The following is a 56,045-nucleotide window of genomic DNA, read 5'->3' as shown; positions in this document are numbered from 1 at the left end:
GGTCATGTCGAAACCCGGGGACCGTGTGGTCGTGTGGGCGGTCGTCGCCGCCGTGGCGGGAGTGGTGCTGCTCGGGCTCGCCGGGGCGCCGCAGTCGGTGGACTTCCTGTTGTGGACCGGGATCGACTCGCCGCGGGCGGTGGGGGCGCAGCTCGCGGTCGCGGTGAGCGGGGCGGTCGCGACCGCGGTCGCCGTCGTGCTGGCGCGGTGGTGGCGGTGGGCGCTGGTCGCCGGGGCGGTCGGGGTCGCGGTGGCGCTCGCCGTCGACGCGCCGCCCAGCGGCGGGCTGTCGGTGCGGCTGCGGGGCGCGACGCCGTCCGGGGAGCTGGCCATGTCGGCGGGGTGGGCGTGCGTGCTCGCCGCCGCCGCGGGGGTGTTGCTCGTCGGGGTCCTCGGCGCGGTGCAGCGGCTGATGTCCGAGCGGCCCCGCTACGCGGTGCTGGCCGGGGTCGCGGCCTGCGCGGGCTACTTCGGCGTGTCGGTCACCGGCGTCCTGCGCGGGGTGGACCCGGCCGTGCCCGCGGTCGGGATGGCGTTGGTGACGGTGGGCGCGGCGCTGCGCGCGGGCGGGGGCGCGACCTGGGGCAGGACCCGGCCGGTCGCCGCGGTGATCGTGCTGCTCACGGCCGTGCCGACCGCGGTGGTCGCGTTGCGCGGCGCGGAAATCCTCGGCACCCAGGTCGGCGGCGTGGTCGGAGTCCTGCTCGCCGCGGCGGCGATCGCGGGCGGCGGGCGCGACTGGGCGTTCGTCGGCGCGCTCGGCGCCGTCCTCGCCGCCCCGGTGCCGATGCTGGTGCTGCTGCACTCCACAGCCACCGGCGAGGTCTGGTACGCGTGGCCGATCGCGCTCGCGGGCGTCCTGGCAGGCGCGGTCGCCGCCACCCGGGTGGCCTGGGCGGCGCCGCCGGTCGTCGCCGTCGCCGCGCTGCCAGTCGCCGCGATGGCCTCCCAGATCGGCGGCAAGGACTTCGGCGTGCCGCTGGCCTGGATCTTCCTCGGCCTGGCCACCGCGGCCGTCGCCGCGGTCGGCGCGGTGTCGGCCACCGCGTTCCCGGACCTGCCCTCACTCGGCGCGCTGGCCACCACCGCCGCTGTCGGCGTCTCCCACGCGCTCGGCTTCGTCCGATCCGGCCCGGACGGCGCGCTGGACCTGGACAAGATCATCGGCCCAGCCGGTCAGGGCGTCTCGGCCGTGCTGCTGCTGGCGGGCGCGGCGCTGCTGGTGCTTTCCACGGTGCGGCAACGGGAACCGGTCAAGGTCTGAACCAGTCTCACTCCTGTTATTGGTCTGACAGGGGGAGATGTCATGTCCGGTCGGAAGCGCGTGCTGCTCGGTGTGCTGGCGGTGATCGTCCTCGCCGCGGTGAGCGTCGTGGTGGTCGTCCGTTGGCCCGAGGACAAGTCCGCGGGGGCCCGGGACACCCGGCCGTGGACCGTGCCCGCCGTGCCGCCGCTGGTCACCGCGGCCCTGCCCGCCGTCGACACGGCCAAGCGCAGGCCGCCCATCCCCGGCCTGCCCGACTGGTCCAAGGCGGGCTACCGGCAGGGCGCGGGCCTGCCCACCGACGCCGATGTCGACCCCCGGTGCCGAGTCGCCCCCGCCGTCACCCCGAACGACAACCAGGATGACACGGACGGCCTGCAAGCGGCGATCGACAAGGTGAAGCGGGAGTGCTCGCCGTCCGCGTCCTACGACCGGCTGTCCCTGATCACCCTGCCCGCGGGCGTCCTCGACGTGACCCGCCAACTCCGGGTCGACGCGGACTACCTGGTCATCCGCGGCGCGGGCGCGGACCCCGCGACCGGCACCCGGTTCGTCTTCCGCCCCGACGAGAACACCCGCTACGACGGACTCACCAAGGACGGCAGCGCCTGGGACCCCGACGAGATGGGCTACGAGAGCGGCAATGGCGGCTGGCTGTGGCCGGGCCGGGGCCTGTTCCGGATCCAGTCCGCCGCGGTGCACGAGGATTACCGGGAGGACTACGAGTCCGCCCCCGCCAACCGCAAGGACCTGTTCGAGGGCAGCGTGAACGCGCACTGGAAGGCAGGCGCGAAACTACGCGCCAAGGACGGCGACCCAGGGTTCTCCGCGCGGTCGGGAGACACCGTCGTCCACCTGGCGGGCAAGGTGGAGTGGGACCATTTCGCTGGCGGCGGCTACGTCAACATCCGGGCCGCGGACTCGGTCGGCTTCTAACGGGCGCAGGAGGCGCAGTCCGGCAAGCCCCGGAACACGCATACGCGCCAACAGATTTTCGCCATCGCCGCCGTCGACCAGGCCGCCCGCACCATCACCATCGACAAGCCCTTGGAGTTCGACCTGCCGGTAAGCTCTACTTCGGACGGTTCCGCCGAGATCGATAACAAGACCTATGATTCCAAGGCTTCCCCGTTGGTCGACCCGGCCGTCGGTGTCGGCTTGGAGGGCTTCCACATCACCCAGGTCGTCCCCGACCGCGACCCCGCCGCCACCACCCACGACTACGGCAACGTGTCCCCGGAAGACGCGCTGAACGGCATAGTCGTCAAATGGGCCGTCGACTGCTGGGTGCGCGGCGTCGCCACCTACCTGACCGGCTCCCACCCGATTGTCACCGAGGAAGCCAAGAACCTGGAGATCGTCGGCACGAACCTCAATGGCGCGTGGAACAAAGGCAAGGGCGGCAACGGCTACTTCCGCGGCTCCCGGGTCTGGGACTCCCTCTACGCGGGCAACATCACCCGAAACCTCCGTCACTTCACCTTCCAGTGGTCCGCATCCAACAACGTCGTGACCGCCAACGACTTCGACAGCGACCTCAACCTCCACGGCGGCTGGGAACGCCGCAACCTCTTCGAGCAGAACACCGTCCGCGTTCCTTTCGAGCACCGCCCCGGCAACTGCCGAACCAACTGCGGCGGCGAGGCCGGAGCGGAGACCGACGAGTCAACCTGGTACCCGATTTGGTGGGGAGCAGGCGCCAAAGCGGTCAAGTGGTCCGGCGCGACCGGCCCCCAGAACGTCTTCTTCAACAACACCCTAACCAAACAACTCACCAAGGGCGGCGACCACACCCCCTTCTACCCCGACCCCCACCGCATCTACCAATTCGGCTGGAACGGCACCGGCTACCAACACCTCGCCACCCCTGAAGGCCCCATCCCCGACTGGGCGGGCCGCGAACAACTCGACTACACCGCCAACGGAATCGACTCCTCCCGTGTGGACACTGCTCGCTCCCTGTTCTTCGCGACCTGAGCGCACGTTCGCGGCGACTTCGCTGCCATGCCAATGGTCCACCGCTACGAGTTTCGGGTGAGCCAGTGCTCGCGGTGTTCGGCGAGTAGTCGGAAGGCCGCGGTGCGGTCGGCTGGGGCGACGGGTTCGTCGGCCCACTCCGTCAAAGTGGCGGTCATTCCGGTGACGAACTCCCGGCCCACGTCGGTCAGGCCGCCGCTGGCGAGCAGGGTTCGGCAGCCCAGGAGGGAACCGGCTCGCCAGCGGGCGAACTCGCGGCCCGCTTGGCTGTGGGGTTCCACGGCTCGGTGTGCTCGCCAGAACGCGGTCACGCCAAGGTAGGCGTAGGTGCCGTGGAGCAGGCCGGTGATCGGGCGCGGGTCGGCGCGCCATGGGGCGTAGTAGCGGGCCGTGTGGGCAGGGTCGACCAGCGGGAACAAATCCATGAGGGCCACCAGTTTGGTGTGCTGGACCTCGTGGGCCAGGGTCACCGCGACGGTGGTGTCGTCGGGGCCGAGGGACAGGAACAGGCAGCCGAACGCGTCCGACATGGTCACGCTGCTGACCCCGTCCGCCGCTGGCTCCAAGGGGGCGAGCACGGTGACGCCGGTGGACAGCTCGTCGGCGACCTCTGGGTGGTGGGCGCGCAGCAGGGCCCAGGCGCGGGCGATTCGGTCCTGCCACTCGGGAATGTCCACCGAGCGGGCCAAGTGGAGGTCGCCCGCGGGCGGGGTGGGCCAGCGGCGGTGGATCGTGAAGGTGACTTCGCCGGGAAGGGTGATTTCCGGGTCCGGCGTCCAGGCGAGCGTCGATGTGGTTACCGGGCCGGAAATCGGAGTGCGGAGGACGCCGAGCGACGGGAGCACGGGCTGGGAACACGGCGGCAGCTCCACGACCGCGTCGACTTCGCCGCGAATAGCCGCCGCCGCCGCGATATAAGCCAGGTCTTCCGGGCGGGCTTGAACATTTCGACGGAGGGCTAACACAGTTCGAGTCGCCCACGCCCCCACTGAAGGGGAGTCCAGCACGCGGTCGGCGGCTTCGGGGGAGTGGCGGCGGACTTCGGCTAAGAGGTTCCAGGCAGACCTGGTTAAGACGTTGTGGCTGGCTAAGAGGCGGATCAGTTGCAGCGTGCGGCTTCGGCGGGCCGCCACCAGGGTCCGCATGATCGGTTTGCCGCCGCCGCCTCGGGCCAGGGTGGCGAGGTCCGCCGTGCTGAGCCGGTGGCGGGAGCCGGGTGAGTCGCACGGCGTCATCGGAGGGCGGCCAGGTCGGTGGTAAGCCGGGTGCGGACATGGTGGATAAGACCCAGTAGGTCAGGGCAGTAGACCGACGGGTTGGTAAATCCGTTGTCCGCGCGATAACGGTGCGCGGGTAGACCGCCGCCGCAGATGGCTAGTTCGGGGCAGGCGGCGCAAACCCGCGACCGTTCTGGTTCCGGCCGAAGGGCCGCGTCGAACGGGTCACGGGAAACGTGCAGTCCGGTGATGGCGGCGCCGTCGTACGCGGACGCGAGAGTGTCGGATAGCTCTATAGAGCCGTCGGTTTGCACTACCACGTGTTGAGCGGGCGCCGCGCCAATGCTTTCCACTCCCGAACGGCCGTTGAGAAGCAGGTTCAGCAGTTCGTCGAACAGCCGCACCGAGGTGCGCTTGACCGGCGCGGCGTACCAGTGGTCGAACACCGCGCCCAACCAGTCCGCGTACGGGGTCTCCGCCGAGCCCGGCGTCCGGCGGGGCGGCGGGGCGGTCCAGTTCCCGTGCGGCAGGAGGAGATCGATCGCGGGCGGCTCGTGGTCCAGCAGCGCCGCGTACGTCGCCAGCGGGTCGTGGGACAGGTCGACCACGCACAGCAGGCCAGCGTAGATCGGGCGGAACTCAGGCGCGGCCAGCAAGCTCAGCCCGCGTGCCGTCGCGCCGTGGCTGCCCGCCCCGTCGTGGCCGCGGCGGCGGTGGTCGTGGGTTCGCGCGTCACCGTCGACGCTCACACCTACCCGCACGCCTAGATCGGCGAAGAGGTGGAGGAAATCCTCGTCTAAGAGCGTGCCGTTGGTCTGGACCGTTACGCGAACCTGCGCGGGCACCCGCTCGCGCAGCGTCCGAACGGTCCACGCCAGGTGCGTTCGGCCCGCCAGCAGCGGTTCGCCGCCGTGCAGGGCGACGTCGACTTTTCCCAGGCTGTGCGACCGGACGTGTTCGGCGATCCGGTCGGCGGTGTTTTCCACCGTCGCCCGGGACATCGCGTGCGGCTGGGCGCGCCAACCCTGGTCGGCCATTTTGTAGACGTAGCAGTAATCGCAGGCGAGATTGCAGCGGCTGTGCGCCTTGAGCACGAACTGGCGAAACGGCCGCAGGCCCTGGTCGGTCATCTGCCCTCTCCTCGGCTTCGCGCGTGGTCCCCCGAGGTAATGAAACACATCCGAACCCACCGCATGGGTGGTCCGATCGGTGTATCCGTCACTAATGTTGATGTTCCGGACTACTATGTGCGAGGGGGGTTCAGCGAAACCAGGAAGGGGAAGCGGCGCATGGACGACGACGGGGGGCACGGCGCCGAGCACCGGGTCCACGAGTCCGATCTGCTGGACGTGACCGGCCTCGACCTCGATCGCCTGGCCGCCCTGCCCGACACCGTCCTGGCCGCGTCGCTGCGCCGGATACTGACCGAGCACGACGCGGTCCCCGACCGGTACGCGGCTTTCCAGAACGCGATCTGAGGCGGCGCCCATGACCGACGCCGGATTGGGGACACGATGAGCAACCCGGGGCAAGCGACCAACCCGGGGCCCGCGCCGCGCCAAGCCGGGATCGCCGCCTTCCTCGCCGCGACGACCGGGGCGGCCCGCTCGGGCGTGGTGGCGACCCTCGCCTGGCAGCTCGCCACGGCGGGCCGCGCGGTGCTGGTCGTGGACTGGGCCGAGGAGTCGCGCGCGGTCCTCGACCACCTGCGCCCGTTCCGCGTCGGCGCGCGGGAGTGCCCGCCCGAGGTCGCCGCCGCTCTGCGCGCCGTCCACCGCGCGCGCGGCGGCGGGCAGGCGACCGGCGTGACGCGCGTGGAGTTCCCCGAGGCCGAGGGGTTCGTGGAGCTGTTCGACGTCCCGGTGGGCGCCGGGGCCGACCGGCTCACCGTCGAGCACGACCCGATCGCCGACCTGCGCGGAACGCTCGCCACGCTCGGCTACGACGACGTGCTGGTCAACGTCCCGCAGGGCGCGGGAGCCGGGGTGGTCGCCCTCGCCGCCACCCTGAGCGACATCGCGGTGGTGTGCTTCCCGCCTGGCCTGCGCGAGATCGCCGACGCCGCTGAGCTCGCCGCGGCGGTCCAGGGCAAGACCCCCGTGCATATCGACCTGATCCCGGTGGTCACCCGGTTCGACTCGGCCAGCGAGAGCAGGCGCCGCGAGGTGTGGTCCGGGATTCGCCTCGCGTTCCGGCAGTTCCTCGGCCGAGGGCACGCCGTGGCCGACGCCCTGGTCGAGGTCCCCTACCGCTCGTGGGAAATCCACCGCCCGATGCTTCCCGCCCTCGCGGAAGACCCCGCCGACGGCGACCTGTGGGACCGCTACACCCGCCTCACCAAGGCCGTGACCGGCGCGAACGGGCCAGCCCCCGTCCCGCCGTCCGCCGCGCTGCGCGACCGCTACCGCCGCGCGTTCGGCCTGCCGGTGTCGAGCAGGCCACCCCGCCTGATCGTGGCTCACCGCGCCGAGGACCGCCCGTGGGGCGATTGGGTGCGCGCCCGGCTCGAAGACGTGGGCGCGCAGACCCGGGACCTGCGCTCCGCGGGCGATTGGCTCGGCGCCGACCCGGCCGACGGCCTGCTCGTCCTCGTCCGCGGCGACGACCAGGACGACCCGCCCGGGGTCGACGCCGCGCTCGCCGCGCGGATTCCGCGGCACATCCGGGAGATCATCCCGGCCACCACGGCCCGCGCCGAGGCGCGCGACCTGCGCAGGCGGCTGCTGCGGCACTTCGCCCTCATCGACCGCGACGACGGCGCCGGAAACGGGATCACCCCCGTCCCCGGCACCACCATGCACGGCGTGGTGAACCTGCCGCCGCGCTCCGGGCCGTTCCTCGGCCGCGGCGATGACCTCGACCGGCTGCGCGACACGTTCCGCGCGGGCGACGGTCGGGTCGTCACGGTCCTCACCGGCGCGGACGGCATCGGCAAGAGCGCGGCGGCGCTGGAATACGCGCACCGCTTCGGCTACGACTACAGCCTGGTCTGGTGGGTGCCCGCGCACGACCGGGCCGCCGCCCAGGCCAGCCTGGACGACCTGTCCGTCCGGTTCCCCGGGGAGCGGTCCGACACCGGCGGCAGCCGCCGCGCCCTCGACGTGTTGGGCCGCGAAGGCCCGCCTGGCCGGTTCCTGCTCGTCTACGACGACGCCCTCGACCTCGCCGCCGTCGCCGACCTGCTGCCCGACGGCGACACCGGGCACATCCTGATCACCACGCGCGATCCGGAGGCCGAGGGCCTGCGGCTCGGCGGCATGGCCGAGGACGAGGCCGTCGACCTGCTGCGCGCCCGCCTGCCCGGCCTCACCTGGGACCGCGGCCGGGAGATCGCCGGGTTGCTCGGGCACGTCCCGCTGGCCCTCGACCTCGCCGCCTGCCTGCTCGCCGAGCGGGCCGAGTCGTCCCGGCTGGCCCACGAGGCCACCGTCGACTCCGCGCGGCTCGCCGCCGACCAGGTCATGGCCGCGTGGAACGCGACGCAGGACGGGCCCATTGTCGAGCGGATGCTGTCGATCACCATGGCCGCGCTGCGCGAGACCGCGCCGGGCAGGCTCGCGGCGCTGCTCGCGCAGGCGTGCGCGTTCCTCTCGCCCAAGGGCGTGAGCCTGGGTCTGCTGCGGTCCCGCCCGTTCCTGGACCGGCTGCTCGACGCGGTGCCCTCAGCCGAGGCAGAGCCGGTGCGCCAGGACGCCGCCGAGATCGACCGGGCGCTGTGGCTCGGCGAGCGCCACGGCCTCTTCCGGGTCGATTGGGGTCACAACCACCAGCTTCGGATGAACCGCAGGACCCAGGAGGTGCTGCGGGGCGCCATGTCCGACGACGAGCGCGCCGCCCGGCAGGCCGCCACCCTCGCGGGCCTGGCTGGCTACGCGCCGACCGAGGTCGAGATGTCCGCGCCCGGCGCGGCCGAGCGCTACGACGAACTCGCCGCGCACGTGGCGACGTCCGGCGCGCTGGAAAGCGCCGACCCGCAGGTCCGCCGCTGGCTGGTCAACCAGACCCACCGCGCGGCCGCGACCCGCCGCCCGGACGTCCAGCGGGCCGCGCTCGCCACCGGCGTCGCGCTGCTCGCCGACTGGGCCGACCGGTTCGGCGCCGACGACTGGCTGCGGGTCCGGCTCGCGGGCAAGGTCGCCGACCTGCACCGCGAGCTGGGCGACCCGCGCGCCGCGCTGCGGCTCACCCGGGAAGCGCTTACCAGCCAACTGGAAACCCGCGAGGCCGGGCACCCGCAGGTGCTCATCGCAGCCCGCGGCCGCGGCGCCGACCTGCGCGGACTCGGCGTGTTCACCGAGGCGCGCACCGAGGACGAGTTCACCTACCTCGGTTTCGTCCGCGCGCTGGGCGCCGACCACCCGCAGACCCTGATGGCGGCCAACAACCTCGCCCTGTCGCTGTTCCTCGCGGGCGAGCCGAACAGCGCGCTCGAACGCGAACGCGACACCTTCGCCCGCCGCCTCCGCCTGTTCGGCCCGACCGACCCGCAGACGGTGTGGTCCCAGGCGAAGGTCGGCTTCTACCTCAGCGAACTCGGCGACCACAGCGGCGCGACCATGCTGCACGGCGCGCTGCAGGTACTGCAGCAGCGCGGGCCCCGCCCCGACCACACCGAGCTGACCACCCAGTGGCGCTACGGGGTGGCCCTGCGGCGCATCGGGCCCGAGCGGCACCGGGTCGCCCGCGACCGCCTCGCCACCACCCTGCGCGACATGCGCGCCGAACTCGGGCCGTACCACCCGGAGACGCTGGCCTGCGGGCTCAGCCACGCCGCCGCGCTGCGGCTGTCGGGCTCCGACACCGGGTACGCGGTGAAGCTGGCCCGCGGCGCGCTGCACGGGTTCACCGCGGAGGTCGCGCTGCCGTCCACGCACCCGTTCCTCGCGCTGTGCGGGCTGGGCCTCGGCTTGGCGCTGCTCGCCACCGGCGACACCGCGGGCGCGCTGACCGAGACCGCCACCGCCGCGACCCTGCTCCGCGAGCGCCTCGGCGGCCTGCACCCGTGGACGCTGGCCGCCGAACTCGACCACGGGCTCGTGCTGGCCCGCGCGGGCGATCTCGGCCAGGCCGTGAAGACCACCGAGGCCGCGCACGCGGACGCGCTGGAGTTCCTCGGCAAGGACCACCCGTACACCGTGGCGGGCGAGCACAACCTGCGGCTGGCCCGCGAGGGCGTCGACCACGGGTGGAAGGAGATCGATGTCGACGTTCCCCGGACCTGAACTCGACGCGGTCCACGAGGACTCCGCAGACTACCTCGGCCCCGAGTTCGAGCCGACCCGGGTCGCCTGCCGCGACGCCATGGCCCTGGGCGGGCTCGCCTACCTCGCCGTCTTCCACGACGGGGTCTTCGGGTTCGCCCTGGACACCCTGGGCGAGCCCGTGGCAGCCCCGGACGGCGTGCCGGACGGCAGCCGCCGCGACGAGTTCCGCAGGCTCGGCCGCCAGTTCAGCCTCACCGCCGACCGGCTCGACCGCGACCTGCAGGCCGCCGTCACCGGCAGGCTCATCCGCACGGTGCTGCACGCGGAGGAAGGCGCGCTGCTCTGCGAGGCCGTCGTGCCCGCCCGCTACGTCATCGGCGTCGTCCCGATCGAATCGGACCCCGTGGCCGGGCCCGACCGCCGGGTCGAGCGGGCTGACCGGGTGGTGTCCGCGCTGGTCACCCGGCTGCGGCGGGAGCAGGGCCTGCCCTCGCTGAACCCGGGCGGCTTCGACACCCCCGGCGACCTCAGCCCGGCGCCGCCCGCCGCCACGGAGCCGTACCTGCTGGTCGAGGACGACACCGAGGAGACGACCAGGGTCGCCCGACTGTGCGCGGCGGCGGTGAACCCGGCGGATTTGCACCACGTGTCGTACTGGGACCAAGACGTGCCCCTGGTCTCCACCGACCACTTCGACGCCCCGGACCTCGCCCGCTTCTTCACCGAGGTGAACCCCCAGTTCCGCCGCCGCTTCTACGAGCGCTTCGGCCGGTCCGTCGGCTCGCTCATGAACGCCCTCAACCGCACCACCAACGCCGCCATCGGCGGCAAACTCCTGCGCGTCGTCCTCGACGTCGAGATGGGCGCGGTCTACTACTACCGTCTCGGGTTCCGCCGCTACCTGCTCGGCGTCACCCTCGACCAGACCAGCGTCACCGTGGCGGATAACCGCCTGGCGGCGCTGGCGGCCGAGATCGGCTGACCCCGATGGCGGTCGATTACCCCGATCGGGGCTTGAGCGTGATCATCGGCGGCCCTATGGTCGAACGAGATCCCCCGAGTCGGGCGAGGGCATGATGGCGAGTTACCGCGTCGGCGCAATCACCCTGAACCCTGCCCGCGGGGGCCCGAAGTGAGCGCCACTCGCCGCACCGTGAGCCTGCTGCTCGCGGTCACCGTCGGCTGGTTGGTCGCCAAACTCGTCGGCATAGACGACGCGGCGTCCTCGACGGTGTACGTGTTCGCCATCAACGCGCTCCTGGGTTTCGGCCTCTACGCGAGCACTCGCGGCATCGAGCTGTCCGAGTTCCGCAGGCACTGGGGCACGGTCCTGATCGCGGTGACCCTGGGCGTGCTGGCCAAGGTCGCCCTGATCTTCGGCTTCCTCTACCTGTTCTACCGCCGCCCCGAACACCTCTTACTCGCCGTCGCCGTGGCGCAGATAGACCCACTGTCCGTCGCCGCCATGCGCGCCCGCTCCCGCCTGTCCGAGTCGGCGAAAACCCTGCTCGCCGCCTGGGCGTCGTTTGACGACCCGATCACCGTGCTGCTCACCACCTACCTGACCGTCCTGGTCCTGGGCACCGGCGACACCGCCCTCCTGGGCGCGGGCCTGGGCTCGTTCGCCCTGAACCTCGCGCTGAACCTGGCCCTGGCAGCCACGGCCTTCCTCCTGTGGCGGCTGTCCACCCGACTCCGCCCCGTCGCCACGCCAACCCGCTTCCGCCGCGCCGCCACCCGAACCGGAGTCGTGGCGGTGGTCCTGGCGGTCGGCGTGGTGGCCGTGCAATTCTCCCTGCTACTGGCCCTGGCCTTGATCGGCCTGTTCTACCGCCCCGGCCTAAACCGCGACCTAGATCGAGCCGCCCAGCTAGCCATGTACGCAGGCACTTTCGCGATCGGCCTAGTCCTAGTGAACGGCATCGACCTCACCACCGGCGCAATGCTCGGCGTCGCCGCCTTCCTAGCCCAAGCAGTGGTCGCCACCCTCTTGACCACCCGCCCCCGCTGGCGCGGCGACCGCACCCGCCTGGCCCTAGGCCAACAAAACGGCCTCACCGCGATCATCCTCGCCCTCCTCCTGGAACCCCAACTCCCCGGCGCGGCGGCGGTCATCGCCCCGGCCATCGTCGTGGTGAACCTCCTCCACGCCATAACCAACACCCTCTACGACACCCGCCACCCAATACCCACGGACCGGGATTCCAACCGCCCACCCGAAGCCCCCACCACCACAGACGAGCCACTATCCGGCCGCCAAGAAGCAGCGCTCCGCTGGTTCCCCATCCCCCACCGCGCCTGACTCCCAGCCTTCCGCCGAGGACCAGCAGGCAGGTACCCCCTCCTGTCAACTCCCTCTGCGAGCCCGACCCGTTCAAGATCGCGAGTTATCCACAGGCAAGATCGTTCTCGCCCCGATTGTCGGCCTGGCCCGATAGACTGGAGCGGGGTCAGCCCCCAGGGTGGGTGGGGCTTTGTTGTGGGGGCGGTGGGGCGGCGAAAAGGCCGTTCGAGGTCGTTTTCAGCCGGTGCCGCACTGCTTTTCCGGACTTGGTGCTGTGCGCCGCAAACGCCCGCCAAGCTCTCGATTGGGCTGGAACAGCACACCCCCACCCGCCGACCAACCAAAGCTCGCCCTGCCAGGTATCAGTGAGCGCGAGACGGCGAACCCGCCCTCCTACCACCCGAACCACGACCTACCCACCCGAACCACGACCTGCCACCGCGTTCCTGCCAACCGCACCCAGAGTTGCCAGGCTTTCGATGGGACCGGAGTACAGCGAACCCGAGTACCTGCCAACCGGCACCCAAAGCTGCCAGGCTCTCAATGGGAGCGGAGTACGGCGAACCTGAGCACCTGCCAACCGGCACCCAAAGCTGCCAGGCTCTCAATGGGAGCGAAGTACAGCGAACCCGAGCACCTACCAGCAGAAACCCAACGCTGCCAGGTGCTCGATGGGGTGGAGTGGTTTCTTCGGGGGAGAAGGAAGATCGCTAAGCTGGCTCCGCACGTGTGAGGCCGTAGGCATCCCACCCGTCTTTCACACGGCGATCTTCCTTCGTAGGGGCCCCGAAGAAACCACTCCGCCCCATCGAGCAGACAGCAACAGCAAGCAGCAACAGCAGCAGCCAGTCAGCGAAGACCACCGCGAAGCACAGCGGTCTTCACCCGAGGCCCCAGATCCTCCAACGCCTCCTGAACCCGATTCAGCCGAGCATGCGCCGTAGCCACATCAGGCGCCCCCAGCAACGGCCCCGCGGTCGCCAGCGGTGTGAGCCGAAACAGCGGAAGAAACTCCGTGATGCTGTCGTAGGTGTCGCACAGCTCATCCAGGTGGTCCTGCGCGGATGGCTCTGCCCGCCACCGGTTCTGGTACCAGGTGGCAAGCGCGTCCCGGAAGCTGCGCACCGTCCGCTGAGCCAGCACAGCGACACCGGTGGCCAGGAAATAGTCCGGAATCCGTGCGACCCGACCGGTGACCGCCCGAGCCTGTTGTGGTCCGGCGTGGAAGCCGTTGTCGAACATGGAGTCGATATGGGTCAGTTGGGTCAAGGCTTCATCAGCGTCACGGAAAAGCCGGTCGACGTCGGCTGGGAGGGCCGTTGCCGGGTGTGGGATGGATTCGGTGGAGGTGACCATGGCGGATTCCACTGTGTCCGCGAGTCGTTGGACGACGCCGATCAGCCCTGCTTGGTCGGCGGCCAGTTGGGCGAGGCGTCGTTCTAGGGCGCCGGTTGTCACCGGGTTGCCTGGGATGGGGAGGCGCTGCCGGGTGGTGGCCAGTTCCGCGCGGACGTCTTCGACAAAAGTGCCTGGCACGTAGCGCAGGGGGGCGCGGTCGAGAGGTTCGCGTAGCCGCACGGACGCGGTGTCGGTGAGCACGCCCGCGACGACGACCAAGACGTCCGCGCGGCTATCCGCTTCGTGCACCGACAAGAGTCGTCGGATCACCTGGTCGACGTCGGCGGCGGTGAGCAGTGAGCGGGTGATCAGCACAGCGCAGCCGCTGTCCCGGTCGGGGAAGGTGATCCAGTAGTCGGCTGTCGTGCCGCCTTCGCCGAGGACGTGGTCGCGCTGGTACTCCCAGTCGCCGCCCGCGAGCGCCTGCCGCATCTGCCGGTCGACGTCGGCTGGGCCGGGGCCGCCGAACAGTTCGGTGGCGGCGCGCTGGACGGTCTCGTCGTCCACGGCGAGATTCCGGGCGCCCGCGGCGATGGCTTTGTCCTCGGTCATCCGGAAGATGAGCTTGCACAGCCGGATCACCGCGCGGGCGTTGCCCCGGGTGACGTCCCGAATGGATCGCACGGTGTCCCAGCCGAACGGTTGGACGCGCGTGCTCTTGCTCTGTCCTTGGACGAGCGCGACGAACTCGGCGATCTCTTCCGCCGACAGTCCGGTCAGCTCGACCGGGTGCGGGATGCGGGCGTGCACGGCGGGCGACAGCACGTCGCGGAAGTCCGGCAGCCCCACCAGGATCAGGCAGGCGCCTGCCTTGCTCGCGGTGTCCAACAGCGACTGGAAGGCGGTCATCGTCTCCGCCTCCGGCTTGCGGCGGACGGAGAAGATTTTCTCCAGCTCATCGATGGCGAGCACGAACCGCCGTCGCTTGCCGCCGAAAAGGAGGGCGAACACGCCCAGCGCTTCCAGTGCGGCGACATCGTTGTCGATGCGGTAAGTGATGCCGCGGTCCGCGAGCACCTGATCGGGCACCCCGCCAACGAGCCAATTCCACACCGAGTCATCGAAACCGGTGCGCAACAGCAATGTCAGCGCCACGCTGAAGTCGCGTTTCTGGGTGACCGCCAGCAGGGTCCGCTGCACCTCGCGCAGCAGCGTGCTCTCCATCAGCCCCAGGCGTTCCACAATGGTCTGCGGCGCGGTGGCCGCGTCGACCGACAGCGTGTCGCCCGCCAGGCCGGTGCGCTGCAGCGCCTCGCCCACGGTGTCGGCGTAGTAGTGGTTGACCTGGGCGCGCAGGCCCTCGGCGGTGACCTTCTCGATGAACTGCCGGAACAGCCCGAGGAACGAGTTCGCGTTGAGGTCGATGTACATCGCGCGGGTCGGGTCGCCGAGTTCGCGCTGCACGTGGCTGATCAGGCTGACCGCCAGGTGCGTTTTGCCCATGCCGTAGTCGCCGACGATCGTCATGACCGTGCCGCCGGGATCCGGGCGTTCGGGGTCGGTCTCGACGTTCAGGTAGTCCGACACGTAGCTCAGCGCCTGGTTCATCGCGTCGGTCTTGACCGTGACGTCCAGCAGGTTCGTCGCGGAGCCGACGGTGGCGAACCTGGCCACGGCCATGGGCGCGAACGGGTTCCTGCTCCCGCTCTCGATGTCGTTGCCGCCGGTCATGGCCGCGTCCTCGATCCGACTACAGCGATCTCGTTCAGGTACCGGCGAACATCGTCCACGGTCACCAGTCCGGTCTGGTCATAGTTTAGCCCCTCATCAAGCAGCATCTCGTACGTTCCGTGGAGATGCTGCTGAACCATCCCGATCGAGGAGAAGGTCTCCATCAGATCGGTGACGGCAGGCTCCACTTTCGGGTAGACGCCCAGGTCGCCATGCCGCTGCAACCGGTCGGTGATGTACTTCGCCACGTCGCCTACCCCCAGTTTCCCGATTCGCACGATCACCGGCGGCGTCGTCGCGGCCAGTCTTGTCTTGATGTTGCCGAGCTGTTCGTCTTCCAGCCAGGACGACTCGGTGACGAACAAGACCCGGCCACTGCGCAATGTCTCGGCGTAACGCACGACCTCGTTGGTGAGTTCCAGCACCGACGGCAGCAAGATGATCAGGACGAGGCCGTTCTTGAGGTTGTCCCGCAACACCGGAAAGATGCGGCTCGGCACATTCCGGTCCGCCCGCAACGCCTCGGTTCGCTCAGGGCGTAACGCCTCGACGGCGATCAACTGGTCGAAAAGCCGGTCGCACACGGTGATGATCCGGTCGTCGATCGAGAGTTCGCGCCCGGCGGGCAGACACGTCGTGAGGTCGAGCACCACCTCTCGCTCGCTGGGCCGCAGGTGGTCGCGCACCCAAGCGACGCAGCGGTGCGCCATCGCGGTCTTGCCGCTGTGCTCCTGCCCGACCACCAGCACCATGTGCCCTCGGTTGCGCAGGATGTCCAGGTCGCCCATCGCCCGGGTGAACTTCGGGAAGTCCCGGTCGCAGTCGTGGATCGGCAGATAATACGACTCGCGTTCCGGGTGGTTCCACAGCAGCGGGGGCATCGGCGAACTCTCCCACCCCGGCAGCGCGAACGGGTTGATCCGAGGCAGGTCGGCGGTCGTCACGGCATGTCCCACGCGCTGTTCGCCCAGGTAAGCGCGGCAGCGCGCGCCAACCCGTGACGGGTGCGCGGTCGGCTGCCCCGGTGGTCCACCCGAACTCCTGTCGGTCCCGTCCCTGCTCGGCCCTCACCACTGTATCGACGCAAGGTCAACATCTGCGTCGATAAGCCGAAATCCCCACCCGTCCGGACCACCGAGACGACCGGACACAGGCGGATTCCGGTCACGGTGCGTGGTGACGGCTCACGGCCCGGACTCCACCGCCGAATGAGCCCGCTCCATCCGGCGACATCGTGGGCTGACCGCGGGCGGCACGGCGCGAGCGGGTCGGGGGAGGAAACCCGCTCGCGCCGTGGTTCCGCGGCGGCGGAGAAAACTCCGCGACAGGGGCCGGACATTTCCGGGATAGCGAAACTGTGGCGTTCGGAAACTCTCGTGTCAAGGATTCCGGAAACGGGGTTCCGAATTTGTCAGTGCCCGCGCACCGCAATCCGATCCGTCGACCGGAAAGTGCGCAAAAACCGTCAGCGACTCCGCCTGGCCGCGCCGCGGGCCTTCGGCCGTTCTCCGCGCCCGGACCGGCCGCGGGTGTGGCGCGCCCCGCCCGGCACAGCGGGCGGCAGGTGCGCGGGCCGGGCTGGGGCGGGCGTGGCCGAGGGTGTGCCAGTGGGCGTGCCGGTGAGGGTGACGGCGGGGGTGAACCAGTCGAAGCCGCCCGGGCGGGGGCCTTCGATGTCCAGGCGGGGGAGCAGGCGGTCGAGGAAGTCGGGCAGCCACCAGTTGGCCCGCCCGAACAGGGCCATGATCGCCGGGACCAGCGCGACCCGGATGACCACCGCGTCGAGCAGGACCGCGATGGTCAGGCCGAGGCCGGACTCCTTCACCACCCGGTCGCCAGCGGGCACGAACGAGACGAACACCAGACCCATGATCAGCGCGGCGGCGGTGATCGTCCGGCCGGTCGAGGCCAGGCCGTGCACGGTGGCCTCGACGGTGTCGCGGCGTTTGTGCCATTCCTCCTGGATGCGGCCGACCAGGAACACCTCGTAGTCCATGGACAGCCCGAACAGCCCGGCGAACAGGAACACCGGAATGTAGGGCTCGATCGGGCCGGTGCCGTGCAGGCCGGTCGCCGAGGCGAACCAGCCCCACTGGAAGACCGCCGTCAGCACCCCGAACATCGCCGCCGCGGCGAGCAGGTTCATCAGCGCCGCGGTGAGCGGGATGAGCAGGCTGCGGAACACGATCACCAGCAGCACGAACGAGATCGCCACCACCGTGCCCAGGAACAGCGGCAGCCGGTCGGTGATGGCGCGCGCGAAGTCCGACTGCACCGCCGTCGACCCGCCGACGTGCAGGGTGGCTCCGGTGCCCCGGGTCGCGGCCGGGACGACCTCGCCGCGCACCCGGTCCACGAGGCGGTCGGTGGCCGGGTCCTGCGGCGCGGTCTTCGGGTATACCAGCAGCGCGGCCACGGTCCGGCCGTCCTTGGTGGGCGAGAGCAGCGGCGGCGGCGCCAGCGCCACACCGTCCAACTCGGCGAGCTGCCGACGCGCGGTCAGCACGGCTTGGCGCTGGCCGTCGGTGTCGACCCGGCCGACGACGACCAGCGGGCCGGTGAACCCAGGCCCGAAGCCCTCGGCCAGCAGGTCGTACGCCTGCCGCGACGTCGACTCCGGCGGGTGCAGGCCCGCGTCCGGCACGCCCAGCCGCAGCGACAGCACCGGCAGCGACAGCACGCCGATGACCAGCAGCGCCGCCAGCGTGCTCCACAGCGGGCGCCGGGTGACCGCGCGAGCCAGGGTGGCCCACAGCCTGCCTTCCGGCTCGGTCTTGAGGTGCCGCCGGGCGAGATCCGTGCGCAGCCGACGGGACAGCATCCGGATGCCGAACAGCCGCAGCAGGGCGGGCAGCAGGGTCAGCGCGGCCACCATGGTCATCAGCACCGCGACGCTCGCGCTGATCGCGATGCCGTCGAGGAAGTCGATGCCCACGGTGAACATGCCCAGCAGCGACACGCAGACCGTCACCCCGGCGAACAGCACGCTGCGCCCGGAGGTCACCGCGGCGTGCCCCAGCGCCTCTTCCGGCGGCTCGCCCGCCACCAGCCCCTGCCGGTAGCGGGTCACGACGAACAGCGCGTAGTCCACACCGACGCCCAGCCCCAGCAGCGCCACGATCTCCTGGCTCACCGCGGGCACGTCCATGGTGTGCGTGAGCAGCCCGACCACGCCCGCCGCCGTCGCGACCGACACGACCGCGGTCAGAATCGGCACCAGCATGGAGAACAGCGAGCCGAAGGTGAACAGCAGCACGATCGCCGCGGCCAGCAGCCCGAACCCGGCGTCGTTGAGGTCCGGCGGCGGGATCGTCCGCGCCGCCACCGCGCCGTCGACCGCGACCCGCAGTCCCGCGCCCTCGGCCGACCGGGCGGTGTCGACCAAGGCGCGCGCCTGCGCCAGGTCGACCTCGTCCGCGGCGACGCCGTAGGTGACGGTGGCGAACGCGATCCGCCCCTGCGGGGAGACCTGCGCCTGCCCTTCCGGGCTGTACGGGGACACGACGGCCGTCACGTGCGGCAGCCGGGCGAGGTCGGCGAGCATCGGCTCGATCCGCGCCCGGACCCCGGCGTCGGACACCGGCTTGTCCGCGGCGAACACCACGCGCTCCTGCGCGCCGCTCACCCCGCCCGCGGTCTGCCGCAGCAGGTCTTGCGCCTGGGTGCTGTCCGCTGCGGGAAGGGCGAGGACGTCGCGGTAATCGATGCCCGACGCGCGCGAGGTGACCGTGACCCCGGCGAGCAGCACCAGCCAGACCGCGATGATCCACCACGCGTGCCGGTAGCAGAAAAGCGCAAGTGGCCGCACCGACGCGAGCTTAGTTCAGCGGGGGCGGGCGGGAATACGAACGGGCGTGACAAATGACGTCGGTGTGATTGTGGGCGCGGTGATTGTGGCCCGCGCCGCGCGTGCCAAGACGGTGGATCAAGGTCCGGGGGCTGGCCGCTAGGCTGATCATATGTCGACAACGTGGGCGGATCTCGCGCGGTACATCCATGAGGAGTACGAGGTGATCTCCGAGCAGGACGACGAGATCCGCATCCTGTTCGGTTTCGAGCAGCACGACGAGGAAGACGAGCGCACGCAGGTCGTGATCATCGTCCGGGAGGTGCTCGACGCCCGGCACGAGTGGGTGCAGATCGCCTCGCCGGTCGGCCTGGCCGCCGAGGTGGACCTGCGCGCGCTGCTGACCGAGATCGGCCACTCGTCCATCGCCTGCGGGGCGGCGATCATGGGCGAGCACGTCGTGCTGCGGCACTCGCTGCCGATCAAGGACCTCGACATCCACGAGTTCGTGGACCCGCTGTCGCTGCTCGCGGGCACCGCGGACCAGATCGAGGAGATGTTCTTCGGCGGCGACGAGTACTGAGCCTCCCGGACGGGCCCGGCCCGCCCGGTGGGCGCGGCATGTGGCCGGATGTGGCGCAGGTCTCCTACGCTGCGAAGGTGAGGTTATTTCTGGCACTGGCCACCGCGCTGTCCCTGGCCGCGGCGGGTTGCTCGGCAGAGCGGCCCGCCGAACGGCCGCCCGCGGGCGACGGCCGCAGTCCCTCGGCCGTGGTCGCGGCGCTGCGGCCGCTGGACGCGTGCGCGCTGGGCGCGACCGAGGGGCTGACCGCGGTCGGGCTCGGCCCGCACCGCTGCCGCTTCGACGGGCAGGCGGGCCAGGACTACCTCTTCCTGGTCATCGGCGCGTACATGGACGCGGCGCACCGGGCGGCGAGCCCGCCGGAGGAGGTCGTGGTCGACGGCGCGCGCGCCTGGCGGCGCTCGCTCGACACCGGGTGCCAGGTGGCCGTCCCGGTCGGCGCCGACCTGGTGATCCGGGTGAGCAGCCTGCGCGGCTACAAGTCGCCGCGCCCGCAGAGCAGCCGCTGCGCGGACGCGACCGCGGCGGCGGGGCGCGTGGTCGAGCGGCTGGGCACCCCGGCCTCGGTCTCGCCGCGCCCGGCCCGCCGCGACGCTTGCGACCTGCTCGACCGCGCGGCTGGCGACCACGTGCGCGGCCTGGATCTGCGCTTTGACGAGGTGAACTACGGTCTCGACCACTGCCAGGCGCGCCGGACCGTGCCCGGCGGCTGGTCGCAGGAGTACTCGGTGCAGATCCGTTACGGCCGCAGTGATCCGCCGCCCAAGGGCGCGCGCCAGATTTCCGTCGAAGGCCGTTCGGTCGCCGTCGTGGAGACCTCGAAAGACTGCGAGTACGGGTGGGCGGCCGAGCCGTCCCCGGCCGCGCAGCCGGACCTGGGCGAGATCATGGTGCGCCTGCGGGCCCCCGACTGCGGCCGCGCCGCGGAACTGGCGCCGAAGGTGATGAGCTTCTACCTGACCCCGCCGCCGGAAGTCGCCCCGCAGTCCCCGATTCCGCTGCCCCATTCCTGACCCGCCACCGGTATTGGCACAGTGGATGGTCGGAAGATATCGTTTCGATCCGAGGAACCCGCTGTCCGGCCATGACAAAAATGGGCCAAACTGATTTTCCGGCTGTTTTCCCTTGCCGTGACTTCGGCGTGATCGTTACTGTCGGCAGTCCGCGTCCCGGGCCGCGCGATCCCTGTTCCGGGGCGATCTCCGCACTTCTCGACCAAGGAGTCCGCATGCCCGGAATCACCCGCTGGATCGGCGTCTCCGCCGTTGTCGCCGCGACCGCGGCCGTGCTCGCCGTGCCCGCGAGCGCGCATTCCGCCGCGCCGCCGGTTTCTGGCCCGAAGACGGTAGTCAGACCGCTGGCATTGAACTGCCAACACCCGCTTCTGGTGCTTGACGAGGTCGTCGCCGTGATCACCGCGACCTTTCCCGGCCGGGTCGCGGTGGGCGAGCCGATCCGCACCACCGACTTCGGCGTCGCCGTCACCCTGGACCGCTCCGTGGTTACCGGGCTGGCCCTGGTCGGCGCGGCCACCGTCGAGGGCACGGCCGTGGCCGGGGTCGATCTCGACGTCAACGGCACCGAGATCGGCATCGCGCTGCCCGGCCTGGCGTTCCCCGCCACGCCGGTGGCCGTGAACCAGACCGCGGACCTCGCCATCACCGGCCCGGTCCCGGCCTTCACCGTCAAGCGGCGCGGCGTGGTGCGCGTCGGCATCGGGGACGAGGTCACCGTCACCGTGACCCCGCGCCGGTCCGACGGCGACCTGACCGGTCTGGGCGTGTTCGACGTGCCGTGCCGGGTCGCGGCTGGCCAGGACCTCGCGCTGGCGACCATCCCGGTGACCTGAGCGCCCCGGCGCGGGCGGGCGTCCGCCCGCGCCGGTATCTAGGCTTGCCCGCATGGACGACATCCAGATCCACACCCGCATCGGCGAACTCGTCGACGAGGAGCACGCGCTGCGCGAACGGGCGCAGACCGGCGAGGTCGGGCCAGCGGAGGAGCAGGCGCGGCTGCGTGCCATCGAGGTGGCCCTCGACCAGTGCTGGGACCTGCTGCGCCAGCGCCGCGCCCGTCGCTCGGCCGGGCAGGACCCGGACGAGGCGAGCCTGCGGCCAGAAGGCGAGGTCGAGGGCTACCGTCAGTAGTACTGGGCCGTATGTTGTAACGCGGCGGCCGCTTCGCGCGAAAACCAGCATGCGGCCCCGGACCGGGTTTCTGACAAGCCCCCCGATCAGTCTCTGGACGGGGCCGCGCCTCACTTTCCGGCTCAGCGGTTGGCCAGCACCCGGCTGCCGAGCCAGCCCGCGTAGGCCAGCAGGCCGAGCACGCCCAGCTTGCGGGTGCGCGTGCCCGCGACGGCGGCGCCCAGCACGACCTCGGTCGCGCCGTTGCGGTAGACCCACTGGCGGGTGTCCTTCGGGAACGCCTTCGCCGAGACCGGCTCGAAGACCTGGGGCGCGGCGAAGTGCGCCGCGCCGGTTCCCGCGATCAGCAGGCCGACGACACGGGCGGAGCGACGGGCCATGACAGGGGTCCTTTCGTTGTCCGGGTGGCGAGCCTACTCGCCGGAAGGTTCCGCGCGGGCGCGCCTTCGCCGAATCCGCCGCCCGCGCCAGCCGCACCGTCCACAAGCGACTTTGGCGGCGGGGCGGACCCGTCGTCCGGCCGCTCGTAGACTCCCCGCATGGCGAAGTACTTCGACGTGCACCCGGACAATCCGCAGCCCCGGACGATCGGTCAGGCGGTCGCCCTGCTGCGCGACGGCGGGCTGATCGCCTATCCCACCGACACCTGCTACGCGCTGGGCTGCTCGCTGGACAACCGCGAGGGCATCGAGCGCATCCGGCAGATCCGCAAGCTCGACGACCGGCACCACTTCACCATCATGTGCCGAGACTTCGCCCAGCTCGGGCAGTTCGCGCACGTGGGCAACGCGGTGTTCCGGGCGATCAAGGCGGCGACGCCGGGGCCGTACACGTTCGTCCTGACCGCGACCCGCGAGGTGCCCCGCAGGCTCCTGCACCCGAAGAAGAAGACCGTCGGCGTGCGCATCCCCGACCACCCGGTGGTCCAGGCGCTGCTCGCCGAACTCGGCGAGCCGATGCTGTCGAGCACGCTGCGCATGCCCGGCGACGACGAGCCGATGACCGGCGGCTGGGAGATCAAGGAACTGCTCGACCACGCCGTGGACGCCGTCATCGACGCCGGGGAGTGCGGCACGGCGCAGACCACGGTGGTCGACTTCGCCGAGGACGAGGCGGTGGTCCTGCGCCGCGGCGCGGGCGACCCGGCTCGCTTCGAGTAGCGCCTGCTCCAGGCCGTCCGCAGTGGCCGAACGGGTGAGTGCGTTGACCCACAGTGGCGGGGGACCGCTGTCTGTGGTTGACTGATGGTGGTCGTTGGTTTTGTGTTCGTGTTCACGCACGCTCGCGAAAGCATCGCGCGGGCGTTGTGTTTCCTCCAGGCATGGTTCGCTTGCGAGTTCTCCCGCGGGACGGCCCGGATCGCCGCATCGGCGGAGGTCTGCTTTCGTCACTTTTGAGGATTACAGCATGACTCAGGGCACCGTGAAGTGGTTCAACTCCGAAAAGGGCTTCGGATTCATCGCCCCCGACAACGGTGGGGCCGACGTGTTCGTGCACTACTCGGAGATCCAGAGCGGCGGCTTCAAGTCGCTTGAGGAGAACCAGCGCGTGCAGTTCGAGGTCGGCCAGGGCCAGAAGGGCCCCCAGGCGACCGGCGTGACCATCGTCTGATTCCGGTCTTGACGGCGGGCCCCCACTCCACGCGGAGCGGGGGCCCGTTGTTCGTTCTCCAGCCGTTGTTCGTCCTGGGTCGGTGTGGCTACTTGGGGACGACGAGGGTGGTGTTCTGAGTGCGGCCGCGCAGGACGACCGTCTGCGTCGGGCGCCACCGGTCGGCTTCCTCTTCCTCGGCCAGTTCCAGCGTGTGCGCCGAGGCCACCAGCCTGCCGGGCACCGACTTGGCGAGTTCGGTCAGCCGGGCGGCCTCGTTGACCGGGTCGCCGATCACGGTGTACTCGAAGCGGCGCTCGTCGCCGATGTTGCCCGCGACGGCCAGCCCCGCCGCCACGCCGATGCCCGCCTCGCAGTCGGGCACCTCCCTGGGCAGCCGGTCGGCGATGGCCCGCGCGGCGGCCAGGGCGCTGCCCGCGTTGTCCGCCAGCGCGACCGGGGCGCCGAAGATGGCCAGGGCCGCGTCGCCGACGAACTTGTTGACCAGGCCGCCGTGCGCGTCGATCTCGTCCACGACCACGGTGAAGAACCGGTTGAGCAGGTCCACCACCTCGGTCGGCGGGCGGGTGGCGGCCAGGGTGGTCGAGCCGACGATGTCCACGAAGATCACCGCGACCTCGCGCACCTCGCCGCCGAGCTTCTCCACGCCCGCCGCGACGGCCACGTCGGCGACCTCCTGGCCGACGTGCCTGCCGAACAGGTCGCGGATGCGCTCCCGCTCGCGCAGGCCTGCCGCCATCTGGTTGAAGCCTGCCTGGAGCAGGCCGAGTTCGGTGCCGTCGTAGACCTGGACCTCGGTGCTCAGCTCGCCGCGCTGCACCCGGGCCATCCCGTCGCGCACCGAGCGGATCGGCGCCACCATCGCGCGGGCGTTGAACACCATGATCAGCAGTCCGAAGCCGAGCACGACGCCGCTGAGCACCACCACGGTCACCGCGAGCTGGTTGGTCGAGACGTTGCCCCGGATCACGGAGAACAGCGCGACCAGCAGCAGCCCGGCCACCGGCACCCCGGTCCCCAGCGCCCAGAACAGCAGCATCCGCACCTGCACGCCCGCGCCGACGACCCGCGCGGGCGGATCGTGGGCCAGCGCCCGCGCCGACACCGGGCGCAGCGAGAACTCGCTGAGCAGGTACGCGTTGGCGCACACGACGATCCCGGCGAAGCCCGCCGTGAAGGCCACGTTGAAGACCAGGTCCGGCTGGAGGAAGGCCATGCCGATGGTGAACAGGACGGTGGCCAGCCCCCAGAGGAACGCCTGCATCTGGGTCAGCCGCAGCGGCACTCGCAGCGTCTCGCGCCGGTCGGTCTCGGTCGGCTCCTGCTGCCGGATCGCCCACCGCAGCGAGCGCAGCGCCCGGCCGGTGCCCCAGACCCCGCCGACGATCACCGCCATGACCACGTAGGCGGGCACCAGGATGGCCATCACCAGCAGCGTGTCGCGCTCCAGCCCCGGCCCCGGGATGACGAAGGTCGACAGCACGACCACCACCGCGGCGCCGATCAGGTTCGCGAACACCAGCGTCACGGTCAGCAGGCCCTGCACGCGGATACGCAGCGCGAGGCTGTCCTGGTCGGCCGGGCCCAGCAGCCGGGACCCGAACGGCCCGGGGGACGACCCGCTCACCCGGCCACCTCGCTGGTTCGGTGGCCCCGCGCGCCTGCGCGCTGTGTCGATGATTCGCTCACGGGCGGTCCTCGGCGGAGTCGAGGGAGGCTGGGATGGTCATCACCGTTCCTACGAGGGCCATAACCTACTCGAGAGTAGGTTATGTGCGACGGGTGTTGACGTCAATTCTGCTCCCTGCCCCGTCGGCTCTCGCGCCCACCTCGGGAACCGCCGGGCCCGCGAAGCCGGATCAGCCGCCGTTCTCGTCGTCCCAGCGCTCGTTGAGGGGGACGATGAACCACAGGAAGCCGATCACCACGCCGCTGGCGGTCGCGATGGCGAAGGCGCCCCAGCCGCCGACGACGATCTCGGCGAGCAGCAGGACCGACGCGGTCACCGCGAGGGACAGGAAGACCAGGCCGGTGATCGTCGTCCAGGTGGCCAGCCGCATGATCTCCTGGCGCTTGCCCCGGCGGAACAGGATGCGGTGCCAGGCGGCAGGCGCGGTCAGCAGGGCCACCGACACGACCGCGAACAGCACCGCGACCAGGTGCGTGACCCGCTCGAAGGTGTTCGCGTCCCGGGCGTACACCTCGGTGAAGGTGATCGAGAGCAGGAACCCGAACAGGATCTGCACCCCAGCCTGCGCGACCCGCAGCTCCTGGAGCAGCTCGCTGAGGTTGCGGGTCAGCCGCTCGTCGGGCGTCTCGGTCGATCCTGGTTCCGGGGTGGTGGACATCGGCGCTCCTCGCTGGACGGTCTGCCGGGGAGAGTTCCTCCTGATCGACGCGGGGAAACGATCCATTCGGCTCAACTCCCGCGGCCGGGCCGAGCGCGGATATGCGGATATGCTGAAGGCCGCCCGTCCGGGGCGCGAATGGAGGGTTCGATGACCATCGAGGTGACCGACGCCGCCGAGCGCCACCGGTTCGAGGCGACCGTCGACGGGGCGGCCGCGGGGTTCGCGGAGTACATCCGCGGCGCGAACCTGGTCGTCTACCCGCACACCGTGGTCGAGCCCGCCTTCGAGGGCCGAGGCGTCGGCGGCGCGCTCGCCCGCGCCGCGCTGGAGGACGCCAAGGGGCGCGGGTTGCCGGTGCTGGCCACCTGCCCGTTCATCGCGGCGTGGATGCGCAAGCACCCGGAGTACCTCGACCTCGCCTACCAGAACCGCAGCAGCGTCAGCGACTGAGCCGCCGGGCGATCCGGCCGGTGTGGACGGTCCGGTTTCGGCTCAGTGCCTGCGCTGGGCCAGGTCGGTGAGCACCCGGCGCAGGTACACGTCGAGGGGGACCGTGCGGGTGGGGTCGAGTTCGACCTCGACCGGCGGCGGGTAGGGCTCCCAGTCGCTGATGACCGCGCGGACGATGACGCCGCCGGGCCGCAGGCCCGCGCTCTCGCCGCGCGCGACGGGCGTGTAGACCGGCCGCACTGTCGTCTGGCCCATGCTGATCACCACGCCCCGGCCGAGATTCCAGCCGCGGACCTCGCTGGGCGCCGCCACGACCCGGTGCCGCACCCGCGCGCCCTCGGTGGTTTCCCGGTGCTCGCTCCTAGGCAGCTTCTCGACGTGCTCGACGGGGAGCGGGTCGGGCAGCAGGCCGATGGCGAACGCCTCGGCGGGGAAGTCGCGCACCGCGTGGTCAAGGCGGGCGAGCACCTCGGGCGCGACGACGCGACGCCGCTCGGCGTCCCGGGCCAGCCATCGAGGCCAACCGAGGGGATCGAGGAGCGTGTTCGGGTCGATCACGGCGTGATAGTACGGGGGCGGCAAGGGGTCCGTGGTGAGACGTCCGTCGCTATCTCAGGGCGGCGAACCTGGTGACCTGACAAGATTTGTCACCCGCCAAGCGGTCTGTTCACTCGGAACTGTCGCGAGCGGACAGTCTGTCACCGGGCCGTTACCCCGTGGCCAGGCCACGGCCGTCGGAAACCGGGCCAATCTTGCGGTGAGATCGCGGCGGATTCGCTAGTGGCGAAAGGAAGAGTGCGGTCCGCGCTCGGTCAGCACGCGGTCGAGGAAGCGGTCGAGGGCGATTGTGGCGACGGTGTCGCCGACCGGGTCCAGCTCGACCTCGACCGGCGGCGGATACGGCTCCCACCCGGTGATGACCGACTCGACCAGGACCCCCGACTCAGACAGCGCGAGGTGGTCGATGGCGGTGTGCACGGGGCGGACCGTCACCTGCCCCATGGTGATCACCACGCCGCGGCCGAGCAGCCAGCCGCGGATGGGGCCGGGCTCGGAGGCCACCCGGTGGCGGACCTTGCTGCCGTTGGGCGCGCGGCCCGTCCAGGTCCGCTTGTCGATGTGCTGGATGGGCAGTGGGAGGGGCAGCAGCCCCGCGGCGAAGGCCATCGCGGGAAACTCGCGGACGGCTTGCTCCGCCCGTTCCAGGGCGCCGGGTTCGATGACTCGCCGTCGTTCGACGTCGCGGGCCAACCGGCCGCGCCAGCGGGCCGGGTCGATAAGGACGTCGTCGTGAATCACGGTCCGATTCTAACTTCAATAGGTTAACGACTCACTGAGCCGTGATGTCATCCGCTCTGCCATCCGCACTCTACGTCCGACCCGGCGCAGCGGCGCCGCCAGCGGGCGTGAATGGCCGCTTAACGCGAGATCGACCCGCTACCTTGGGGCGTATGGACCACATCGACGCCGCCACGGCGCTGGTCGAGCAGAACACCCTGCTGGCCGATCTCGCCCGCGCCGGAGATCCGGCCACTCCGGTGCCGACCTGTCCCGGGTGGACACTCCGGCAACTGGTCAAACACGTCGGGCGCGGCCATCGGTGGGCGGCGGCGATCGTGCGCGAGCGCGCGCGGGAGCCCATCGACCCGGCTGCCGTTCCCGGCGGCAAATCGCCGCGGGACCAGGACGGGACGACGGCCTGGCTGACCGAGAGCCCGTCGGTGCTTTTCGACGCCGTCGAGGCGACCGGGGCCGACACTCCGGTGTGGACGTTCACTGGCCCCCAGCCCGCCGGATGGTGGATTCGCCGCCGTCTGCACGAGGCGGTGGTGCACCGCGCGGACGCCGCCATCGCCCTCGGCGCGCCGTTCGCGGTGGCCCCGGCCGTGGCGGCGGACGGCGTGTCCGAGTGGCTGTCGCTGCTGTCCGCGCGAGCGGCGGACGAGCCGCTTCTCGCCGCCGGGGTGACCCTGCACCTGCACGCCACCGACGACGGCCTGGGCGCGGCGGGGGAGTGGCTGGTGCGCGCGGGCGACACCGGCGTGGTGTGGGAGCACGGCCACGGCAAGGGCGCCGCCGCCGTCCGCGGCAGCGCGGCCGACCTGCTGCTCGTGCTGCTGCGCCGAATCCCGGCCGATCGCGTCGCCGTGCACGGCGACGCGGGGATTCTCGACACCTGGCTGGCCCGCACCCCATTCTGAGCGTTCCGTTCGCGGTCGGCGCTTTCCCGCTGCGAAAGCGCCGCCCTTTTCTGTCTTCGCCTCATCAGCGCATCGTATAACGTACGGTATGCTGTACGAGAACGTGGGGTGCGAGGGGTTCGGCCCGCGCTCCGCCCGAGTCGGGATTGGGTCCGGTGTGGACGGCCGGTCAGTCCTGGGCCGCGCGGGAGGCGACCAGCACCTCGACGCCGTCGAGGATGCTCCGCAGGCCGAACTCGAAGTTGTACGCGGCGTCGTAGGCGGTGCCGTGCGCTGCGCCCACGGCCTGGCCCACCGCCGAGGCCAGCGGGAACCGGCTGGTGTCGATCAGCGAGCTGAGCAGCGGGCCGCGCGCCTGCCACCACTGCTGGTCGGTCATCCCGGTGTCCTGCTCGGTCCGGGCGGCCTCGTGCGCGCGGCTCGCGGTGGTCTCGGCGTGCCCGATCACCAGGTTGAGCACGCTGTCCATCTCGACCTCGGTGAGCCCGATGCCCGCGACGGCGCGCAACTCGTAGTCGTACTTGTCCATGACGTTCGGGCCGAGCGGCGGGCGGCTCACGCCGACGTGCAGCATCCACGGGTGCCGCTGGAACAGCGCCCAGTTCTCCCGGGCCACCTGCTCCAGCCGCGCCCGCCAGCCCGCGTCGCCCGGGTCGGGCTTGGCGGTCTCGCCGTAGACGGTGTCGAGCATCAGGTCGATCAGCTCGGCCTTGCCCGGCACGTAGGTGTAGAGCGACATCGTGCCCACGCCGAGCTTGTCCGCCACCCGCCGCATCGACAGGGCGGCAACGCCTTCGCTGTCGGCGACCTCGATGGCGGCCAGCACGATGCGGTCGACGCTGAGATCGCGCCTGCCGTGCCGGTTCGGGCGTTGCGTCTGATCGCGCCACAGGAGCGCGAGACTCCGCGCCGGGTCGCCTGCCCCGCTGTTGGCCTTCGTCGCGTCCTTAGCCATGGTGACCAGATCCTACTTGGCCTGTTGCCCGTTGTTGCAACTTGCAGGCTGGATCCGTTACCCCGTCGCGTCCTGTTGGGACGGCCAGGCGGCGTTAACCCGGCATTGCCCCGCCATGTCCCTTGTGGACACCTCGGGCGCCCTGACCATGACGACGGGCCCGGACCAGTCGGTCCGGGCCCGTGCGAATGGCGGTGGGCTGGGGCGTGCGCACGCTCAGGGCGTGGACGATGCCCGCAACTCCTCGATGCTGTTCAGCTCTTTCTCCCGGACCGAGCGGCCGCGGGCGTGCGTGACGCGCCAGAGGGTGGTCACGCTCTGCATGGGGTGCAGGAACCAGCCCCACGCGCCGATGACCGGCAGGGAGCGGGCGACCCGGCCGCGCGCCCGGCGCTCGGTGCGCGAGTGCCAGCCGATGTGCAGCTCGAACAGCAGGATGCCGACCGCGGCTGGCGCGGCGAACATGATCGACGCCTCGACCCCGTAGCCCTTGCCCGCCGCGTGCTCCCAGTTGAGGTACACGCTGCCCGCGAGCAGCGCCAGCAGGGCGAACCGGGGACCGGCTCCGGAGTACGGGGACAGCGCGTAGCGGTGCGCGAGCCCGGCCACGATCAGCGCCGACGCGTCGAAGACCAGCGAGACGACCGCGGCGAGCGGGGTGGGGATGCTGAAGCCGCGGGCGTACTCGAACAGCGACCACCAGGAGATGCCCATCGCGGCGACCAGCACCACGATCCAGGCCATGCCCGCCGACCAGGACAGCACGGTGGGGACCCGGCCGACCGGCAGCGGGGCGGCGACCTCGTCGGGCTGCTCGACCCGCTCGCCGCGGGCGGCCAGGGCGTCGGCGCTGTCGGCGACCACGAGGGCGGTCCGGGCGGGCTCGGCGACCGGTTCGGCGAGCGTGGCCTCGGCCCGCTCGTCGGCGTCGACCTTGTCGGCAAGCTCGGCGAGGTCGACCTTGTCAGCGAAGTCGGTGCGGTCCGCCGGGGCGGCCTTGTCCGCGGTGTCGGTCTTGTCCGTGGCGAGCGAGTCCACCGAGTCCGCCGAGTCCACCGAATCCGTCGAGCTGGCGGTGGCGGCGACAGCGGTGGCCGTCGCGGCGGCGAGCGTGGCGGTGTCGGTGGCGTCGAACGCGGCCGAGTGGGTGATCCGTTCCTGGTCGGTGACGGACGGCGTGGAGGTGTCGATCGCGGAGTCCTGGAGGTCGGTCTGCTGGAGCGCAGGGGTGTCGGTGACGGTGCGGTCGCCTGCGGTGTCGGCGGCCGGGGTGTCGGTGACGGTGGCGAAGACCTGGGTGTCGTCGTTGTCCGCGCGGTCGCCGGCAGCGGTGCTTGTGGCTGAGGTGTTGACCGAGGCGCTGGCGACCGGGGTGTCGGCCACCGAGGCGTCGGCGTCGGCGCGCAGCGCGTCGAGTTCGGCCAGCAGTTCCGGGCTCATCGTGACCAGGTCGCCGGTGTCGCCCAGGTTGTTCTCTCCCCGCCAGGTGTCGATGACGTTGGAGATGTAAGAGCGCGCGGTGGTGACCCCGTAGGCGTCGAGCCACTGCCGCACCTCGTGCGTGGTGGGCGGGTCAACGTGCTCACACGCGTAGCGGATCTTGTCGGCTAGGGTGACGCGCTTGGCCAACGCGACGGCGTGTGTGGGATCGATGTCAATCTTCGGACTCACCTGCGCGGTCCTCCTGGGGATGGCTGCGGATGACGCGTCTGACGTCCCGTCGATGGGTATGTGCACTTTGTCGGACGGGATGCGGACGCGTCCACCCGGGGGTGGCTCTGTCGACCACGTTGTCGCCGATCTTGACATAGTCGTTCCCGCTCTGTTACCTGCGGCCCCCGAAACGTTAATGCCGAGCGTTGTCGAACCCGGCGCGAGCGGCCATTCGGGCCGAACTTCGCGATGTGGGAGAAAGCGCCCTGGACGGACGCGAACTTCCCCATCGGGTCATTGTGGGCGAACTCATGATCCGCCGCTCCGGGAATGTGACGGCCGCCTCTTTCCTGGTTCCGAACAGCGGCGCCCGCCCGCTCGGATCAGACCACAGTGGACATCTGGGCCGGACGGTCCGGACCGGTCTTTTCCTTGTCCGCTTTGGACTTCTCGGCGCGGCGGCCCGGCCGGGCGATCAGGATCACGGCGAGGACGATCAGCGACAACGCGGGCATCGGCCGTCCGGTGGCCACCGACAGGGCGATGTCGGCCAGCGGAATCAGCACGGTCACCACGAACACCCAGGTCGGCGCCGTCGCCGTCGCGCCCTTGGCGTTCCGTGTGCTCTGTGTGGTCCATGGAGTACGCGCCCACGGCTTGGCCACCGACAGCCACGCCTGGAACGCGATCGCCCCGGCCATCGCCGCGGTGCCGATCAGCAGCGGCAGCGGCGCCGGGTCCGGCGCGCCCGCGCGGGCGGCGATCTCGGCCTCGCGCATCGCGTCGGACAGGATGAAGATGCCCGCGTAGAGCTGGACCATGGTGATCGCGAACTTCGCCAGCACCCACCAGTGCCGGAAGAACCCCCACGCGGTCGCCGCGGCGAGCAGGAAGCCGGTGAACGCCGAGGCGTTCGCCAGCGGCGCCAGCAGCGCGGTGTCGAGGGTGTGCGCCATCGAGGTCGCGCTGATCCGCACCGCCGGGTCGGTGGTGCTCGCGCAGACCGCGAGCAGGGTGAACAGGGCCAGCGCCTGCCCCATCCAGCCGACCGAGGCGAGCACGTGCAGCCACACCGCGGCCTGCCGCCAGCGCCTGGCCGACGTCCGGTTGGCGGGTGTCCGTCGAGGCTTCGCCGTTGTCTGCGTGGGTGTCTCGGTCGGCGCGGTCTTCGTGGGAGCGGGCTGTTTGGGGGAAGTGGGCTTCGGAAAAGACTTCGGAAAAGACATGGCGCAAGGCTCCCGCCGCGGTCGGCGCCGCCGCCTCGTGCGAGTTCCTGAGATAGCCCTGATCTTCGCCCCTAGGGGCCCCGGTGATCGTGGCGCCCATCGGGTCGACTGTGGCGCGAGTCACTAGGCTGGCACGGCATTCGCAGGCGTCGGTGAAGGGAGCGCAGCGGCGATGAAGGGTTCGGCGAGGGACCTGCTGACCGAGGTCCAGCGGGAATTGACTCCGGGCGAGCACGAAAACCGGCTGGTCCCGCTGGTCGAGAGCGGCGAGGCTCCGCTGGCGGTTCTGGGCGCGCTGGCCGCCGAGCAGCACCGGGTGATCACCAGCGACTGGCGCACGTTCCTCGTCCTGGCGGCCCAGGCGGTCGACCCGGCCGCCCGCGAGGTGTTCACCGCTCTCGCCCAGGGCGAGGGGGTGGCCCTGGCCAGGCTCGGCGACTTCGCCGCGGCCTGCGGCCTCGACCACGACGCCGTCCGCGCCTACCAGCCGCAGGCCGGGTGCCAGGCGTATCCGGCGTACCTGGCGTGGCTGGCCCTCAACGGCGCGCCCCGCGACGCGCTGCTGGCGATCCTGGCCAACTTCGCCGCCTGGGGCGGTTATTGCGCGCGCGTGGCCAAGGCGCTGCGCGAGCACTACGGCTTCGACGACCAGGGCACGGCGTTCTTCGACTTCTTCGCCACCCCCGTTCCGGACGCCGAGGAGCTTTATGTGACCGCCCTGCAGGAGGCCCTTGACCACGGCTGGCGTCCCGACACCGCGATCGGCTACGGGCGGCTGGTGCAGGGCTACGAGCTGATGTTCTGGAACACCCTCGCCGACCTGGCGGTGTGAACCCGGGTCCGTTTCCTTTTGCCCCCAACGGTTCTGGCGGGCTCCGCTAAGTCAAGATTGTCGTGACAGATCGTCCACAGTGGATAGTTAGGGTCAGCGCCGTGGCGCGCCCAGGGCGGCGGGCGGGGTGTTGCCGCAGGTGGCGCCCTCGGCGAACTGCGGGGTGACCAGGTAGACGAACGTGTGCAGCCGGTCGCGGGCCAAGCCGTCGAGCACCACCGACTCGGCGATGCGGATGCCGAAGCGCATCAACAGGTCCTGGTGCACGGGAAAGACGAGCCCGTCGTCGTTGGCCCGGTTGCCGAGCACCTCCAGCGTCCAGGTGTCGCTGCCGATCAGCGCGGGCCGGTGCCGGGCGAGGTACCTGGCCTCCCGCAGATAGATCCCGGGCAGGCCGCCGGAGCCCATCCAGCGGTCGATGTCGGCCGGGTCGGTTTTGCGGTCGACGCGGTGCAGCAGCTGGTTCCAGCCGGTGCGGAACAGGATCGCGTCGCCGGGTTCGAACCTGTCGACGCCGCCGAAGTCCATCGCGTCGCGGATGTCGCGCAGGGTAATCCGGTAGTCGCTCGCCAGCACCGGCGCGCCGTTCGCGGCGGGCGGACCGAGGGCGGAGTCGTCGCCGGTGGCCAGCTTCACCCCGAGCACGTCGAGCAGCACGCCCCGGGTGACGATCGGGCCGGTGTGCTCGGCGCCCAGCTTCGAGGTGCCGTAGAGCTCATCGATGTCGGGGCCGCGGTGCCCGTTGTAGAAGTGCTCGCCCCACCCGACGTGGTTGAGCCCGTCGAGCTGCACGCCCAGTTGGTAGGTCGTGGAGTAGGGCTGCGCGTGCCCCGGGCTGGCCACCGCGGCGAACCGCTCCTCGTGCAGGCTCAAAAAGTTGCTGCCCAGCGGCTCCCGGAACTGCACGATGCCGCCCTCGGCCTCGAACCGGGGCGAGGTGTAGCCACCGATGGTGAGCCGCTGCTCGTAGAGCCGGGGCGGGGTGGTCACGAATCCGGGGAACCCGTTCCACATCAGCTCGCCGAGGTTGTAGGTGCGCACTTCCCGCGCGTCGCGCAGCAGCCGCAGCGCCCGCGCGGTCGTCCCCGGCGTGATCTCGTTGAGGCTGCCCCGCTGGTCGTCCGGCCCGTACCGGCTCGGCGCCCACGCCGCGAGGTCGCTGTAGTCGAACGGACTGTCGTCCAGCCCGCTGTCCGCTGTGGTGTCGTCCGCTGTGGTCCTGTCGGCTGTGGTGCTTTCCGCTGTCGCTGTTCCGGGCGCGAGAGCGCCGCCGGTCGCCGCGACACCGCCCGCCACGGCCGCGCGCCCGGCGAGGCCGAGGGCCGCGCGCCTGCTCAGGTAGCTCCGCACCAGTTCTGGCCGCACGCCGCCCGCCTTCCGCCAATCGGGACCCGAATCGTAATGGCCGTTCGCCCCGGTCCGCTTACATCGAATGGGTTGCTTTCCGGCTGACGTTCCCGAGCGGAGAGTGGTAGGAACGGCACGGTCGGAACAACGGGCGATGGCGGCGGGAGTGATTGGCTATGCCGGACACCATGCGTGTGAGCGTTCTGCGCGCCCCGGGCGAACTCGCCGTCGAGCGGCGGCCCATCCCGGTTCCCGGGCCGCGCGAAGTGCTGGTGCGAGTGTTGTCGGTGGGAACCTGCGGTTCGGACACGCACTATTACCGGCACGGCCGCATCGGGCGGTTCGTCGTCCGCGCCCCGCTGGTGCTCGGCCACGAGCCAGCGGGCGAGGTGGTCGCGGTGGGCGCGGAGGTCGACCGGCTCCGCCCGGGACAGCGGGTGTCGCTCGAACCCGGGGTGCCATGCTTCACCTGCCCGCTGTGCGCGTCCGGCCGGTACAACCTGTGCCCCCGGATGCGGTTCTTCGCCACCCCGCCGGTCGACGGCGCGTTCGCCGAGTACGTCGTGCACCACGAGGCGATGACGCATCCGGTGCCCGACACCGTCTCCGACGACGCGGCGGCGCTGCTCGAACCGCTCTCGGTCGCGATCTGGGCCTGCCGCAAGGCGGGCGTCGGGCCCGGCAGCCGGGTGCTGGTCACCGGGGCCGGGCCGGTCGGGCTGCTGGTCGTGCAGGCGGCCAGGGCCTTTGGCGCGGCCGAGATCGCGGTGACCGACCTGCGGTGGGCGCGGCTGACGCTCGCGCGGGATCTGGGCGCGTCGCGGGCCATCGACATGGGCGCGGACAGTGGTCCGGGCGAGCTGTCCGGGTTCGCGCCGGACGTCCTGGTCGAGTGCTCCGGGTCGGCGGAGGCCACCGCGGGGGCGGTCTTGGCCCTCGGCGGCGGCGGGCGCGCGGTGCTCGTCGGCATGGGCGGGGACACGGTGGCGCTGCCGCTCTCGCACGTCCAGGACAACGAGATCACCGTGACCGGCGTCTTCCGCTACGCCAACACCTGGCCGACCGCCGTCGCGCTCGCCGCGGCGGGCACGGTCGACCTCGACCGGCTTGTCACGCACCATTTCGGACTCGCCGACGTCGAGGGCGCGCTGTGCGCCGGGGCCGACCCCGCCGCCGTCAAGGCCGTCGTGCGCCCGCAGGCGTGACCGTTCCCGCCGCCTTTCCGCGCCATTTCCGACTGGCCGATCCCCGGCCGGACGGCCCCGGTCGGGGAATAAGTCGAGATCAAGGTCACTGCGATCACCGGGTGCGGCGCCGCCCGGTCCGACCGACTACCCTGAGATAGGTGTCCCTTTGGGACGTCCGAAGCATCCGGAATGGACACGCGAACCGGGTCGTGGCGCGCCCGGTGCCTCGCCACTGCTAACTTCCTGTCCACAAACAACCCGTTTCAATAGAGGTGCCGCATGGCTCAGAAGACCATCGTCCAGCTTTTCGACGACCTCGACGGCTCCGCCGGCGACGACATCCGGTCGGTCGAGTTCAGCCTGGACGGCGTGCAATACGAGATTGACCTGAACGAGGAGAACGCCGAGCGCCTGCGCGAGGAACTCGCCGAGTTCATCGCCGCCGCCCGCCGCACCGGCGGTCGGATCAAGCGGTCGACTGGCCCGTCCTCGGCCAAGCAGGCGGGCGAGGGCCGCAGCAAGGAGCAGACCAAGGCCATTCGCGACTGGGCCCGGCAGAACGGCCACGACATCTCCGAGCGGGGCCGCATCCCCTCGGCGGTCGTCGACGCGTTCGAGGCCGCGCACGCCGTGGCCGAGGAGCCCGAGCCCGCTCCCGCCCCGAAGAGCCGCGCCCGCGGTTCCAAGGCGAAGAAGGCCGCGTTCTCCGGCTGACTCGGTTTCGGTTCCTGCGCCAAGTCCCGCCTCACAACCGGGTGGCGTAGGCGTCGGCCAGGCGGCGCTCCCATGCTGGCGGGAGCACGCCTGGCGCCGGGCAGGCCCGGCGCAGGTGCTCGCGCCTGCTCCACACCTCGGCGGTCTCCTGCCAGCGATGCACGGCCCAGGTCATCATCGCGCAGGTCAGCAGCGCCTCCTGGGCGACCAGTGAGGCGTCCCGCTGGCGGAGCACCCGGGCGTGGCGGCGGAACTCGTCCGCGGTGGCCGGGATCGGGTCGGGGATGCGGACCTTCCAGTCCAGCCCCGAGTCGGTCCGCTCCGCCCGGGCCGCGGCCGCGTACCGCGCCCGCACTGCGGCGATCTCGCCCAGCGCGTCGGGCAGCAGGACCAGCCGCCAGTCCTGTGGCCGCGCCCCGGCCGCCCGCTCCAGCGTCGCCAGGACGTCCAGCGGCTCGGCGGCGGACCACGCGACGATCGCCCGCTTCTCGCACTGCGCCAGCAGTTTCCCGGCCCGCCGCGCGTCGAGCGCGGCCACCGGCAGCAGCCAGGTGCCGACCTGCGCGCCGTGCGTGCCGATCTGCCACACCGCGACCGAGTCGGCCCCGTCCTCGCCCGGCCCCCTGGCCACGACCGCGTGCCCGATCATGATCCGGCCGTCGGCGGTGCGGGTGCGGGCGGCGGCTGGCCGAGGCGGCAGCGTCGGCTCGATCATCGCGCGCACCGGACCCGCGCCGGCGCCGGGGCTTTCGCCAATGCCGGGGCGGCGCGCCTGATCCGCGACGGAATCCGGGTCGGTCGCCACTGCCGTTCGGGTTTCTCGACCCCCGATCCGGTGCCGGTTGGTTCCGCCGCCATGCCCACCCCTGCCACGCCGCCCTCCATGATCATTTGCCGGATTGTCGCCCGCTGGGCCGCCAGAGTTACACCGAGCGGATAAACGACACCGGTCGTCGGTGGGCTTGTCACCGCCGGTAGTCACGACGGGACGTGTCGTCCCGGCGGGCGGCCATGACCCGCTCGTCCACAATGGACTTGATCTGTCCGAGGGCCGCCCGCGCGTGGGTCGCGTCGCCGGGGGCGGGACGGGCGTGGTCTGCTGTGCGCGTGCGGGAGCGGGCGAAGGTGCCGATGCAGGGGCGTTACCCGGTGCGATTCGGGACCGCCGAGGTGCTGCGCGACCTCGACCGCGCCAACGGGTGGCTGCTCAGCGTCGACGGGGTCGCCCAGTCCTACCTCGACCTGGACGACCCGACGCACCTGGAGTTCGACTACGTGCGGCGAATCGCCGACGTGGTCGACGCCGCGGGGGAGCCGGGGGCGGCGCTGGCCGCGGTGCACGTCGGCGGGGGAGCGTGCACGCTGGCCCGGTACATCGCCGCGACCCGGCCGGGGTCGCGGCAGGCGGTGGTGGACGCGGACGCGGCGCTGGTGGCGCTGGTGCGGGCCCAGTTCGGGCTGGACGTGCCGGGCGTGGACGTCCGGATCGGCGACGGGCGCGCGGAGGTGGCCGCCCTGCCGGACGCGTCGGTGGACCTGGTCGTGCTGGACGCCTTTGAACGCGGTCTGCTGGCGGGCGGCCTGGTCACCATCGAGGCGACCCGCGACATGTCCCGCGTCCTGCGCGCCGAGGGCGTCTACCTGGTGAACCTCTCCGACGGCCCGGGGCTCCCCTTCGCCCGGCGGGTGGTGGCGACCCTGTGCGCGGTCTTCGGCGAGGTCCTGCTCATCGCCGAGCCCGGCGTCCTGCGCGGCAGGCGGTTCGGCAACATCGTGCTGGCCGCGTCGGCCGCGGACCTGCCGATCGCCGCCGTCGCCGCCCGCGCCGCCGCTGCGGCGTTCCCGTCCCGATGCCTCACCTCGACGGAACTGCGCGCGCGGTTCGGCCCGGCGCTCCCGCTGACCGATGCCGAGGCCGTCGCGGCGCCCCTGCCGCCCAACGACCCGTTCGCCCGCCCCGAGGACCCCGCGGCCGGACCGGACCGGGCTTAGGGCGGGGTCAGGCGCCCAGGCCTTGGGGCTCGCCGGTGGTCTCCACCGGCGGGGTGAATAGGTGGGCCAGGCCGGTGATGGTCAGCACCCTGGCCAGGTTCGGGTCGATCGCGCTGACCGTGAGTTTGCCGCCCAGGCTGGCCAGCCGCTTGTGCGCGCCGAGCAGGACGGACAGGCCGGTGGAGTCGCAGAAGCCAAGACCTGCCAGGTCCAGGGTCAGGGTGGAGCCGGTGCGCAGTCGCAGGGAGCCCAGCGCCGCGGTCAGGTCGGGGGCGGTCGCGTAGTCCAACTCGCCGCGGATGACCAGGCGGTGGTCGGTGGCGCCGGGCCCGCCGAGATGCGAGATGGCTAGCGGAGGGGGATCGGGATTCACCGGGTGGGCTCCTCGGGTCGGGTGCGCGGGCAGGACGTACCCGCCCGCGCCGCGTTCCACACCTGCCGCCGCGAAACGAGTGGAAATCGAGAGGCTCCCACCCCTGGGGGTTCACTCCCTGGAGTGGCAGTGCGGGTTCGCGTCACCGCGAGCGCCGGTTTCGGCCCGCTGGCCGCGGCGCGTCACCAGTCCCGCCGCCCGGTCGAGGAACGGCATCGGCCGGGCGGCGTGCTCGGCGAGCGCCGGTCAGCCGCCCACCCGGGTGCCGGTGGCGTGCCGCAGCGACCCGCTCGCGTCGAGGTGCACGGCGGCCTGCTGGGCGTGCCGCGCGGCATCGATGCGCCCCGCGTCCGCGTCGCGGACGTGGAACACCGGGGCGCCCGCCAGGTGCGGGAACTTCGCCGCGAGAGCCCCCGACAGCGTTCCGCCCGGCCGCAGCCGCAGGATCTGCCCGCCGCGGACCTGCCCGTCGACGACCTCGATCCGGCCCAGCGGGTCGTAGCGGACCTGGTAGCCGTTGGTGTGCAGGGCGGGGACGTCCCAGGCCAACGTGTCCCGGTCGACCCAGACGGCGTTCGCCGCGCCGAGGTCCGCCTTGGCCGCGCGCGGGGGCGGCAGCACGTAGGACGCCGAGCCGTCCGGCCGGGCCGACCCGGAGGCGAACCACACCTCGTGCCCGGTGCCCGCGAGGTCCAGGAACTGGTCGGCTCCGGGGTCCTTGTCCTCGCCCCGGTGGATGATGGTGCTCAGCCCGGCCGCGCCCGGGGCCAGCGGCACCGACCAGAACACGCCGAACCCGTCGCGGCCGTCCGGCGGGCGGGACTCGGCCCAACTCGGACTCGGCCGCAGCGACCCGGTCCAGTGGTAGAGCGTCCAGTCCGTGTAGTCGCCGTCCTGACGCGAGTAGTGGATCACCGCGCGGTTCTCCGCGGCGGCCAGGCTAGGGTGCACCGTGGCCGCGCCCTCCCGCACCCACCCGGCCGCGCCGGTCAGCGTGCCCGTGGCGACCGTGCTCGCGCCCCGCGCCACGGTGAACGGCAGCGGGACCGCCGCAGCGGGCACCTCGGCGAACGCGCCGAACGCGTCCCGCCCGGTCATCGGGACGTCGGGCCCGCCTGGCGTGCGCACGACGAGTCCGCCGTAGTCCCCGGACGGGCGCTGGACGTGCACGGTCGCCTTGCCGGTGGCCGAGACCTCGTCCGGGTGCTCTTTCGCCACCCCCTGTTCGAGCCACACCTGCGGCGTGCGCGCCGGGTCTACGAACCGATCGCCGCCGTCTTTGGCCTCGCCCCGGTGCACGACGAACCCGACCTGGCGCGCGCCCGGCTTGAGCTTCACCCAGGCGAACCGGCCGTAGCCGGTCTCGCCAGCGAACGGCAGTGGCGCGGCCCAGTCGGTGCGCGCCTCGACATCGCCCCAGACGTGCAGGCCCCAGCCGTCGTAGTCGCACGCGGGCCGGTGGTAGTGCACGACCAGCCAGTCCGGGCCGACGCCGGGCGCCGCGGGCGGCGGGGCAGCGGCCAGCCGCACCGCGGCGCCGTCCGCGCCGAGCGTGCCCTTGCCGTCCTTGACCACGACCCGGTATTCGATCTTCTTGCCGACTTCCGCGCCCGCCAGTCCCGACACGTCGGCGAACACCCGGTACGGCGCGGCGTCGTCGGTGCCCAGCACGGTCCAGTCGTGGCTGCCCTCTACCCGCGCGGCGAACGTCGCCTGCGCGAACGGCGCGGTGACGCCATCGGCGCGCACCTCGACCCGGTCGTCGAGCAGGGTGCCCGCCGGGGGCGGGACCAGCGCCGGCGTCAGCGGCACGGCCCGCGCCCGCTCGGTCGTGGCCAGCACGAGCGCGGACAGCGCTGGCACGGTCACCCGGACCGTGCCGTCCGGGCCGCTGACCGGGCCGTCGCTGGCGCCGCCGCGCGTCGGGAACTCGGTGCGGAACCGCTGCCCGGCCGCGCCGACGGGCACGTCCACGGTCGCGGGCGCGCCGCCCGCGTTGGCCACGACCAGGTGCTCGCGCTGGTCGCGCGCGGTCATCCGGCTGAACGCGAGGACATCGCCCTGCGCCAGCCGCAGCGTCTGGTTGCCCTCCGCCCACACCCTGTCTTTGTCCACAAAGGACGCGAGCTGGGCCAGTTGCCGGTAGAGCGGGTGGGACGGCACGAAGTTGTCCTGCGCCCCGGTGCGGTCGCTGCCGACGAACTTCTCGGCCGCGTATTCGGGAGTCACGCTGGCGAACATGTCCTGCCGGGCGAGCTTGTCGCCGCCGACGCCCGCGAAACCCTGCTCGTCGCCGTAGTAGACCACCGGGTTGCCGCGCCACAGGTACATCAGCGTGTTGCCCAGTTCGAGCCGCTTGAGCAGGTCGGCCTCGGTGCCGCCGGGGCGCTCCTCGCGCAGCAGCCACGCCGCCCGGCCCATGTCGTGGTTGCCGAGGAACGTCGGCAGCGACGCGGCGTTGGAGTCGGCGTCGGTGTACTGGTCGTCGGCGAGCAGCACCTCGGCCAGCCGCCGCGATCCCTTGCCGGACAAGAAGTCCAGCGCCCCGCCCTGGAACGGGAAGTCCAGCGCGGCCTGCATCCGGCCGGTCGTGGTGTAGGACGAGGTGACCATGGTGTCGCCGCTGAACACCTCGCCGAAGACGAAGAAGTCCTTCTTGCCGCGCGCCCGCGCGTACGCCACCACGTGCGGCGCGAGCGCCTGCCAGAACTCCATGTTGACGTGCTTGACCGTGTCGACCCGGTACCCGTCGATGCCCAGAGTGTCGATCCAGGTGGTGAAGATCCGCTTCATCCCCTCGACCACGCGAGGGTCTTCGGTCATCAGGTCGTCGAGGCCCGCGAAGTCGCCGTACTCAGTGGACTCGCCGCTGAACGTGGAGTTGCCCCGGTTGTGGTAGACCGCCGGGTCGTTGAGCCACGCCGGGGTCTTGGCCGTGGCGTCTTCGGGGGTGGGAAAGACCGGTGTGTAAGGGAAAGAGGTCGCCGGGTCCAGGTCGGGGAACGCGGGCGTGCCCGCGACGGCCTTGATGTCGACGGGATGCCCGTCGCGGTCCAGATACGGGTGCGTGGCGGTGGTGAGGTAGTCGTGCCTGCCCTCGGCGTAGTCGAGCACGTCGGCGGTGTGGTTGGCGACGATGTCGAAGAAGACCTTGATCCCCAGGCGGTGCGCGTCGGCGATGACCGCCCGCATCTCTTGCGTGGTCCCGAAATGCGGGTCGATGCGGGTGAAGTCCGTCGTCCAGTACCCGTGGTAGGCGGCCGAGACGTCCGCGCCGCTGCCCTGCACCCAGCGGTTGGCGAACATCGGCGTCATCCAGATCGCGGTGACGCCCAAGCCCTTGATGTAGTCCAGCTTCGACCGCAGCCCGGCCAGGTCGCCGCCGTGGTAGAAGCCCTTGTCCGCCGGGTCGAACCCGGTCTTGAGCCGGTCGGTCTCCGCGCCGCCGCCGCGGTCGTTGCGCGGGTCGCCGTTGGCGAACCGGTCGGGCATCACGAAGTAGAACCGCTCCCCGCTCAGGTCGGCGCGCAGCGCGTCTTTGGCCAGCCGCCGGTCGTCCGGGCGCGTTCCCGGGGCGATGTCCACGACCTCGCCGACGGAGAACCGGGTCGGTCGCTCGGTGGTGGCGGCGGCCACCGGGGCGGGCCCGAGCGGGACCGCCAGCACCGTGCTTACCAGCAGAGCGAGAGCGCGCCGACCCATGACGACCTCCGTGTCGTAAGGACTTGCATCGCCTTGCCTCCCCAATCGGCCAGGCCACCGCACCAAACCACGTCCGGCGGCGAAGGGACAAGGCCCGATCGGTTGCAAAACTTGCAGGTGGTTGCGCAATCACCCGTTCCGCTGGCTACCTCTCCCGCGCGCGCAGCCCGAGCCTGCGCAGCTCGAACCCGGCCAGGGCGGCGATCACCTCCGGGTCGCCCGCCCGCCAGCCCGCGCCGACCGCGCCCGCCCGGCTCAGCCGGGGCAGCGGCTGCGACACCAGGGCCCGCAGGGCGAGCAGGTCCTCGCCGTCCGCGCCCAGCGCGCGCAGCCGCCGCGCCGCGCCCGCCTCCCGGGCGAAGCGGAGCCTGCGGGGCAGCCAGACGATCAGCACCAGCGCCACCGGCACGGCGATCAACGCGGCGGCGAGCCAGAACGCCAGGTTTTCCACCGCGTCGATCTGCGCGTGCCCCGCGTCGGCCAGCCGCGCGCCCGCGCCCGACCCGCCCTTGAGCGCGTCCGCGAGCGAGCGCCCCACCAGCGGCACGTCGTCGGCGTTGTCCGCGGCGGAGTCGAACGTCCCGCTTAGCCGGGTCCCGGCGGTCACCAGGCCCTCGCCTGGCGCGCGCAGCCGCAGCACCTGCTCGTGGACTTCGGTGGCCAGCCAGCCCGCGAGGATCATCAGGGCGACCGCGGCCAGGTCGGCGACGGCCTGCCGGATTCGGCGGACGGGGTGGTCGGCGTAGAGCTTCATGGGCGCGCTCCCGAGCCAGAGAGATATCGGCCGGGAAGTACCCGCGGCGGGAGACGATCAACCGGACAGGGCGGTTCCGCAGGCCAGGCCCAGGCACAGCGCGCCGAGACCGGCCCCGACCGAGACGGCGACGTTGGCCGCGGCTTGGCGGCGCGCGCCGGTCTCGACCAGCCGGAGAGTCTCGTAGGAGAACGTCGAGTACGTCGTCAGCGCCCCGCAGAGCCCGGTGCCCAGCAGCGTCTGCCAGCGCTGGTCGGCGCTGGCGAGGGTCACGCCGAGCACGAGGCTGCCCACCACGTTGACCGTCAGGGTGCCCCAGGGGAAGAAGCCGGGCGTCCGCGCCTGGATCGCGCGGTCGGTCAGGTAGCGCAGCGGCGCGCCGACTGCGGCGCCGAGGGCGACCAGGAGCGCGTCGGTCATCGTGGGCCCGCCAGCCGCCGGGTGAGCGCGGCGCCGAGAGCGACCGCGGCCAGCGCGCCGACCACTGTGGACGCCAGGTAGGCCAGTCCCACCGCGACCCGGTCCGCGGCGAACAGCCGCTGGACGTCGGCGCAGTAGGCGGAGAACGTGGTGAAGCCGCCCAGGAATCCGGTTCCGAGGAACGGCCGCGCCAGCCGGTGCGCCGCCCACACCTCGGTCACCGCCACGATCACGCAGCCCATGGCCAGGCAGCCCAGGACGTTGATTCCCCAAGTCGCCCAGGGGAACCCGGTCGGCGGCGCTGGCCACAGCAGACCGACGCCGTAGCGGGCCAGCGCGCCCAGCGCCCCGCCCAGCGCCACCGCCGCGACGGCGCCGCCGAGCGCGGCGCCGGGCAGGGGCGGGGCCTCGATGTCCGGGTCAACCGGGTCTTCGTCGTGCACGTCGCCACCGTGCCACACGCGACGGAAGGGGCGGACATGGCGAAGGCCACCCGCACCGGAGTGCGGGTGGCCTTCTCAGAGCCGGTGAAGCTACTTAGCGATGGTCACTCGCCTGCGCCAGCGGCCGCGGCGCGCTTGCGACGGGTCATCCAGACCGCGGCGCCACCACCGGCGAGCAGGACGACGCCGCCGATGGACAGCGGAACGATCGCGCTGACGCCGGTCTCGGCCAGGTCACCGCTGTTGCCAGCGGGGCTGACGCCCGCGGCCGCGGCCGGGGTGGTCGAGACGGAGGCGGAGGTGCCGGGCTTGGCCGAGCCCGGAGCCGAGGGGCTCGGGGATCCGCCGTTGTCACCGGGGGTGTTCGGCTTGCTGCTCTCGCCGGGGGTGCCCGGGTTGGTGCTGCTGACCGGCGGCTTCTCGCCCTCCTCCGGCGGGGTCACGACGTCGGCCGGACCCTGGCAGGTGACCTGCGACAGGATGATGTCGGCCTCGGCGACGTTCTTGACGGCGCCGCCGACCTTGACGCGCAGGGCGTTGACGGTCAGCTTGTCGCCATCAACGATCTGCTCGTTGACCAGCACGGTGACCAGGTCGCTGACCTTGATCTCGGCGGTGACGGCGGCGTCGATCTTGACACCCGCGACCTCGACCTCGGCCAGCGAGGACTTGCCGGTGGTGGTCTTGCCGTCCGAGACGCACTCGGCCGTGATCAGCTTGGCCTTGACCAGGTCGAGGATGTTGACGTCGGCGATGCTCGCCTCGCTCTTGAGAACGTCGTCCTTGGCGTCGGAAGCGGCGTTCAGCAGCTTCGCGTGGCCAGCGAGGCCGAGGCTCTTCTCGGTGTCGATCTTGACGACCGACTTGTCCTGGCCAGCCGGGTAGGCGGCCTTGGGCAGCGGGTCGACGTCGACGCTGAGAAGGTCCTTCAGCAGCGTGGCGTCGACGGAAACCGCAAACGCGCTGCCGGTGAGGGTGCCCTCCGCCACCGCGAGCGGGGCGGTGAGCACGGCGGCCAGCGAAGCGGTGCCTGCCAGGCCACCGGCGAGGGCGAACATGCGGGTACGGCGCACGGATCGTCTCCAGTTCTCAGAAATGCAGGGTGGGGTTATTTGGGAGACGCCAGAATTGCAATGCCGCGCCCGAAAAGCAAGTCGGTCCACGGGGGCGAAAACGTTTGCATGATAACGACTTCGACACTTCCTGCTGCCGCGTCGGAGTTGGCGTGGCCAGCTGGCGCGTTCCTTTGTCAATCACATCAAAAAATGTGCCGCGCACCGGGGGTGGGTTGTGACAAAGGACACAACTGATCATAGGATGTAACGTTCGGCCTGCGCCGCGACTCCAGTGTGCGGGATGAACAGCGCTCATGTCTTCCCCTGCGCCGGAAGTTGGGCTGGATGGGCGATCGCGGGGTAACCCACGCGAGGGAGTCAAGCCCCTCTTGCGGGACGTTAACGATCCGTGTCCTTAATCTAACGCGTGCTTAGACGCACCGTGACAATGGCTCAGCGTATTTATACGCAGCGTGATCGACAGCCCAGGAAAGGGTCGGCTTTCATTTACTGTGGACGTTCGGAAGGGACACCGCGTCGTCGCTGTTTCGTTACATCACATTCCGGTCGCGCCATCGATTCGTTCCCGCAGGAGGTCGGCGTGTCCGTTATGTCGGGCGTATTCGGCGATCATCGCCACCAGGATCCGGCGCAGCGCGACCGGCTCGCCGGTGGCCAGCCGCACCCCGGTGTCGCCGAGGTCGGCCGCCGCGACGATCTCCCGCGACCGGGCGCACTCGGCCGCCCACGCGGCCAGCGCCGCGCCGGGGTCGCCGTCGAGCCGCTCGAAGTCCTGCTCGGGGTCCTCGTCGGTGTAATAGAGCATCGGCACGTCCTCACCGGCGAACTGGATGCGGAACCACCACCGCTCCACCCCGGCCAGGTGCCGGATCAGGCCGTGCAGGCTCATCGTCGACGGCGGCACGCCCTGTTCGGACAGCCGCTCGGGCGGCACCCCGGCGCACTTGAGCCGGAACGTCTCGCGGTGCCAGTCGAGGAACGCGGTCAGGATCTCCCGCTCGTCGCCCACCAGCGGCGGCTCGGGGCGGGTCGCGGCGTCGCCCCACTGGGGCGAGGTGGTGCTCGGTGTCTGTGGCATGGCCCCGAGCATGCCCCCGACCACCGACAAACAACCCCGCCAACGGGCGCCGCCGACCTCCGTCGCTCGTCCGTCCGGAGCAGGCGCCCCTGCTGACGCCCGTCGCGGGGCTTGGGGCGTGGCCGACCGGCGTGCGGCGCTGTCCAGTCCGCGGTCATGGCGGTGCGGGCGTGCCGGGCTCGCCGTCCTGCCCGCCGCGCGGCGGAGCGGGCGGGTGTCGGTCGGCCGCGGGCGGGTCCGATGTGGGCGGCGGGCCGGTGTCCCCGCTGATGTCGATCACGTGTCGCCCGGGGAAGTGCTGGGGTGGGTCGACACGCGACTGAGCGGACTCGTCCATCCTCAATGGAGTGTCTACTAAGGACCTAGCCGGGTCGGCGACAGGGCTGGGGGCGGGTGATCCTGTACGCGTTTTTCCCCGCTGGTTCAAGGCTTGTGTCGCATCTCCGCCAACCGGCCGGAGGGGTTGCCTCGCCGGGTAAAATTCTCCCCGCGTGGGACCGCGCCTGGACACGACGAAGTGCGGCAGGGCCCGCCGCACGCAGGCCGGGCTTCACCTCGGGAGGCGCTAGTGAAACTCGCGGTCGTCGGCGGCGGCTCCACCTACACTCCGAATCTGATCGACGGCCTGGCGCGGCTGCGCGCCGACCTGCCCCTCACCGAGGTCGTGCTGATCGACCCGGACGAACACAGGCTCGACCTGGTGGCGGGTATTTCGCGCCGGATCTTGCGCCGTGCGGAGCACTCCGCCCGGGTCACCACCAGCACCGAGGTCGAGCTGGGCGCGGCGGGCGCGGACGCGGTGCTGATCCAGTTGCGGGTCGGCGGGCAGACCGCGCGCCACCAGGACGAGACCGTGCCGCTGGAGTGCGGCTGCGTCGGGCAGGAGTCCGTCGGCGCGGGCGGGCTGGCCACCGCGCTGCGCACCGTGCCGGTGGTGCTCGACCTGGCCGAGCGGATCGCCTCGGTGGCGCCGCGGCCGTGGTTCATCGACTTCACCAACCCGGTCGGCATCGTCACCCGCGCCCTGCTCGACGCGGGCCACCGCGCGATCGGGCTGTGCGACGTGGCGATCGGCCTGCGGCGGCACTTCGCGGGCCTGCTCGGGCTCGAACCCGAGCGGGTATCCCTCGACCACGTCGGGCTCAACCACCTGACCTGGGAGCGCGCGGTCTACGTGCGCGGCGAGGACGTGCTGCCCCGGCTGCTCGCCGAGCACGGCGCGTCGATCGCCGAGCGCGTCGGGCTGCCCGAGTCGGCGCTGCGGCGGCTGGGCATGGTGCCCTCCTATTATCTGCGCTACTTCTACGAGCACGACGCCGTGGTGGCCGAGCAGAAGGTCTCGCCGTCGCGGGCCAGCGTGGTCGCCGCCGTCGAGGACGAGCTGCTGCGCCAGTACGCCGACCCCACCGTGGACACCAAGCCGGAACTGCTCGGCAGCCGAGGCGGCGCGCGGTACTCCGAGGCCGCCGCCGCGCTGCTGGCCTCGCTGTTCGGCGACGCGCGCAGCGCGGACGTGCACGTGGTGAACGTGCGCAACAACGGGACGCTGCCGTTCCTGCCGGACACCGCGGTCGTCGAGGTGCCCGCCACCGTCACCCACACCGGCGCGCAGACCTGGCCGACCGCGCCGATCCCGCCGCTGCTCGCGGGCCTGATCGGGCACGTCTCGGCCTACGAGACCCTGGCCGTGCGGGCGGCGATCAACGGCGGCGAGGATCTGGTGACCGAGGCGCTGCTGGCGCATCCGTTGATCGGCCAGGTGTCGGTCGCCGAGCATCTGGCGGCGCGGATCATCTCGGTGCACCAGGCGCACCTGCCGTGGGCCTCGGTTCGATGAGGACGGTCCTGGCCGTGGACGGCGGCCCGGGCGAGACCGATGTGGCGCTGGTGCGTGAGGACGGCGCGGTGCTCGGTCGCGGCCGGGGGCCGGGGTTCGCCCCTCGGTCGGTCGGGGTGGCCGCGGCGGTGGACGTGGTCGCCCGCACCGCGCGCGCCGCGCTCGGCTCGGAGCCGCCGTTCGCCGACCACGTCGCGGCCTACCTCGCGGGCGCGGACCTCCCGGAGCAGGAGTCGGCCGTGCGCGAGGAGTTCCTGCGGCGGGGGCTCGGGCACACCGTGGACGTCGGCAACGACGCCTTCGCCCTGCTGCGCGCGGGAACGCGCGCGGGCTGGGGGGTCGCGGTCGTGTGCGGCACGGGCGTGAACGCCGCGGGCCTCGGCCCGGACGGGCGGATGGCCCGGCTTCCGGCGCTGGGCCGGGTCAGCGGGGACTGGGGCGGCGGCCAGCACCTGGGCGAGGAGGTGCTGTGGCACGCCGTGCGCGCCGAGGACGGGCGCGGGCCCGCGACCGCGCTGGTGTCGCTGGTGCGCTCGCACTTCGGCGTGGCGCGGGCGGTGGACGTGGCCCTCGCGGTGCACCGCGGCGAGATCGAGCCGGGCAGGCTCGCCGAACTGGCCTGGCCGCTGCTGGAGATGACCGACGCGGTCGCCGAGAACCTGGTCGCCCGGCTGGCCGACGAGGTGTGCCTGCTCGGCTGCTCCATCGTGGACCGACTGGGCCTGTCCGGCGTCGCCGTGGAGATCGTGCTGGGCGGGGGTGTGCTGACCGGCGGCTCGCCGTCGCTGTTGGCCGCGGTGGCCGCGGGCTACGCCGCCCGCGTCCCGCTCGCGCGCGTCGCGGTGGCCGACCGGCCGCCGATCGTGGGCGCGGTGCGCTTGGGTCTGGACCGCGTCGGGGCCGGGGCGATCGCCCACGAACGCGTTCTCGCCGCATTCGGGTAAACCGGCCGCGAATTGTGAAAAAGATTTCCGCACGCCGCTGACAAGCGCGCTCGGTGGCTGGTCGAAGTCTTGTGAGTTGAGTTCAAGCGCAGGTCCTGTTGCGCCGGGCAGGTTGGTGCGCACCGGCTACACGCTGGGCAAACGCGGCTCCGTCTCGGGTGTCGCCGGTCGATGACGCGGGTGACAACTTTCCGGTTCCGCGTTTGTTTGGCATTGTCAACAATTGATTCGGGCTTGTCGACTTCGTTTTGGGTACCGTACCGTCTATCGGGTACGCACTAGTTTGCGTAACTCGTGGAACCGGGAGAAGAGGCTCAGAATGATTCCTGACCAGGCGACGCGACAGCGGCGTCGCGCGCGATTGCGCAGGACGCTGGCGGCGGTGGGCGGCGCGGTCGCGCTCACCATGGCGCTGCCGGGCGGCGCTGTCGCGCTCAAGGCCGCCGACCTGCCCCCGATCGGCGCCGACTCCGGCCGGTTCAACCTGCCGATCACCTGCGCCATCACGATGCCGGACTTCGGCGGGTTCAAGGTCCTCGACCTGCCGCTCAACGTCGACATCCAGGGCGTCGCCCCCACGCAACTCGGTCCGGGGCAGCAGTTCTTCCTGACCCAGGGGTCGGGCAGCATGACGTTCCCGCGCTGGCTCACCGACTTCGGCGCCAGTTTCGGCTTCACCAAGGTCGACGCCGTCGTGAACCAGATGAACATCGGCGCGGCCAACGCGAGCCCGGCTCAGATCAACATCGCCGCCCAGCCGATCGCCATCAAGGACATCAAGCTGGAGCAGGGCAAGGAACTGACCGTGCGGCTGCCCGTCGACCCGGCGGCCACCTTCCCCGACATCGGCCCGTTCACCGCGCCCGGCGACGGCGTGGTCACCCTCCAGTTCAACAGCGCCTCGGTGCTGATCAACCTCAAGGCGACCTGGGGTTTCACCATGAAGGTGAAGGCGGACTGCAAGCCGGTGGCGGGCAACGCGCTGCTGTCCATGGCGGTCGGCGGCCCGACCGGTCTGCCGCCGCTGGCGTACCACAATGTGCCGATGAACTTCCCGCCGATTCCGGTCAACCACCAGATCGGCATCATCAACTCCCCGTACCGCTGCACGGTTCTCGACGCCCCGTTCGACGTGGGCATCGCCGTCGGCGCGTACACCCCGCTCTCGGTCAGCCGAACCGGCTCGATCGTGTTCACCGAGTCGTCCGGCGCCCTCATCGTCCCCGCGGCCACTGTGGACAAGCTGCTGAAAGCGGGCATCACCAAGGCGTCCGGCCGGGTGAAGGAACTCAACCTGGTCGCGGAAGGCGGCTCGCCGAAGATCACCAACGTCCTTGGCGACGGATTCCCCATCCCGGAGACCGCCCTGGTCCAGGGCAAGGACCTGGTCGTGGAACTGCCCCCGAACGGGGCCACGCTCACCGCTGGCCCCTGGACCCCTGACGCGGGCTCCAACCACGTGAAGATCTCACTGGGCACCGCGTCCGCCGAACTCAGCTTCAATGGCGCCGCGCCCACGTCCGCCACGTGCGCGGTCCCGTCCCCGGAGGTGATCCTGCTCGACGCCCCGGTGACCGGCTGAGCTGATCGGCGGCGCTGTTCCCCCGGCTGTCGGGCAGCCGGGGGAACAGTTCTGTCCATAGAGGACAGTCTTGCTCAGGCGGCGAACTCGGCCGCGTGGTCAGCCGCCCATCGCGCCAGTGTCCGTCCCGGCCTGCCCAGGACCTCGGCGAAGTCCGGGCGCACGGAAGGCGGCTCCTGCGCGTACTCGGCCTGGTATCCCAGGATGTACTCGGCGATCGCCCCGGGAATCCCGGCCGAAATCATTCCCGCGCGCGCCTGCCCGTAGGTCTGCGCCTCGAACCGCAGGTCCCGCCCCAGCCCGGCGCCGATCGCCGCGGCCTGCTCCCGGTGCGTCAGCGCCTCCGGACCGCTGATCGAGTACGCCCGGCCCGCGTGTCCGTCCTCGACCAGCGCGGTCACCGCGACCTCCGCGATGTCCGCCTCGTGCACCGGAACCCCCACCGCGTCGGGGAAAGCGGCGCGCACGACACCTTCGGCCCGGATCGACGGCGCCCACACGTCGAGCTTGTTCGCCATGAACTCCCCGGGCCGCACGTGCGTCCAGGCCAGCCCGGACCGCTCGATCACCCGCTCGACCGCGAGGTGCGTCTCGTGGCTGCCCGGACGGCGAACCGTCACCGCGTCGGTGGACAGGAACACCACCCGGCCGACACCCGCCTCGACCGCGCATTCCACAAAGGACTCCGCGTGCGCCGCCGCGGGCTTGTCGGAGTCCAGAACGGCGAGCAGGAACACGCCGGTCACCCCTGACAGCGCGTCCGCCCACTCCCACGGCCGCGTCAAGTCGCCGCGCACCACCTCCACGCCGTCGGGAAACCTTGCCGCGTCAGGGTTCCTGGTCAGCGCGCGCACCTTCCGGCCGCGGCTGACCAACTGGTCGACCACCGCCCCGCCTACGGTTCCGGTCGCCCCGGTCACGAGAATCGTCACATCGTCCCCTCAGTTTTTCCCACCAGCCGGTCGTTTCCGACGCTAGCCACGCCGGAAACGACCGCGCACATAAAAAGTGCCTGTTATGTGAGGTGGTTCACTACTTGACCCCGCCCGCGGTGAGTCCGGCGACGATGCGGCGCTGGAACAGCAGGACGAGGATCACCAGGGGGATGGTGACGATGACGCCCGCGGCCATCTGCGTGCCGAAGGGCGAGTCGAACGCGGTCGCGCCGGTGAACTGGCTGGTGATGACCGGCGCCGTCTTGAGTTCCCGCTGGTTGACCACCGACAGGGCGATGATGAACTCGTTCCACGCCGCGATGAAGGTGATGATCGCGGTGGTGAACACGCCGGGGGCGGCAAGCGGGAGGATCACCTTGCGGAACGCCTGGGCGGGGGTGCAGCCGTCGATCTGGGCGGCCTCTTCGAGTTCGAGGGGCATCTGCCGGAAGAACGCGGTGAGGTTCCAGACCGCGAGCGGGAGCGCGAAGCTCATGCTGGGCACGATCATCGCCTGGTAGGTGTTGATCCAGCCGATGCCGGAGAACAGCTCCAGCAGCGGGACCAGCAGTGAGATGCCGGGGAACATGCTGGTGGTGATGATGATCGCGAGCACGATGTTCTTGAACCGGAAGTCCAAGCGCGCCAACGCGTACGCGGTCAGGATGCCGATGATCAGCACCAGCACCGTGGTGGTGCCCGCGACGAAGAAGCTGTTGCCCAGGGCGCGCACGAACCCGTTGCCGGGGGCGAACGCCGCCTCGTAGGAGTCCAGCGACAGCGGGTTCGGGACCGGCGCGGAGTCGAAGATGTCGTTGGTGCTCCGCAGACTGGACACCAGCATCCAGTAGAACGGCGCCAGGCAGTACACGACGATGGCGGCGATGCCGAGATACGGCGCCCACCACCACCGGCCGCGGGTCTTGGGCTTGGCTGGGCTGGTCTGGGTGGCGGTGGTCATCGGTTCCTCCCGCTCCTGGCTCCCACGACGTCCGCGCCGAGCAGCCGCACGAACACGAAGGCGACCACGGCGACGTAGAGGAACAAGAAAATCGAGTACGCCGACGCTGGCCCGTACTTGCCGAACTTCACCGCTTCCTCGAACGCGATGAGGGTGACGGTGTCGGTGGCGTTCTTGCCCGGCCCGATCAGCGTGTAGGGCAGGTCGAACATGCGCAGGGTGTCGAGGATGCGGAACAGCACCGCCACCATGAGCGTCGGCTTCACCAGCGGCAGGGTGATGGACCAGAACGTCTTCCACGGCGACGCGCCGTCGAGCTTGGCCGCCTCGTAGACCTCGTTGGAGATCACCTGCAACCCGGCCAGGACAAGCAGGCCGATGAACGGCGCGGTCTTCCAGGTGTCGGCGATGATCACCGCGAACCACGCCTGGATGCCGTCGGTCGTCCACAGCACCGGGTCGCCGGGCAGCAGGTCGTTGGCGACCCCGTCGGCCTGGAAGATCCAGCGCCACAACAGGCCCGCGATCGCGGTGGGCACCGCCCACGGCACCAGGATGCTGGCCCGCACGAGCGCGCGGCCCTTGAACGCCTTGTGCATCACCAGCGCCATCAGGATGCCCAGGACGACTTCCAGGGTCACCGCGACGATGGTGAACGTGGTGGTGTTCAGCAGGGCGTTGCGGAACCGCTCGCCCGCGGCGCCGACGAACATGTCGGCGAAGTTGTCGATGCCCACGAACCGGTCGCCGGTCAGGCGCAGCCCCGTCTCCGGGTCGATGCCGTCGTTGCGTTGGTAGAAGGCCAATCGCAGCGCGGAGATGATCGGATAGGCGACCACCAGCCCGAGCACGAGCAGGGTGGGGGAGACCAGCAGCGCGGCCAGCCGTCCCACGCCCGCCTTGCGTCCGACCGGGGCTTTGGCGGGGGGTTCGGGGGTGATCGGCGCGTCGATGAGGGTGGCCATGTGTTCCTCCTCCCGGCGTGGGGCGGGGTCGCGACGCGCTTCGGTGTCGGCCGCGACCCCGCCCGACGACTCAGCTCTTGGTGAGTTCTTCGAGCTTGGTCTGGAGTTTGGCCAGCGCGTCGGCGCTGGTCGTCGTGCCGCTCATGGCCGAGTAGGCGGCTTCCTGGATGGCGGTGGAGACCTCCTGGTACTTCACCACCGCTGGCCGCTTCTTGGCCTTCTCGATCGACTTCTTCAACTCGGTGAGGTACGGGAACTTCTCGATCAAAGCCTGCTCGTCGTACAGCGAGGCCCAGGTCGGCGCGATGGAGGTCTTCTCCAGGTTCTCCCGCTGCTGCTTCTCGTCGACCATGTACTTGATGAAGTCCAGGGCCGTCTTCTTGTTCTTCGCGAACGAGCTGATCGCGTAGTTGTGCCCGCCCAGGGTCGACGCTCCGAGGCCGTCGAGGCCGGGCAGCGGGGCGACGGCGAACTTGCCCGCCACCGCCGAGGAGCCGTCGGTCGCGTTGGCCTTGGCGTACTGGTAGGGCCACTGGCGGTGGAAGAGCAGCTCACCGGCTTGGAACGCGCGGCGGCCTTCCTCTTCCTTGAAGGTGCGGGCCTTCTGCGGGATCTTGCCGCTCTTGACGCCCTCGACCAGGAAGTCCAAGCCCTTCTTGGCGTTCTCGGAGTTCACCGCGGGCTTGCCGTCCTCGCCGACGACCTCGCCGCCCGCGGAGTTGACCGCCTCGGAGAAGTTGACCGTCAGGCCCTCGTACTTCTCGAACTGCCCGGCGTAGCAGGAAAGCCCGGGGTTGGCCGGGATGATTTTCGCGCACGCCGCGTCCAGCTCGGCCCAGGTGGTCGGCGGTTTGACGCTCGCCGCGTCGAGCAAGTCCTTGCGGTAGTAGAGCAGGCCGCCGTCGGAGGCGACCGGGACGCCGTAGAGGCGCTTGAAGTACTTGGCTGTCTCCACCGTGGCGGGCAGCAGTTTGTCGAGCGGGAACTCGGCTTCGGGAAGCTGCGTCACCCATTGGTTGGCCGCGAACTCCGCCGTCCAGACCACGTCCAGGTTCAGCACCGTGTACGTGTCGGAGCCGGTCTGCGCGTTCTGCACCATCTGCTGCCGCTGCGCGTCGGCGTCCTCCGGCAACTCGATCAGCGTCACCTTCTGGTCCGGGTGCGCGGCGTTCCACCCGTCGAGCTGGTTCTGCAGGTTCCCCGACGTGTCCTTGCCGGTGACCAGGGTGATCGGCCCAACGCCCTCTAAGGCGGGTGGAGCAGTGGATTGTCCAGGCGATTCGGATTCCGAACCACACGCGCTGACGCCCAAAGCGAGGGCTGCCGCCACCGCTACGGCTCGTTTGACGCGACCTTGCGTGACCACGACGCCTCCAGAGATCGAAACAGGGACCGCCCGGTTAATTCGGTGGCGGGCCTGACCGGCTCAGTGCTAAGCGGACTGTTCACTCATGTCGCCGACAAGGGAACGGCAGTGCCGTCGTCGTTACTGTTTCGAGACCACGATCGTGACACCTCCGTCATGAAATTGCTGCAACCCTTGCAAGACCTCTGGTGCGCCCCGGTTTCATGGGGCATCCTGTTGCCCCAACGGCACACAGCGGTGACACAGACAGCGGTGACAGAAGTCCCGACGGCGTAAGGATGTGGCCATGGCCCAGGTCAGTTTCGACAGCGCGTCCAGGGTCTACGCGGGCTCACCTCCGGTCCGCGCGGTCGACCGCCTCGACCTGGCCGTGGCGGACGGCGAGTTCCTGGTCCTGGTTGGTCCGTCCGGCTCAGGCAAGTCCACCGCCCTGCGCATGCTCGCGGGCTTGGAGGACGTTGACGAGGGCACCATCCGCATCGGCGACCGCGATGTCACGCATGTGCCCCCCAAGGGTCGCGACATCGCCATGGTGTTCCAGTCCTACGCCCTGTACCCGCACATGACCGTCGCCCAGAACATGGGTTTCGCCCTGAAGTTGCAGGGACTCCCCAAGCCTGCCATCGCCGAGAAGGTAGCCGAGGCCGCCAAACTGCTGGACCTTGAGAAATACCTCTCCCGCAAACCCAAGGCCCTTTCCGGCGGCCAACGCCAGCGCGTGGCCATGGGCCGGGCGATCGTCCGCGACCCAGCCGTGTTCCTCATGGACGAGCCCCTGTCCAACCTGGACGCCAAACTCCGCGTGGAGACCCGAGCCAACATCGCCGCCCTCCAGCGCAGGCTGGGCACCACCACCATCTACGTAACCCACGACCAGGTCGAAGCGATGACCATGGGCCACCGCGTGGCGGTCCTCAAAGACGGCATCCTCCAGCAGTGCGACACCCCACGGGCCCTCTACGACCGCCCAGCCAACGCCTTCGTCGCAGGCTTCATCGGCTCTCCAGCAATGAACCTGCACGCGGCGGCGGTAGCAGGCGACGCGGTCCGCCTAGGCGGCCTGGACATCCCCCTCCCACGCGAAACCGCCCAGGCTGTCCACGGGGCAGGCTTGGCCGAGGTGACCCTGGGCGTCCGCCCGGAGACCCTGACCCTGGTCCCCACCGGAACACCGGACGGCTTCGGCGTAGTAGTGGAACTGGTAGAGGAACTAGGCGCCGACGCCTTGGTACACGGCTCGGTCGAAGGCGAACAGGGCGACCGCCTAGTCCTCCGCGTCGACGGTCGTACCCCACCCACCCTCGGCCAGACAATCACCGTGACCGTACGCAACCCAGAGGAACTACACCTGTTCCACCCACAAACCGGCGACCGCCTGGTCTAAGCTCACGTCCTGCCAACCGCACCCGATGCTGTCAGGTGCTCGATAGGCCAAACAGAGAACCCACGCTCCTGCCAACCGCACCCGGTCCTGCCAGGTGCTCGATGGGGTGGAGTGGTTTCTTCGGGGGAGAAGGAAGATCGCTAAGCTGGCTCCGCGCGTGTGAGGCCGAAGGCA

Annotated in this window: 50 protein-coding genes; 23 read left to right on the top strand and 27 right to left on the bottom strand. The window is 71.2% G+C overall.

Going from position 1 to position 56,045, the window contains the following annotated elements; all coding sequences use genetic code 11:
- The first annotated feature begins 4 nt into the window (after window positions 1-4).
- The 3 genes from ACZ6SD_RS24450 to ACZ6SD_RS24440 all read left to right on the top strand — a co-directional run bounded on the left by ACZ6SD_RS24450 (window position 5) and on the right by ACZ6SD_RS24440 (window position 3,241).
- The gene (locus ACZ6SD_RS24450; protein ID WP_465319308.1) at window positions 5-1,264 is read left to right on the top strand and encodes a hypothetical protein; all 1,260 of its coding nucleotides are present in this window, start codon (window positions 5-7) and stop codon (window positions 1,262-1,264) included.
- Between the two features lie 42 nt (window positions 1,265-1,306).
- Complete coding sequence (locus ACZ6SD_RS24445; protein ID WP_465319307.1) at window positions 1,307-2,200, top strand: hypothetical protein; 894 nt, start codon at window positions 1,307-1,309, stop codon at window positions 2,198-2,200.
- Window positions 2,201-2,311: 111 nt separating this feature from the next.
- Window positions 2,312-3,241: a hypothetical protein gene (locus tag ACZ6SD_RS24440; protein WP_465319306.1), complete on the top strand. Its 930-nt coding sequence runs from the start codon at window positions 2,312-2,314 to the stop codon at window positions 3,239-3,241.
- Window positions 3,242-3,285: 44 nt separating this feature from the next.
- Here the strand turns inward: ACZ6SD_RS24440 and ACZ6SD_RS24435 are convergent, their stop codons facing one another.
- Together ACZ6SD_RS24435 and ACZ6SD_RS24430 are read right to left on the bottom strand one after the other, a co-directional pair.
- Window positions 3,286-4,476 carry an aKG-HExxH-type peptide beta-hydroxylase gene (locus tag ACZ6SD_RS24435; protein WP_465319305.1) on the bottom strand — a complete coding sequence of 397 codons (1,191 nt, stop codon included), beginning with the start codon at window positions 4,474-4,476 and terminating at the stop codon, window positions 3,286-3,288.
- Entirely contained in the window at window positions 4,473-5,588 is a 1,116-nt protein-coding gene (locus ACZ6SD_RS24430) for an FxsB family cyclophane-forming radical SAM/SPASM peptide maturase (RefSeq protein WP_465319304.1), read from the bottom strand. The genes ACZ6SD_RS24435 and ACZ6SD_RS24430 overlap by 4 nt, the downstream gene beginning before the upstream one ends.
- A 159-nt stretch (window positions 5,589-5,747) precedes the next feature.
- Here ACZ6SD_RS24430 and fxsA point away from each other — a divergent pair, with 159 nt between their 5' ends.
- The 4 genes from fxsA (at window position 5,748) to ACZ6SD_RS24410 (ending at window position 11,964) form a co-directional block, all read left to right on the top strand.
- Window positions 5,748-5,936: an FxSxx-COOH cyclophane-containing RiPP peptide gene (fxsA, locus tag ACZ6SD_RS24425; RefSeq protein ID WP_465319303.1), complete on the top strand. Its 189-nt coding sequence runs from the start codon at window positions 5,748-5,750 to the stop codon at window positions 5,934-5,936.
- Window positions 5,937-5,972: 36 nt separating this feature from the next.
- A complete protein-coding gene (gene fxsT, locus ACZ6SD_RS24420; RefSeq protein WP_465319302.1) occupies window positions 5,973-9,680 on the top strand; it encodes an FxSxx-COOH system tetratricopeptide repeat protein in 3,708 nt (1,235 codons plus the stop codon).
- Window positions 9,658-10,644, top strand: coding sequence for a hypothetical protein (locus ACZ6SD_RS24415; protein WP_465319301.1), 987 nt, complete (start codon window positions 9,658-9,660; stop codon window positions 10,642-10,644). The genes fxsT and ACZ6SD_RS24415 overlap by 23 nt, the downstream gene beginning before the upstream one ends.
- 150 nt (window positions 10,645-10,794) lie before the next feature.
- Window positions 10,795-11,964 (top strand): cation:proton antiporter family protein, encoded by a 1,170-nt coding sequence (locus tag ACZ6SD_RS24410; RefSeq protein WP_465319300.1) that lies wholly within the window; start codon window positions 10,795-10,797, stop codon window positions 11,962-11,964.
- Between the two features lie 831 nt (window positions 11,965-12,795).
- Here the strand turns inward: ACZ6SD_RS24410 and ACZ6SD_RS24405 are convergent.
- From ACZ6SD_RS24405 to ACZ6SD_RS24395, 3 genes are all read right to left on the bottom strand, one after another.
- Window positions 12,796-15,015 carry a hypothetical protein gene (locus ACZ6SD_RS24405; RefSeq protein WP_465319299.1) on the bottom strand — a complete coding sequence of 740 codons (2,220 nt, stop codon included), beginning with the start codon at window positions 15,013-15,015 and terminating at the stop codon, window positions 12,796-12,798.
- Entirely contained in the window at window positions 15,012-15,959 is a 948-nt protein-coding gene (locus ACZ6SD_RS24400; protein WP_465319298.1) for a hypothetical protein, read from the bottom strand. The genes ACZ6SD_RS24405 and ACZ6SD_RS24400 overlap by 4 nt, the downstream gene beginning before the upstream one ends.
- Window positions 15,960-16,480: 521 nt before the next feature.
- Window positions 16,481-18,823 (bottom strand): MMPL family transporter, encoded by a 2,343-nt coding sequence (locus ACZ6SD_RS24395; protein ID WP_465319297.1) that lies wholly within the window; start codon window positions 18,821-18,823, stop codon window positions 16,481-16,483.
- Between the two features lie 151 nt (window positions 18,824-18,974).
- Between ACZ6SD_RS24395 and ACZ6SD_RS24390 the strand changes: the two genes are divergently transcribed.
- The 4 genes from ACZ6SD_RS24390 to ACZ6SD_RS24375 all read left to right on the top strand — a co-directional run bounded on the left by ACZ6SD_RS24390 (window position 18,975) and on the right by ACZ6SD_RS24375 (window position 21,532).
- The gene (locus tag ACZ6SD_RS24390; RefSeq protein ID WP_465319296.1) at window positions 18,975-19,385 is read left to right on the top strand and encodes a type III secretion system chaperone family protein; all 411 of its coding nucleotides are present in this window, start codon (window positions 18,975-18,977) and stop codon (window positions 19,383-19,385) included.
- Window positions 19,386-19,462: 77 nt separating this feature from the next.
- A complete protein-coding gene (locus ACZ6SD_RS24385; protein WP_465319295.1) occupies window positions 19,463-20,398 on the top strand; it encodes a DUF3558 domain-containing protein in 936 nt (311 codons plus the stop codon).
- A gap of 215 nt (window positions 20,399-20,613) precedes the next feature.
- A complete protein-coding gene (locus tag ACZ6SD_RS24380) occupies window positions 20,614-21,234 on the top strand; it encodes a DUF6801 domain-containing protein (RefSeq protein ID WP_465319294.1) in 621 nt (206 codons plus the stop codon).
- 52 nt (window positions 21,235-21,286) lie between these two features.
- Complete coding sequence (locus ACZ6SD_RS24375; RefSeq protein WP_465319293.1) at window positions 21,287-21,532, top strand: DUF2630 family protein; 246 nt, start codon at window positions 21,287-21,289, stop codon at window positions 21,530-21,532.
- A gap of 122 nt (window positions 21,533-21,654) precedes the next feature.
- On the opposite strand, the gene ACZ6SD_RS24370 is transcribed toward ACZ6SD_RS24375, so the two are convergent.
- Entirely contained in the window at window positions 21,655-21,912 is a 258-nt protein-coding gene (locus ACZ6SD_RS24370) for a DoxX family protein (protein WP_465319292.1), read from the bottom strand.
- Window positions 21,913-22,071: 159 nt separating this feature from the next.
- Here ACZ6SD_RS24370 and ACZ6SD_RS24365 point away from each other — a divergent pair, with 159 nt between their 5' ends.
- Window positions 22,072-22,692 (top strand): L-threonylcarbamoyladenylate synthase, encoded by a 621-nt coding sequence (locus ACZ6SD_RS24365; RefSeq protein WP_465319291.1) that lies wholly within the window; start codon window positions 22,072-22,074, stop codon window positions 22,690-22,692.
- Window positions 22,693-22,939: 247 nt separating this feature from the next.
- Complete coding sequence (locus ACZ6SD_RS24360) at window positions 22,940-23,143, top strand: cold-shock protein (protein ID WP_465319290.1); 204 nt, start codon at window positions 22,940-22,942, stop codon at window positions 23,141-23,143.
- A gap of 88 nt (window positions 23,144-23,231) precedes the next feature.
- Here ACZ6SD_RS24360 and ACZ6SD_RS24355 read toward each other — a convergent pair whose 3' ends face one another.
- Both ACZ6SD_RS24355 and ACZ6SD_RS24350 read right to left on the bottom strand, forming a co-directional pair.
- A complete protein-coding gene (locus tag ACZ6SD_RS24355; protein WP_465319289.1) occupies window positions 23,232-24,770 on the bottom strand; it encodes an adenylate/guanylate cyclase domain-containing protein in 1,539 nt (512 codons plus the stop codon).
- Between the two features lie 232 nt (window positions 24,771-25,002).
- Window positions 25,003-25,491, bottom strand: a complete 489-nt coding sequence (locus tag ACZ6SD_RS24350; protein WP_465319288.1) for a DUF6328 family protein — start codon at window positions 25,489-25,491, stop codon at window positions 25,003-25,005.
- 150 nt (window positions 25,492-25,641) lie between these two features.
- Here ACZ6SD_RS24350 and ACZ6SD_RS24345 point away from each other — a divergent pair, with 150 nt between their 5' ends.
- Window positions 25,642-25,944: a GNAT family N-acetyltransferase gene (locus ACZ6SD_RS24345; protein WP_465319287.1), complete on the top strand. Its 303-nt coding sequence runs from the start codon at window positions 25,642-25,644 to the stop codon at window positions 25,942-25,944.
- A gap of 42 nt (window positions 25,945-25,986) precedes the next feature.
- Here the strand turns inward: ACZ6SD_RS24345 and ACZ6SD_RS24340 are convergent, their stop codons facing one another.
- Complete coding sequence (locus ACZ6SD_RS24340; protein WP_465319286.1) at window positions 25,987-26,502, bottom strand: hypothetical protein; 516 nt, start codon at window positions 26,500-26,502, stop codon at window positions 25,987-25,989.
- A gap of 219 nt (window positions 26,503-26,721) precedes the next feature.
- A complete protein-coding gene (locus ACZ6SD_RS24335; RefSeq protein WP_465319285.1) occupies window positions 26,722-27,243 on the bottom strand; it encodes a hypothetical protein in 522 nt (173 codons plus the stop codon).
- Window positions 27,244-27,395: 152 nt separating this feature from the next.
- On the opposite strand from ACZ6SD_RS24335, the gene ACZ6SD_RS24330 reads away from it, so the two are divergent.
- Window positions 27,396-28,145, top strand: coding sequence for a maleylpyruvate isomerase family mycothiol-dependent enzyme (locus ACZ6SD_RS24330; RefSeq protein WP_465319284.1), 750 nt, complete (start codon window positions 27,396-27,398; stop codon window positions 28,143-28,145).
- A 169-nt stretch (window positions 28,146-28,314) separates the two neighbouring features.
- On the opposite strand, the gene ACZ6SD_RS24325 is transcribed toward ACZ6SD_RS24330, so the two are convergent.
- The 3 genes from ACZ6SD_RS24325 to ACZ6SD_RS24315 form a co-directional block, all read right to left on the bottom strand.
- Window positions 28,315-29,100 (bottom strand): TetR/AcrR family transcriptional regulator, encoded by a 786-nt coding sequence (locus ACZ6SD_RS24325; RefSeq protein ID WP_465319283.1) that lies wholly within the window; start codon window positions 29,098-29,100, stop codon window positions 28,315-28,317.
- A gap of 216 nt (window positions 29,101-29,316) precedes the next feature.
- The gene (locus ACZ6SD_RS24320) at window positions 29,317-30,771 is read right to left on the bottom strand and encodes a DUF2637 domain-containing protein (RefSeq protein WP_465319282.1); all 1,455 of its coding nucleotides are present in this window, start codon (window positions 30,769-30,771) and stop codon (window positions 29,317-29,319) included.
- Between the two features lie 365 nt (window positions 30,772-31,136).
- Complete coding sequence (locus tag ACZ6SD_RS24315) at window positions 31,137-31,979, bottom strand: hypothetical protein (RefSeq protein WP_465319281.1); 843 nt, start codon at window positions 31,977-31,979, stop codon at window positions 31,137-31,139.
- Window positions 31,980-32,151: 172 nt separating this feature from the next.
- Here ACZ6SD_RS24315 and ACZ6SD_RS24310 point away from each other — a divergent pair, with 172 nt between their 5' ends.
- Window positions 32,152-32,811: a thiaminase II/PqqC family protein gene (locus ACZ6SD_RS24310; RefSeq protein WP_465319280.1), complete on the top strand. Its 660-nt coding sequence runs from the start codon at window positions 32,152-32,154 to the stop codon at window positions 32,809-32,811.
- A gap of 93 nt (window positions 32,812-32,904) precedes the next feature.
- On the opposite strand, the gene ACZ6SD_RS24305 is transcribed toward ACZ6SD_RS24310, so the two are convergent.
- A complete protein-coding gene (locus ACZ6SD_RS24305; RefSeq protein ID WP_465319279.1) occupies window positions 32,905-34,176 on the bottom strand; it encodes a cyclase family protein in 1,272 nt (423 codons plus the stop codon).
- Between the two features lie 170 nt (window positions 34,177-34,346).
- On the opposite strand from ACZ6SD_RS24305, the gene ACZ6SD_RS24300 reads away from it, so the two are divergent.
- Together ACZ6SD_RS24300 and ACZ6SD_RS24295 are read left to right on the top strand one after the other, a co-directional pair.
- Complete coding sequence (locus tag ACZ6SD_RS24300; RefSeq protein WP_465319278.1) at window positions 34,347-35,363, top strand: NAD(P)-dependent alcohol dehydrogenase; 1,017 nt, start codon at window positions 34,347-34,349, stop codon at window positions 35,361-35,363.
- Window positions 35,364-35,624: 261 nt separating this feature from the next.
- Window positions 35,625-36,059, top strand: a complete 435-nt coding sequence (locus tag ACZ6SD_RS24295) for a histone-like nucleoid-structuring protein Lsr2 (protein ID WP_465319277.1) — start codon at window positions 35,625-35,627, stop codon at window positions 36,057-36,059.
- A gap of 31 nt (window positions 36,060-36,090) precedes the next feature.
- On the opposite strand, the gene ACZ6SD_RS24290 is transcribed toward ACZ6SD_RS24295, so the two are convergent.
- Window positions 36,091-36,774, bottom strand: coding sequence for a DUF6218 family protein (locus ACZ6SD_RS24290; RefSeq protein WP_465319276.1), 684 nt, complete (start codon window positions 36,772-36,774; stop codon window positions 36,091-36,093).
- 416 nt (window positions 36,775-37,190) lie between these two features.
- On the opposite strand from ACZ6SD_RS24290, the gene ACZ6SD_RS24285 reads away from it, so the two are divergent.
- Window positions 37,191-38,051 carry a spermidine synthase gene (locus ACZ6SD_RS24285; protein ID WP_465319275.1) on the top strand — a complete coding sequence of 287 codons (861 nt, stop codon included), beginning with the start codon at window positions 37,191-37,193 and terminating at the stop codon, window positions 38,049-38,051.
- A gap of 7 nt (window positions 38,052-38,058) precedes the next feature.
- Here ACZ6SD_RS24285 and ACZ6SD_RS24280 read toward each other — a convergent pair whose 3' ends face one another.
- The 8 genes from ACZ6SD_RS24280 to ACZ6SD_RS24245 all read right to left on the bottom strand — a co-directional run bounded on the left by ACZ6SD_RS24280 (window position 38,059) and on the right by ACZ6SD_RS24245 (window position 46,234).
- Window positions 38,059-38,424, bottom strand: coding sequence for an STAS domain-containing protein (locus ACZ6SD_RS24280; protein ID WP_465319274.1), 366 nt, complete (start codon window positions 38,422-38,424; stop codon window positions 38,059-38,061).
- A gap of 246 nt (window positions 38,425-38,670) precedes the next feature.
- Entirely contained in the window at window positions 38,671-42,126 is a 3,456-nt protein-coding gene (locus ACZ6SD_RS24275; RefSeq protein WP_465319273.1) for an alpha-amylase family glycosyl hydrolase, read from the bottom strand.
- Window positions 42,127-42,271: 145 nt separating this feature from the next.
- The gene (locus tag ACZ6SD_RS24270; RefSeq protein ID WP_465319272.1) at window positions 42,272-42,880 is read right to left on the bottom strand and encodes a hypothetical protein; all 609 of its coding nucleotides are present in this window, start codon (window positions 42,878-42,880) and stop codon (window positions 42,272-42,274) included.
- A 57-nt stretch (window positions 42,881-42,937) separates the two neighbouring features.
- Window positions 42,938-43,300 (bottom strand): fluoride efflux transporter CrcB, encoded by a 363-nt coding sequence (gene crcB / locus ACZ6SD_RS24265; protein ID WP_465319271.1) that lies wholly within the window; start codon window positions 43,298-43,300, stop codon window positions 42,938-42,940.
- On the bottom strand, window positions 43,297-43,743 hold the full coding sequence (gene crcB, locus ACZ6SD_RS24260) for a fluoride efflux transporter CrcB (protein WP_465319270.1): 447 nt from the start codon (window positions 43,741-43,743) through the stop codon (window positions 43,297-43,299). Before crcB (ACZ6SD_RS24260) ends, crcB (ACZ6SD_RS24265) begins: the two co-directional genes overlap by 4 nt.
- A gap of 104 nt (window positions 43,744-43,847) precedes the next feature.
- Window positions 43,848-44,816: a choice-of-anchor P family protein gene (locus tag ACZ6SD_RS24255; RefSeq protein WP_465319269.1), complete on the bottom strand. Its 969-nt coding sequence runs from the start codon at window positions 44,814-44,816 to the stop codon at window positions 43,848-43,850.
- Window positions 44,817-45,354: 538 nt separating this feature from the next.
- Entirely contained in the window at window positions 45,355-45,897 is a 543-nt protein-coding gene (locus ACZ6SD_RS24250) for a DinB family protein (protein WP_465319268.1), read from the bottom strand.
- A gap of 154 nt (window positions 45,898-46,051) precedes the next feature.
- Complete coding sequence (locus tag ACZ6SD_RS24245) at window positions 46,052-46,234, bottom strand: hypothetical protein (protein WP_465319267.1); 183 nt, start codon at window positions 46,232-46,234, stop codon at window positions 46,052-46,054.
- Window positions 46,235-46,465: 231 nt separating this feature from the next.
- Here ACZ6SD_RS24245 and ACZ6SD_RS24240 point away from each other — a divergent pair, with 231 nt between their 5' ends.
- The 3 genes from ACZ6SD_RS24240 (at window position 46,466) to ACZ6SD_RS24230 (ending at window position 50,260) form a co-directional block, all read left to right on the top strand.
- Complete coding sequence (locus ACZ6SD_RS24240; RefSeq protein ID WP_465319266.1) at window positions 46,466-47,734, top strand: family 4 glycosyl hydrolase; 1,269 nt, start codon at window positions 46,466-46,468, stop codon at window positions 47,732-47,734.
- Entirely contained in the window at window positions 47,731-48,678 is a 948-nt protein-coding gene (locus tag ACZ6SD_RS24235) for an N-acetylglucosamine kinase (protein WP_465319265.1), read from the top strand. Before ACZ6SD_RS24240 ends, ACZ6SD_RS24235 begins: the two co-directional genes overlap by 4 nt.
- 319 nt (window positions 48,679-48,997) lie before the next feature.
- A complete protein-coding gene (locus tag ACZ6SD_RS24230; protein ID WP_465319264.1) occupies window positions 48,998-50,260 on the top strand; it encodes a hypothetical protein in 1,263 nt (420 codons plus the stop codon).
- A gap of 74 nt (window positions 50,261-50,334) precedes the next feature.
- Here the strand turns inward: ACZ6SD_RS24230 and ACZ6SD_RS24225 are convergent, their stop codons facing one another.
- The 4 genes from ACZ6SD_RS24225 to ACZ6SD_RS24210 all read right to left on the bottom strand — a co-directional run bounded on the left by ACZ6SD_RS24225 (window position 50,335) and on the right by ACZ6SD_RS24210 (window position 54,451).
- On the bottom strand, window positions 50,335-51,192 hold the full coding sequence (locus tag ACZ6SD_RS24225; protein ID WP_465319263.1) for an NAD(P)H-binding protein: 858 nt from the start codon (window positions 51,190-51,192) through the stop codon (window positions 50,335-50,337).
- Between the two features lie 100 nt (window positions 51,193-51,292).
- Window positions 51,293-52,156 (bottom strand): carbohydrate ABC transporter permease, encoded by an 864-nt coding sequence (locus ACZ6SD_RS24220; RefSeq protein ID WP_465319262.1) that lies wholly within the window; start codon window positions 52,154-52,156, stop codon window positions 51,293-51,295.
- The gene (locus ACZ6SD_RS24215) at window positions 52,153-53,121 is read right to left on the bottom strand and encodes a carbohydrate ABC transporter permease (RefSeq protein WP_465319261.1); all 969 of its coding nucleotides are present in this window, start codon (window positions 53,119-53,121) and stop codon (window positions 52,153-52,155) included. The genes ACZ6SD_RS24220 and ACZ6SD_RS24215 overlap by 4 nt, the downstream gene beginning before the upstream one ends.
- 70 nt (window positions 53,122-53,191) lie before the next feature.
- Window positions 53,192-54,451: an ABC transporter substrate-binding protein gene (locus ACZ6SD_RS24210; protein ID WP_465319260.1), complete on the bottom strand. Its 1,260-nt coding sequence runs from the start codon at window positions 54,449-54,451 to the stop codon at window positions 53,192-53,194.
- 322 nt (window positions 54,452-54,773) lie between these two features.
- Between ACZ6SD_RS24210 and ACZ6SD_RS24205 the strand changes: the two genes are divergently transcribed.
- The gene (locus ACZ6SD_RS24205) at window positions 54,774-55,871 is read left to right on the top strand and encodes an ABC transporter ATP-binding protein (RefSeq protein WP_465319259.1); all 1,098 of its coding nucleotides are present in this window, start codon (window positions 54,774-54,776) and stop codon (window positions 55,869-55,871) included.
- Window positions 55,872-56,045: the final 174 nt, after the last annotated feature.

This window comes from Actinokineospora sp. NPDC051303 (assembly GCF_055586285.1).
The sequence above is the reverse complement of the archived record's forward strand: the minus strand, read 5'-3'. Positions and strand labels throughout refer to the sequence as shown.

What these genes read in the sequence shown, in the direction of transcription:
- ACZ6SD_RS24365 (WP_465319291.1), top strand. Translation starts at nt 22,072, where the DNA reads ATGGCGAAGTACTTCGACGTGCACCCGGACAATCCGCAGCCCCGGACG.
- ACZ6SD_RS24325 (WP_465319283.1), bottom strand. Translation starts at nt 29,100, where the DNA reads ATGGCTAAGGACGCGACGAAGGCCAACAGCGGGGCAGGCGACCCGGCG.
- ACZ6SD_RS24430 (WP_465319304.1), bottom strand. Translation starts at nt 5,588, where the DNA reads ATGACCGACCAGGGCCTGCGGCCGTTTCGCCAGTTCGTGCTCAAGGCG.
- ACZ6SD_RS24205 (WP_465319259.1), top strand. Translation starts at nt 54,774, where the DNA reads ATGGCCCAGGTCAGTTTCGACAGCGCGTCCAGGGTCTACGCGGGCTCA.
- crcB (WP_465319271.1), bottom strand. Translation starts at nt 43,300, where the DNA reads ATGACCGACGCGCTCCTGGTCGCCCTCGGCGCCGCAGTCGGCGCGCCG.
- ACZ6SD_RS24290 (WP_465319276.1), bottom strand. Translation starts at nt 36,774, where the DNA reads ATGATCGAGCCGACGCTGCCGCCTCGGCCAGCCGCCGCCCGCACCCGC.
- ACZ6SD_RS24220 (WP_465319262.1), bottom strand. Translation starts at nt 52,156, where the DNA reads ATGACCACCGCCACCCAGACCAGCCCAGCCAAGCCCAAGACCCGCGGC.
- ACZ6SD_RS24295 (WP_465319277.1), top strand. Translation starts at nt 35,625, where the DNA reads ATGGCTCAGAAGACCATCGTCCAGCTTTTCGACGACCTCGACGGCTCC.
- ACZ6SD_RS24390 (WP_465319296.1), top strand. Translation starts at nt 18,975, where the DNA reads ATGTCGACAACGTGGGCGGATCTCGCGCGGTACATCCATGAGGAGTAC.
- ACZ6SD_RS24360 (WP_465319290.1), top strand. Translation starts at nt 22,940, where the DNA reads ATGACTCAGGGCACCGTGAAGTGGTTCAACTCCGAAAAGGGCTTCGGA.
- fxsA (WP_465319303.1), top strand. Translation starts at nt 5,748, where the DNA reads ATGGACGACGACGGGGGGCACGGCGCCGAGCACCGGGTCCACGAGTCC.
- ACZ6SD_RS24275 (WP_465319273.1), bottom strand. Translation starts at nt 42,126, where the DNA reads ATGGGTCGGCGCGCTCTCGCTCTGCTGGTAAGCACGGTGCTGGCGGTC.
- ACZ6SD_RS24230 (WP_465319264.1), top strand. Translation starts at nt 48,998, where the DNA reads ATGATTCCTGACCAGGCGACGCGACAGCGGCGTCGCGCGCGATTGCGC.
- ACZ6SD_RS24375 (WP_465319293.1), top strand. Translation starts at nt 21,287, where the DNA reads ATGGACGACATCCAGATCCACACCCGCATCGGCGAACTCGTCGACGAG.
- ACZ6SD_RS24405 (WP_465319299.1), bottom strand. Translation starts at nt 15,015, where the DNA reads ATGACCGGCGGCAACGACATCGAGAGCGGGAGCAGGAACCCGTTCGCG.
- ACZ6SD_RS24380 (WP_465319294.1), top strand. Translation starts at nt 20,614, where the DNA reads ATGCCCGGAATCACCCGCTGGATCGGCGTCTCCGCCGTTGTCGCCGCG.
- ACZ6SD_RS24285 (WP_465319275.1), top strand. Translation starts at nt 37,191, where the DNA reads ATGCAGGGGCGTTACCCGGTGCGATTCGGGACCGCCGAGGTGCTGCGC.
- ACZ6SD_RS24270 (WP_465319272.1), bottom strand. Translation starts at nt 42,880, where the DNA reads ATGAAGCTCTACGCCGACCACCCCGTCCGCCGAATCCGGCAGGCCGTC.
- ACZ6SD_RS24370 (WP_465319292.1), bottom strand. Translation starts at nt 21,912, where the DNA reads ATGGCCCGTCGCTCCGCCCGTGTCGTCGGCCTGCTGATCGCGGGAACC.
- ACZ6SD_RS24250 (WP_465319268.1), bottom strand. Translation starts at nt 45,897, where the DNA reads ATGCCACAGACACCGAGCACCACCTCGCCCCAGTGGGGCGACGCCGCG.
- ACZ6SD_RS24415 (WP_465319301.1), top strand. Translation starts at nt 9,658, where the DNA reads ATGTCGACGTTCCCCGGACCTGAACTCGACGCGGTCCACGAGGACTCC.
- ACZ6SD_RS24450 (WP_465319308.1), top strand. Translation starts at nt 5, where the DNA reads ATGTCGAAACCCGGGGACCGTGTGGTCGTGTGGGCGGTCGTCGCCGCC.
- ACZ6SD_RS24435 (WP_465319305.1), bottom strand. Translation starts at nt 4,476, where the DNA reads ATGACGCCGTGCGACTCACCCGGCTCCCGCCACCGGCTCAGCACGGCG.
- ACZ6SD_RS24350 (WP_465319288.1), bottom strand. Translation starts at nt 25,491, where the DNA reads ATGTCCACCACCCCGGAACCAGGATCGACCGAGACGCCCGACGAGCGG.
- ACZ6SD_RS24315 (WP_465319281.1), bottom strand. Translation starts at nt 31,979, where the DNA reads ATGTCTTTTCCGAAGTCTTTTCCGAAGCCCACTTCCCCCAAACAGCCC.
- ACZ6SD_RS24215 (WP_465319261.1), bottom strand. Translation starts at nt 53,121, where the DNA reads ATGGCCACCCTCATCGACGCGCCGATCACCCCCGAACCCCCCGCCAAA.
- ACZ6SD_RS24310 (WP_465319280.1), top strand. Translation starts at nt 32,152, where the DNA reads ATGAAGGGTTCGGCGAGGGACCTGCTGACCGAGGTCCAGCGGGAATTG.
- ACZ6SD_RS24330 (WP_465319284.1), top strand. Translation starts at nt 27,396, where the DNA reads ATGGACCACATCGACGCCGCCACGGCGCTGGTCGAGCAGAACACCCTG.
- ACZ6SD_RS24235 (WP_465319265.1), top strand. Translation starts at nt 47,731, where the DNA reads ATGAGGACGGTCCTGGCCGTGGACGGCGGCCCGGGCGAGACCGATGTG.
- ACZ6SD_RS24345 (WP_465319287.1), top strand. Translation starts at nt 25,642, where the DNA reads ATGACCATCGAGGTGACCGACGCCGCCGAGCGCCACCGGTTCGAGGCG.
- fxsT (WP_465319302.1), top strand. Translation starts at nt 5,973, where the DNA reads ATGAGCAACCCGGGGCAAGCGACCAACCCGGGGCCCGCGCCGCGCCAA.
- ACZ6SD_RS24445 (WP_465319307.1), top strand. Translation starts at nt 1,307, where the DNA reads ATGTCCGGTCGGAAGCGCGTGCTGCTCGGTGTGCTGGCGGTGATCGTC.
- ACZ6SD_RS24300 (WP_465319278.1), top strand. Translation starts at nt 34,347, where the DNA reads ATGCGTGTGAGCGTTCTGCGCGCCCCGGGCGAACTCGCCGTCGAGCGG.
- ACZ6SD_RS24245 (WP_465319267.1), bottom strand. Translation starts at nt 46,234, where the DNA reads ATGGACGAGTCCGCTCAGTCGCGTGTCGACCCACCCCAGCACTTCCCC.